Raw genomic sequence first — 52,919 nt, 5'->3', positions numbered from 1 at the left:
TGGCTGCAGCCTTAACACCAATTTCGCCACTTGCGATTTCATCAAGGATAATGAGAGTTTCTCTGACGCATCATATTTTTTATTAGGCATAAAAAGCTCCCCATACACAGGTTTTATTATTTCACCTATCTACCGTAAGGGGAGCATATCACTTTTGAAACAGCCTCTCTATTTTTTTGCTATTTTTTTATAGGAATGGTCACTTCCAGATCCTTCAGATATGTTCTATCCTTGTCATTGCCGCCGACAACCTTCCAATCCTTGGTTTTTACCGTAAGGGTAAACGGCTTGATCGTGATCGATTTCGTATTGCCGTCAAAAGGGGAATACAGCTTATCAATGTGATATTCTGTTTTGGGTTCGCTCCAGAAGTACTCGACCCCATCTGGTTGCAGGACATTTCCTTTGTCGTCCACAAGCTCATAATAGACCATGCTGGCGCTGTAATCGCCCGTTTGCTCCGGAGATTTTGGAACCGGGCCCTTACTATCCAGAATGAGACGGGTAGACACTGGTGAACTAACTAGTTCCTTGACGGTATAACTGAACTGTCCGTCCGATTTGGAGACCTCCGGCTTCAACACAAGCGAGTTATTCTCTATCTTCACGGGAGTTTTGAATTCAAAGGTTTCATTAACCTGTGTGACATCCGCCTGAATCGTGAGCTCGAATTGGTCAGGCAATTTCAATCCATGTGTCAATTCAACTTTATAAGCAACATCGTCCTGTACAAGAAAATCCCCATAGTTGGAGCTGTCAAATTCAATTTCTTGTCCGTTAACAAGAATGGTTGGCCTTTTAATATACCCTTTAAGATGAATCGGTTTTTTCTCAAAGTCAGGATCGATAATTTCTCCCTTGAACCCCTCTTCAGATAGATATGAATAAGCAGCAGTTGGCGGCAAATCTGCCCCTTCACGCTCCAACACGAAGGATAAACGGGTTCCATCGTAGAGCAAACTGGCTAACTCCAGCGTTACTCCATCATGGGTTACACTCAGGTTGGGTTCAGATACGATTCCCTGGTTAATGGCAGTATCCAGAGCTTCTTTGCTCATTCCTTTAAAAAGGCCGCCGATCATTGGAATATTCTGTAATGTTGCAGCCATTGCCGGCGATACAAATCCCGTGCCAATCACACCTCCACCTAGTACTGCTGCGACAGATGCGACCAAGACGGTTCTTCTCATTATATTTGGTTTTCGTTTCGAAGATCTTCTTGTCAGTTCACTCTCTCCAATTTTATTCATAATTTGATCACTCCTGCTTTTGTCTGGTAATGACGATTCACGAATCATTTGTTCTATTGCATCCATTTCAGCGAATTCCGTTTGTTTCGGCCAATGTCCCATGTGCCATCTCTCCTTTTTGGCTTGTACGTTCCATCAGTTTTCGACGCAATCTTTCATATTTTTTCCGTATTGTGGCGGGCTTGAGGCCCATGATTTCGCTTATTTCCTCAAAGGTGTACTGTTCTACCGCCTTAAGGAGTAAAATATGCCGCTCTTCCGTTGTAAGATAAGTCAAAAGCTCATAGACCACTGACTCGTCGCGTGAGATTTGCAGCGCAGGCTGCTGCTCTTTATAATGTTCGATCAGCTTGAGCCAGCGGCTCTGCTTTTTCTTTATATTAATCAAATGATGGTAGGCTATCTTATACAGCCAAGCAGAGAAGGATACTTGTCTTCTGTACTGATGAAGATTTTCATAGGCGCGAATAAAGATCTCCTGAACGGCATCTTCCGTCTCCGTATGATCCTTCAAAATATAGTAGCAGTAAGTATACATTTGCCGTTCAAACTGGATAATGATCGCTTGGTATGTCTGTGTGTCTCCTGCTTGGACCTGTTCTACAACCGCTTCAATTGCATTCCTTTTTCCTTCCGCTTCCCCGGGGATGGTTGGCTGCAAGAGATCACCTCCTTTCTCGTACCTATATAACAATCTCAAAATGCGATTTTGTGACACTATCTTTTTATTGTGGCGAATTATAGTAGCTTTACTCATCTCCAATTTAAAAAAACCCGCCAAAATTCATTATGGTATTATCCCCTTTAAGTAGATACTCAAAAGAAAAAGCGTCGTCATTAGACGGCGCTTGCATCTATAGTTCCGGAAATAATGAACTTGTCTTGCGCATATTGTTCGTCTAGGAAGAACGGTGCCCCTCTAAATGCACATCCACTTCTGTCATCGGCTTGGTATAGGTTAATTCAACGACGTACATCTTGCTCACTCCCGACTATCGTATGTATGAAGGAGTATGTTCCCTCCTCCTGCGTTTCGTTATATATGCGACCTCTATTAAGTACCAGGGATTGTCTTCTTAGAAGTCAACAACCGCCAATATCACATGGAATGCGACATTGACGGTTGCGTATAGATGGTATATACATTAATCAGGTTGCGGTTCGCCTGACAACAGCCCTTTATACTCGTGCCAGCGTCTGCAGCCCGACCGTGTTCAAGAAGTTCCACGGCTTATTGAAATGAGGCTGGAAGAAGAAGTCGACAACTGCCAGCTCATCCATCGTCATCTTGTTCTGAATGCAGAGTGACAGCGTATTGACAGCAGCCGTCAAGTCGATTTTCGATGCTAGCTGCGCGCCGACGATGCGTTCGCCATCCGCTTCGTACACCACTTTGAGCATGACTTCCTCATGAGTCGGCATGAACTCGGGCCGGTAGCTGTCTGTTATTGTGCTCACTTTCACATTCATTCCGGCAGCAAGTGCCGCCTGCTCCGTTAAGCCTGTAGAAGCGATATGATGATCATAAATCTTAATCCCAGACGTCCCTTGCGTGCCAAGCGAGCGGATACGCGGCTCCACCAGGTTGCATGCGGCAATCGTGCCCATGCGGACGGCATTCGTCGCCAGTGGAATGTACGTAGCTTGACCCGTCGGATTGTACTGTACGGCACAGCAGTCCCCTGCGGCAAATACATCAGGCTGGCTCGTGCGCATATATTCATCGACTACGATGGCTCCATTATCCAGCATGTCAAGCTGGCCGCGGAACAGCTCCGTGCTCGGCTTGAAGCCGATGCAGAGAATGACGAGTTCCGCTTCATACTCGCCCTGATTGGTAACCACCTTCGAGACGCGCCCGTCGGTTCCTTCAAATCGAGCTACCGTTTCTCCGAGCGCCAGCCGCACGCCTTTTGCCCGCAATGTCTCTTCCACGGAAGCCGTAAATTCAGCATCCAAGTATTTCGACATCACCCGATCGCTCATGTCGATAAGCGTCACTTCTTTGCCGTTCTCCTCGAACGCTTCAACGAGCTCGATGCCGATATAGCCTGCACCAATGACGACGACTCGGCGGGCATCCTGAGCTTTTTCAATAATGGCATTGGAATGATTATAATTTTTGCAGAGCATAATATTGTCAAGGTCGATACCTTCGAACGGCGGCACAACCGGCCATGAACCCGTCGTAATAATCAACTTATCGAATGTATCCTCAAGCTCTTCACCCGTCTCCAGATTGCGTACGCGGAGTGTCTTATTGGCTGTGTCTGCATCAAGCACATCGTGGCGCATCTTCGTGACGACTCCAAGGTCGGCAAGCTGATTCGGCGAAGAATAGAACAGTCCTTGCGGGTCTTTCACGACGCCGCCCACATATAAGGCAATGCCGCAGGACAAGAAGGAGATATTGTCGTTTCGTTCATATACGGTAATTTGAGCTTCAGGGTAACGCTTGGCCGTTTGGACGATAGCGGCGGTGCCTGCATGTGTACAACCGATGACTGCAACTTTCATAGTAAGTTCCTCCCTTATGTTCAAGTCAGAATTGTATTGAAAAGGTGAAAAATAATAATCCATGTGAATGTGAATACCTTCACTTACTAAAATAAAAAATATTGTGCCTTTTGTTCGTTGTATGACATTGTTCATTGCATCAACCGAACATACTTTTATTATATTCGTTTCTTTAGCCACGACAACCTCGCGCAAACGCTATCATTTGTCTAATTTGTGAAAATAATAACTTTCACAATGTATAGTAAAAAAAATGTGATAAATATCATAGAACACTCTTCCGATTCGTTCGCTCGCAGCTATGTGTATTCATATATTTACCATTTTTGATTATGGCGCAAATCCTTGGTTTTTATATAGGTTTGTATTAAAGTATACGGGGTCTGCATAATTATACTTTCAACTCGAAGGAGATTATATACATGACACCAACGAACGACCCACAGTCATCCGCTCCCGTACGGGGCGAAGGCTGGACAGGGATTTTGCGATTTGCCATTCCCTCCTTGCTAGGGCTTTTGCTCTTCGTCGTGCCCCTGCAATGGAATGGGGAAGTAACGGTTCCCATTGCATTTTTGGCCAAAGCAATTCAGCATGCATTAGCGCCATGGCTGCCGCTGGCCGCCACTATCGTCATCGTGCTTGCTTGGATCGGGACGGCTTACACCCGCTGGCTCGCGCCGAAGCGCCTGCTTGCGCTTCCATTATGGAAATCCATGTTTCACATTACCCCCTTCTGGTTCGTCACCCGAACGTTGGGGATGATATTTGCGCTGTTGACATACTTTCAGATCGGTCCTGACTGGATAGGGTCGGAGAATACGGGCGGAATGCTGCTAAGCAGCTTGATTCCCGGCCTGTTCGTCGTCTTTCTGCTGGCGGGTCTGCTGCTCCCGCTGCTTGTTGATTTCGGGTTGCTCGAATTTTTCGGAACGCTGATGACGAAAATTATGCGCCCGATATTCACCTTGCCCGGTCGTTCATCCATTAACTGCATGGCCTCTTGGCTCGGTGATGGCACGATCGGAGTCATGATGACGAGCAAGCAATATGAGTCGGGTTATTATACGAAACGGGAAGCGGCTGTTATTGGAACGACCTTTACGGCCGTCTCGATTACGTTCAGCTTTATTGTGCTGTCCAATGTGAACATGGCGCATCTGTTTCTGCCGTTCTACGCCACAGTGACGTTCGCGGGTATGGTCGCAGCCATCATCATGCCGCGCATCCCGCCGCTCTCGCGCAAGCCGGATACGTATTACGGCGAAGTGCAACAAGCCGAAGAAGAAGTGATACCTCCTGCGTGGAAGCCATGGCGCTGGGCGCTCCATCAAGCGGTCGGCAAGGCGAAGCAGCATGAGGGGACGAGATCCTTCCTGCAGAACGGAAGCAAAAACATCATTGACCTGTGGATTGGAGTCATCCCGGTCGTTATGGCTATCGGCACGCTCGCGGTGGCGATTGCCGAGTTCACGCCGTTGTTCAAATGGCTCGGCTGGCCGTTCATTCCGCTCCTGAATCTATTAGGTGTGCCAGAAGCGGATGCGGCTTCACGGACGATTCTCGTCGGCTTTGCCGATATGTTCTTGCCTACTGTGCTCGCCTCCAATATAACAAGCGAGCTGACCCGCTTCGTCGTCGCGGCGCTGTCCGTAACGCAGCTCATTTATATGTCAGAGGTGGGCGGTCTCTTGCTCGGCTCCAAAATACCGGTCAATCTGAAGGATCTTTTAATTATATTTGTGCTGCGCACCCTTATTACGCTGCCGATTATTACATTGATTGCGCATCTGCTGTTCTAATAGAGGTTGTTCAAAAACACCCTATTGATCACGAAATATCCCAAGATGTGATTCGACATCGAATCTTGCAATTCACTCTTGAAGTCCGGTGCTCATGTAGTCTCGCCTGCACTGCCGCTGCTCCTTACAAGTTTTACGGAGCAAAACTCGCTTCGGGAGCATGCGCTTCGAGTTCTTGCTACCTTCTCGGTGCTGAACAGTGACTTTTTCAATTCGCACTAATGCGAAATCGCTCGAAAGGCCCCTATCCGGTGACGGGAATCCCCGTTTTTTGCTTGGATATGGGCTTTTTTATATATTGCTTCCCTTCCTAAAAACGATTATCGTTACATCATTCATTTCGAAAGGGTTGTTCAAGGTAAACGGCGCTCAATACTCCATTAACCTGCACTTTTGCAGTTTGCCGCCACTTATTCACCAGTCTTCTAGAAGTGCTGCGAAAACGGCCTCTTTACCGTCAGTCATCACGCATCCCGCTGCGCTATCTCTACTTCATTCGCTCGCTCCTTCTTCCGCTATCATCCCATGGCGGCAACGGGAAGGCACGCTGTACCTATCACGAACTGACTCCTGTATCGATGATATCACATACATATTACCGCCAGAGAGAAAGGAGCTTGTCCATGAACGGCAAAGATGCCGCCGGTACGAGCCCTGCATCCGCAGCGCTTCGGCCGCAAGCTAGCCCGCAGCAGACGACTGTGTTCCGCATTCTGCTCGCCATCAGCTTCGTACACTTGTTCAACGATTCGATTCAAGCCGTCATCCCGGCCATATTCCCGATTCTGAAGGATACGATGAGCCTGTCCTTCACGCAGATTGGCTGGATTTCATTCGCCATCAACTTTACGGCATCGCTCATGCAGCCTGTCGTCGGCTATGCGGCGGATCGCAGACCTACGCCGATCCTCCTGCCGATTGGGATGGGCTTTACCTTTACCGGTGTGCTCCTGCTCGCCTATGCGCCGAATTATTGGATGGTGCTGCTTGCCGTTATCTTCGTCGGCCTCGGTTCCGCCGCCTTTCATCCAGAGGGCAGCCGGGTTGCCCATATGGCCGCTGGAATGCGCAAAGGTCTGGCGCAGTCCATCTTTCAAGTCGGCGGGAATGCTGGGCAGTCCTTGGCGCCGATGCTGACGAAATGGGTGTTCATCCCGTTCGGTCAGATTGGGGCGCTCGGCTTCACGATTATCGCAGCCGCCGGAATCGCTGTACAGATGTATGTAGCTAAGTGGTATCGCAGCATGCTCGATGCCGGCTACACGTTCAAAAAGCGCCATCAGGCAAGAGCAATGGACCCTGCGAAGCGCAAAAGCATCCTCTGGGCGACAATCATTTTGGTCGTGCTCGTCTTTGTCCGCTCGTGGTACGGGGCTGCTATCGGGAGCTACTATGCATTCTATCTGATGGATGCCTATAAGCTCAGTCTCGACAATGCGCAAATTTATATTTTTCTGTTCCTGGCCGCCGGTGCGGTTGGAACGTTCTTCGGCGGTCCGCTTGCCGACCGCTTCGGCAGACGCAATCTGATTCTCGTCTCCATCGTCGGCACGGTGCCGATCGCGCTGGCGCTGCCGTTCGTCACTCCGTTCTGGGCTGCCGTCCTGTTGACCTTGAACGGGTTCATCCTGCTCTCCAGCTTCTCGGTAACGGTTGTCTACGCTCAGATGCTTCATCCGGGTAATATCGGAACCGTATCGGGGCTCATTACAGGCTTCGCATTCGGTATGGGCGGTATTGGCGCACTCGTGCTTGGTTACTTCATCGACGGCTGGGGTATCACAAACGTGATGATCGCATGCGGCTTCCTGCCGATTCTCGGCCTGTTGACGTGGCTGCTGCCTAACGATGCGACGCTGGATGAGTGGGCGAAGGAATTGCCTGAGGATTAATTATTAATGAACGCAAGCGAATAACGTAAAAAAAAACTGGAACCGCTATCTAAAGAGACGCTTGCTCTCCGATAGCGGTTCTTTTATATGCCATATATATATATTTGTTCATGCATCTGATGACATTCATATGGGGTGTATGGTAACGTAACACATACCATTATTTAGACACATTTTAACAAACAGCCCAACTGGGGACTTGCGGCGGTAGCCGCTGAGATCTACAATATTGTCAACTTCCCTAACTGATATATTTAACAGCACACCTTTTTGGTTATCGAATAAATATATTCATTGACAACAGGATGGAAGATAGATGATTTCAATACGGAGGTGACGGAGGATGTCGCAAGAGCAAGACGGGAAACAAGCGATCGAAGCAGTCGAAGAGCATCAGGCTTGCCAAGAACAGCAGGAAGAAGAGGCAGAAGAGTCTGAAGACCGCGAGACGATCAAACACCTCCAAATGGCGATTCAACAAATTAATGAGCTGTATCAGCGGCAACGATATAAAGAGGCGCTGCTGGGGACCGCCCGGCTGCAGCAGCAATATCCGGAGCACCCAACGGTTATGTCGCTCGCTGCGATGGTCCACAAGCCGATAGCGCCGGACAAAGCGCTGCATTGGGCTGCTGAAGCGCTGAAGCGAGATATTTATCAATCGGATGCCTGGCGGGTGAGAATGTCGGTGTATTACGACCGCGGGGAATGGAGCGCATTCGAGACCGCCGCTCGGCAGCTCGCCATTGTGGCTCCAGACGACCCGACGCCCCATTTGCTCCTGGCGCAGCACCAAATGCGAAGAGGCGCGCTAGAACAAGCGCTGCTGTCGCTGGAACGCTGCATTGCCATCGAGCCTGCCGGAATTGCTTATGCCACTTACAGCTATGTACTCGCCCAATTGGAACGTGTTCCGGAATCTAAAGAAGCTGAGCGCAAAGCGCTTGAGATGAATGAAGAACATGCGTATACGTTCATGCAGCTGGCATGGGCGGCAGACCAGCGCGGGGAACATGAGCATTCCCTCAAATTCATGGGAGAGGCGGTTCGCCTTGATCCTGGCGATCAGCAGGTGCGGGAAGAATATATGGATGCGCTGCAGAAGACGCACCTGTGGTTCCGCCTAGTGTGGTGGCCGGCACAACTATTTCAGAAGCTTCAGCCCTTCATTCTCCTTATCATTTGGGTCATTTTCGCCATCATTCAGCCTGCTTTTCTTATCGGCTTCATTGTGCTTCATATTGCAACGTATTGGCTTAGCCGCTTCGTCGTGAATTGGAAAGTATACGGTCGGCCGTGGGTGTCATAAGGCACCCTCTCGGCCTGCGCGGGTGGAACCGTCCAGCTTATGCAATCGTCGTCAGAATGACGCCTACGGCAATCAGCACGACCCCCATCGTTCCCCAGATCGACAGCTTCTCCCCCAGAAACAGAAATGCAAATCCGACAGCCAGCACGACGCTGAGCTTATCGATGGGAGCGACCTTCGCCACGTCCCCTTTTTGAATGGCTAAAAAATAGAACAACCACGACATCGCTCCCGCCACACCGCTTAACACGATGAATAGCAGCGCCTTGCGGTTCGCCAACACTTCGCCGATTTGCGTCAGCTTTCCTTGAACAGCTATGACGCCGATCAGAAACAACGCCATAATGACGGCACGGATTGCCGTGGCCGTGTTTGAATCAACCTGCTGCAAGCCAATTTTTCCGAAAATAGACACGAAGGCAGCCATTACGGCAGAGGCCAAAGCGAACCAAAACCAACTCCCCATATATTCCCATCCCCTTCTTCACCAAATAATAGTATCATGCTCAAGTCGGCAATGATTTACATACATCGAACTGATGCCGAACTTAACGCAATATATTGAGAACAATTATCAATTATAACAAAAGAGTGCGCTTGCCAACACCCCTTTGAAATAGGAAAATGTTAATAAGTTAAAAACGGTCATTTACATACGTTGCTGGAAACGATATACTAGTGAACGTTTTGGTTCAGGTTCGGACAAATGCATTTCATAAAACATACACCAGTAAAGTTGAAATTAGGAGCCGTTCCTTCATGATATAGTCTATAAAAAGGAGACGTTCACATGACTGCTTGGCGAAAGCGAACGTTGCACTGGACTCCGGCACGCGTGCTGGTGACCGGGTTTCTGTTTATTATTACGATAGGCGCAATTTTATTGAAATTACCGATTTCCACCGCACCGGGTCATTCCCTCTCGATCGTTGACGCTTTGTTCACGGCAACGTCCGCCGTGTGCGTCACAGGGCTAGTGGTGGTCGATATCGGGACGACCTTCTCTGCGTTCGGACAAGGGGTCATTATTTCACTCGTTCAAATTGGCGGCATCGGCTTCATGTCCGTGGCGCTGCTCTTCTACTTGATGCTCGGCAAGCGGATATCGCTGCGCGAACGATTGATCCTACAGGAATCAATTAACGCGAACAGCATGGAAGGCATCGTGCGCACGATTAAGCGCGTTATCATCTTTGTATTTGTCATTCAAGGCACCGCAACCGTTATTCTCATGCTGCATTGGTCCAGCCATATGTCCTTGACGCAAGCGTTCTACTACGCCCTGTTCCATTCCGTGTCACTCTTTAACAATGGGGGCTTCGATCTGTTTGGGTCAAGCTTTCAGCAGTATGCGGGAGACTTCTTAACGAACTTGATCGCTTTTCTGCTCGTCTTGTCTGGCGGGCTCGGCTTCATCGTGTTGGCGGAGCTGTACGATTATCCGAAGTCGCGCCGGCTGTCGCTCCATTCGAAAGTCGTGCTGTCCATGTCAGCGCTTCTAGTCGTTGTCGGAGCCATATTTATATTCATCTTTGAAGTAACGAACCCGAATACGCTCGGATCGTTAACATGGGACGGCAAGCTGTATGCGTCGTTCTTCCAATCCATTTCCGCGAGATCGTCCGGGACAGCGACGCTTGACATTGCCGATATGCGGCAAGTGACGCAATTCTTCCTCATCATATTGATGTTTATCGGAGCATCGCCGGGATCGGCCGGCGGCGGAATTAAGACGACGACGTTCGCCATTCTGCTGGCGGCCGTGTATGCCATGCTGCGCGGGCGTGAAGATGCGGTATTGTTCCGCCATCGCCTCGCCAAAGACCAAATCGTGAAGGCGTTGACGATTATTTTCCTAGCGCTGTTCATGGTGCTGTCCGTGTCCATGCTGCTTGCCGTTACAGAGGACGAGCCGTTCATCAGCATATTGTTCGATACAGTGTCCGCCGTAGCCACCGTCGGAATGTCCATGGGATTAACGCCGGAGATGACGCCTTTCGGCAAGCTGGTCATCTGCATGACGATGTTCATCGGACGGATCGGCCCGATGACGCTCGCCTATGCGCTTGGCAACCGCAAGGAGCAATCCTTGTTCCGTTATCCGGAAGGCAAGATTATGATTGGGTAAGGAAAAAATGTAACAAAAAGGGGTGGAGGGTATCCGCTGGAGAGACCTGGCGATCGCCTTTGAATCCGAGTCATCCCCGCATCGTCTCAGCCCAATGACTTGGATTCAACAGCGACGGAAGCGGGTACCCCCACCATTCTTGTTTCTTTTTCAATTCATTTCGGGTTTCTCAACAAAATCAGGCAGCAAGCGCGGTGCGCTGCTGCCTTTTTTCGTGCTTTTTGCATATATGGAAATACAGAACGATTAGGAAGCCGTCGGAGCATCGCTCGATAGCATGGACTCTTGTTGCGCTTTTTGCTTGCCTGAAGGAATGAGCAGATTCAAAATCAGAGCGGCGAGCGCGCCGACTGTAATGCCGGAAGACAGGACATAGACAGCGAAGTCCGGCAACCCGTCCAATGCGCCTTGCGGCAGCACCGTCACCGCCATCGTGAGCAGAATCGGCACGCCGATAATCATCATGGCCCGCTCATCCAAATCGACGAACTGGATGACCTTCAGCCCGTTCACGACAATCGCTACGCAGACGACGCCGAAGATGCCGTTAATGACAGGCTCTGGAATGCAAGTAATCGCAGCCGACAGCTTCGGCATGAGACCCAGGGCGATAAGAATTCCCCCTCCGGCCATAATCGCCATCCGGCTTCCTACACCCGTCACCGCGATAAGCCCTGCATTGGAGGAATAGCCGGTCATCGGCGTGCCCCCGAACAATGCGCCGACGAAGCAGCCCAAGCCTTCTCCGGCTGCCGCGCGATTCAAGCGCTCATCCGTCAGCTCCTTCCCCGTAATGGAGGAAATGACGAACCATGTCCCCGTCGTTTCAATCAAAATAATAAAGTATACAAACATCATCGTCAGAATGGCACTTAAATCAAACACGGGTGCGCCAAACGGAAAGAAGCTCGGCAAGGAAACCCAGTCTGCGTCGGCTACCGGCGCAAAATCAACCGTTCCTAAGAACGATGCCACCACAGTGCCGACAACGATCGCGACAATGACCGAAATGAGGCGCGATACAGTACCTAGACCTCTGGATTGACGTCCCAGCAGCATGCATGCGATGAGCACACCTGCAGATACAGCGGCGATGAGAATGTTCGTCCACAGATCCCCTGGCGCTCTATAAATATTATTCATGCCGGTCGGCATGAGCGAAATGCCTACAATTAGAATGACCGTACCACCTACAAGCGGAGGGATCACCCGGCGTACCGCCTTGGCGAACCATTTCAGCGGCATGCCTAGCAGAATCATCAGCAGCGCGCCGGGAATGAGACTTCCTGTCATCGCGCCCAGCCCAAGCTTGCTTCCGATCGCGCCAATAGCGCCGATTGGCACATACGATGGTCCTTGTACGACAGGCAGCCGTAAGCCGAAGCCCGTCTGAATCAACGTCGCAATTCCAGTTCCAAGAAAGCACATTTGAATAAAGAATGAAGTGTCAGCTGCGCTTAACGAAAGCAATCCGGCAATGATAATGGGCGCAATGTATAAATCCATCGCCAAGACGTGCTGAAGCCCGAGAATGAAAGCTTTCCCCATACTGATCTTATCGTCGACGCCGACGACAAGCGTATTTGTCTTCGCTGGTTGTTCCATAAGTGATATCAGCTCCCAATTTTCTGTATCGTTCCGTATATGATTTTTATCACAACCTGATTATAGTGCGAAGTTTTATTTTTGTATAGAAAAATTACGAATATTTTTTAGTTTTGTATTTAAAATGTTCGCCTTTAAGGTTGACTGCAACGTCTAAATTCCCTAAAATGAGCTTATGTAACGCTCGAAAAACGAAAGTGCCAGTTAAGAAATCATTTAGAGTATATACTTCCATATAAAGGGGACTAATGAAATCATGATCGTCAACGACGCCGTATTGCACAATGAATGGATAGTGGCCTGCCGTGCTCAGGACCTTCAGGAGAAGCCGATGCAGGTGCTCATTATGGGAGAACGTGTCGTCTTGTTCCGCGTAGAAGAAGGGGTGCATGCCTTTAAAGATTTGTGTGTGCATCGTGGTGCGGCGCTGTCGCAAGGCTGCGTAAAGGATGGAAAGCTGGTCTGTGCCTACCATGCATGGGAATTCGACGCTTCCGGCGCCTGCGTAAGCATTCCGCAGCTCCCGAAAGAGCAGGCTATTCCTACCAAAGCGCATGCAATCACATACGGGTGTGAAGAACGTTATGGCTTCATTTGGGTCAACCTTGGCCAAGCGGACGCGCCATGGTTCCCATTCCCGGAATACGGTGCCGCCGGATGGCGCAACGTCATCTGGGGACCGCAGACCGTGGCGGCGAAGCCACCGCGCATCGTCGAGAACTTCTTGGATGTCGGCCATCTGGCTATCGTCCATGAAGGCTATTTGGGGGTTGAAACGCATACGGAAATCGGAGATTATCGTGTACACCGCGTACCGGAAGGCATCCGTTCCGAGGAAATCGCTATATTCCAGCCAGATCCGGATGGTTCGGGGCAAGCGAAGCACGTGTATTACACTTATGAGATCGCACGTCCGTTAACGGTGAAATTCACGAAGCGCGACAACGAGACCGATCATCTCATGTCCATCGTGCTGACGGTGCAGCCGAAGGATGCGGACACCTCAATTGCATATGGAGTGCTCTCTTTCAATTACGATACCGGCATGGCTGATGAGGAAATAACGAGCTTCCAGGATATGATTTTCGCGCAGGACAAGCCAGTGGTTGAGAATCAGAAGCCAGAGGATTTGCCGCTTGACCTGCAGGTGGAGCTGTCGCTCAAATGCGACCGTGTCAGCATTGCCTACCGCCAATATCTGAAGGAGCTCGGCGTCGTCTGGGGAACGGCCTGAGACAGCGATGACCGATCACTAAGTCTGGGGCCTGGAAAGGTGCCCAGGCTTTTTTGCATTCAATGTGATCGACTTCGTCTCCAGCAGGGTACCGACATTCAGCCTTTACCCCATATAACGGATGAATTCCGCAGCGGGTTTTCGTGGAGACGCAGCACTCGCTTTTTCTGTTCCGCGGTGGAGCCCGGAGTAAGTTCCATTGGAAAATATACATTGAAATGTACGGACTCGGCGGCTAAACGGCATGTAGACTGTAATTTATCCAATGGATCCGGCTGTTTTTCAGCCATTAGTGAGGATGGAGTGTCGAATCATTGGAAGAATTCCAATGAAACCTGCCATAAAGGGATACACGCTGCTGTTTCACTGGAAACAATCCAATGGATGAGCAAGTAAATAACTAGTTACTAAGATGTCATCCAACCTGAGCAATATGGAGTATAGTAAGGGACATGTGACGGTCATGATCATTCATTCTATGAAAAATTACGGCTAAACACTCATCGGCTTCCCTCGCGGGAGCCGATGAGCCTAGCGCACGGCTATAGTGCCGCCAACTTACTCCTAAGATTAACTCAAGTTGCCCGGTACCGATTTGGATACGCGTCCGGTCTTCACGCATGCAGCTTGCGCTGCGGGACGGATAATTTTCATGCCTGTCACCTCCTTGCAATGAGTGGAGCGGTACGTACATTCAGCCTCGCTAGAGCAGAACGGCCGCATTCGCTCTGTGCAATTCGTTCTATACATCCACCGCCGCTGCCGCTTCCTCGGCCTGCGTCTGCAGCCAAATCGTGCGCAGCACCTTCTTAATTTGGCGCTTCTCGTAGGAACAAGGACGGTTGCCCGAACGCATCCGATAGAGCGGACAGTGATTGCCTTGGCATGCCGGGCGGAAGAAGCAAGCCCGACACTTCTCATCCGTTTCTTCTCCAGACGTCGTCCACAACGCCAGCTTGTCCATATCCAACTCCAGTTGGCCATCTGCATGAATGCGACCGAGTTGATTGTTCACTTGGTCGATGGCGACAGAGCATTTGTACAGCTTGCCGTCCGAACCGACAATCATCGAGTTCGGCTTCGCCGCGTAGCAGACCGCCCCGGTCGGCAGCAAAATGTCAGAGATGAAGGAACTTACGTTCAAGCCTTCTTCTATCGCCCGCTCGTTGAATTCCCAAATCTTCTTATCCTTAGTCCGATCATCGCAGACCGGCAGCGTAAGATCGTTCTCGCCGCCCATGCAGCCGACCGGACGAAAATACACTTTAAAGCGTTGATCGTCCGCGAACAAATCGCGCAGCATCGGAATGAACCGGTCGACCGCCTCCAAGTTGCTGTTGTCGAAATTGACCCGCAAATTGATCTCGAACGGCCGTTCCACGGACTTGAGTGACAGCAGATTGTCGACAATCCGCTGATACGTTCCGCCCCCGCCATGCAGGCCGCGGCGCGCATCATGCGCCTCCTCCGGCCCGTCCAGCGTAACCATCAGGCGTTCCACACGCCAGTCGAGGAGCTGCTCGAACCGTTCCCGCGTCAAGAAATAGCCGTTGGTCGACATTTCCGCGTTGTAAGTCACGCCATACTTTTCACACGTCAATATAAACGACTTGGACAGCTGCTCAATAATTTGCGGAACTAATAGCGGCTCGCCTCCATGCCAACTAATCGTCAGCAGATTAAGCGTCTTCGCACGCTGCTCGATATATGCTTCCAGACCGGCAATGACCTCTTCGTGCATTCGGCCGCGCGGAAAAGATTCATAGCAGTAATGGCAGCGGAAATTGCATGCCTCCGTCACGAGCAGCACTAAATGCATCGAATCCAACTGGTGCATCGCGTGATGAAGGAACTCGGCCCGGCGCAGCTCGTCCATGTCCGCCTGCACGAGAAATCCATGCTCGATCAGTTGGCCATGCAGCCCATCCTCCGAATGATGCGCCGACTGGTTCGGCCGCAGCCACCCTAACACGCGCTCCCGCTCTTCTGGCGAGAAAGAAGCTAGGGCACCAGAGTAGCTATTGTATAGTACGAGACCCCCATCATCCACTTGCGTTTGCGCATTGAAGCGCGACGGGCGCCATTGTTTCACTTCTTGATTCATCAAACGTTCCCTCACTTGTTCTGTCTAGATCTGTAGTATCGACAACTATATATCATGCCGTGATACGAGGCGGCTCACAATGACACCGGTCACGTTTCTTGTGAATCAATGCACGCATACTCGATAGGCAAGCACAAAAAAGAACCCTGAGCCTCTTCGTATGAAGAAGCCGGGTTCCGAACACGCGCTCGCGCTATTTCAACTTGATGCTGGCACTGTCCGCCTCATTTCCTCTCGTCAGCTTCTGGAACTGCATCAGCATGGCTGCACGCCATGGGAGCAGCATACCGAACGCAAGGATGAAGAAGATGGAGGCGCTTTGCGAGATAGACACGTGCTGTTCCACCACATCATGCAAAATGAGCCGTAAAATCAATAAGGCAATAATCACAATGATAAACATGTTGGAACGTTTCAAATATATCTCGCCGCCGTTCATCTCGAACTTGGAAGTGCGTATCAGCGGGTACGAGAAGCAGATCGCACCGACTAGAAAAGCGGCAATTCCCCACGTCCACGGAATGCGCATCGCTGGAACGACAAACATTAAAAAGCCGGTAGCCATTCCTATAGGCGGTATAATGATTTTCTTGGCGGACGTCGGCTTATTGGATGCGCGCAAACGCAGCACAATGACGGCCGTTCCAGCAAACAGCGAAACAATTAACGATAGAAGCTGCGACGACACCATGGCTTGTGACATGGCAATTCACCTCGGTATGTTAAATAATAAAAATAATCGATAGGCACGTCTTGTAATCTTTTGACTATGATTTATTTTACATGATTATGTCCTTTCTTACAAAAGGTTCGCCTGTGCTCAACACTTTCGCAGATCCAATATCATCCAGAATAGAGATGCCAACTAATTTCTCACACGAGGAACACACAAGAATCGTATCCTAAAAAAGAAGACGACCTCTCTCCGATTAAACCGGGAGTGATCGCCGCTTCACAAAATGATAAGGTTATATCCGCTTTCTTTTGTAGCGGGTCACAATTACGCAAGCCAGGCCAAGCACCGCCAAAGAGACGACAGTCGTAACGGCTTCCTGCATGCTGCCTTGCGTCGTGCTGCCGCCTTGTCCGGGTGGCATCCCGTCAGGTCTGCCGCCCGGACCTCCGCCAAAGCCGCCGGCTCCTCCTGGTCCGCCTTGGCCTCCACCAGTACCGTCGGCTCCTCCCGCTCTGTCCTGACCTCCACCAGTACCGTCGGCTCCTCCCGCTCCGCCTTGGCCTCCACCAGTACCGTCGGCTCCTCCCGCTCCGCCTTGGCCTCCACCAGTGCCATCGGCGCCTCCCGCTCTACCTTGACCTCCACCAGTACCATCGGCTCCTCCCGCTCCACCTTGACCTCCACCAGTACCATCGGCTCCTCCCGCTCCACCTTGACCTCTACCAGTACCAGCGGCGACTCCCGCTCCACCTAGGAATCCGCCGGGTGGCTCCATTCCACCTTGCCCATTGCCCAATCCATTGGCGCCCTCCGGCACCACTTGCTCAGCCTGGCCGTTTGGAGCGCCAGCGCTCTGATTATTCTGAGCAGCGTTGTTTCCTTTATTTGCTTGATCATTCCGGCCGTTCTGGGCAATTGCCTCCCCAACTGCGGCAGCATCGTTATTGCCAGCGTTATTCATTCCCGGCATTCGTTCTCCTCTGCCTCCTCCCGGACCGCCGAAGCCACCGCCGCTTCCACTCCCGTCGCCAGAGGATGCAACTGTACCGTCAAGCTGCTGTGCGATATTTTCGACCGTGCTGGCATTTGTATCAGTCAACTGCTCTACAGCTTTTTGATGCTGCTCAAATGTGTAGAAAGCAGTCGGATCCTGTTCGACACTGGCAGATATCATGTCCGCTACTTGCTGTACCCGCGCCGCAAATGACTCGGAAGACAGATACCCCTCGATCGAAGTGCGGATTATTTCATGATACATATCCTTGTATTCATCTACGGCGAGAAGCTTCGCGATAAGCGGCCGTTCTGACAGAGCGCCTTGAGTAGGCTCGTCTATCAGCACACTCGCCCTTCCCGGTCCTCCCCCGAAAGCCATATTATAGTCCCATGGCAGGATCGAAAAAACACCGTCATTTTCATACAAGTAATAGTTTTGTTTGTTGGATCCAAGGTAACTGTCCCAATTGACGGTAACCACATTGAGAGCGATGTATTTCAGCACTTCCTCCACATCGAGCACCTGTTCATAATCGGAGCCGTTGTTCAGTTCATTTAGCATGTCGATTAAAGCTTTGCCGTTAGAAGCTTTGGATTTTAATACAAGCCCGGAATAGGAAGCGGCATTATCACCCAACCACGACAATTCGGTTCCGCTGCCGTTGAACTCTGCTTTGTACAGAGCCCCGTACGTATTGCCGAAATTCCGTTCCAGATACGCGTCACCCACTTGTTCCACCGACAAATAACACCCTCTCAGTTCCCCATTCACATATACATTTACGAAGGAGAATCCAGGCGTGGGCAGCCCCATTTCCTCAGCAAGCTCATAGGTTAGAAATTCCTTCATATAAGAGGCATCACTGTAATTGTTGTTTAAGTTAATTTTGCTGATACCGTACAATGTCTGATTCGATATATATTCGTCGAACGACAGCTTAAAGCTGTATCTGTCAGAATCGGAGTTGACCACGCTTCTTAAGCTCAGATTTCCTTTGGTCCTTATGCCCACATTGTCGAGATGAATACCGTTATAATCGACAGCAGCTATCTTCATCTCTTCCGCCGAGGCATTGTCCAGCATATCTTGAAAATCATCTTCGTCTAATGTAATTTTCACGTCGACGACTTTATCCTTTGGAAATACATTTTGATTGATCTCGGCGATTTTATCGGATGAAGAAGGACTGTCCATAACTTCCATTGCTCCATCCTTAAAAAAGGTCATCATTCCGGCTGTGATAATGATGAGCAGTGCAACGCCTGCGCACAAAATAATTGGTAAGGCGGATTTGAATCTCATGTTCCCACCTCCTGTCATTGAGATACATAATCGCCGCTGTAGCTGATTAACACAGCATTGCTCACTCCAGATAGCTTCGTAATTTCATTAACGAAACGCGGATCATCCTGACCCAAGCGAACCTCCACTGTCATTTCGACGCCAGAGTCCGTGACCGTTTTTTGCTTCACGTTAAAACGTTTGACCAGCGAATTAAGCTTCTGCAGGATAGCCTGTTCACTTTCAGCAGAATCGCAGTTGACTACGAGCAGATAAGGCGTCTCAAAAGAAGCACTTTTAATGAAAATAAATAACACCATGCCAACAATAACGGAGCCGACAACGGCCAGTGTATAAAATCCCGCACCAGTGACAATGCCAGCCACGGCCGCCCAGAACAGGAATATCAGATCCGTAGGATCCTTAATCGGCGTTCGAAAGCGGACGATACTCAATGCGCCTACCATCCCTAGCGACAGCACCAAGTTAGAATTTATCGCGATGATGACAAGTGCGGTTATCAAGGTCATGCCAATCAGCGATACGTTAAAGCTCTTGGAATACAGCACGCCGCTGAACACCCGCTTATATAACAAATAAATAAAGAGCCCGATGACGAATGCGATAGACATCGTCAGCAAAATGGTGACGATACTAATGTCCGAGTTGAAATTTTCAAGCACCGATTTTTTGATAAGATCGGAGAAGTTGGTCGATGTATTCTGATCCATTATTGATCCTCCCATGTGTTGAATTTTAAATATTTGCGGCAAATCACATACTTTGAGTTAGATTGCCGAATCAATCCTTCGGTCTGAATTGCGGTTCGAATGTATTCAGGCAGAAATTCGTCATACTTTACCTCGAATACGATGGCATTGTTATCATAGGCATCAATCGTGTTCAAGTCTGGGTTGAAAATGTGGATGGCGTTTAATCCTGTTTTTAGATGCTTGTCGAACGTAATTCTTACATTTCCCTCCCTGGATACATACGCCTCACGCACGTAATCGACGATAACTTTGGGTCTTAGCAGCCTGTTCTTTATCTCGCGGTATACCTCAAACAGCAGCGGTCTTTCCGGAATGTTGAACACCTCGTAATGTCCTGCCAAGATGGAGTCCACCATTTCTCTGGTTAGCGGTTCTTTCACTTTGGCAATGTAATCGTTAAATTTGATTTTTTTCTCCAAGTGAATGACACGATCCGAGAAGTTGTAAATCCGGATCCGATATTTCTCCCGATCCCGGACTCCGCCCAGCTTCTCATGCAGCGCTTTGTTGTCGATATCATCGAAATAGAGGCTGCGGATATGATACTCGCCACTCACTTCAGCATGCTTGTCCCTTTGCAGCACATTGATCAACTGTTGACGGATGATGTGATACTGATGATGGTTCATGTGATATTTTAATTCGTGACGGAATTTTAATGACGGATTCAATGGATACACCTCTTTCTGCTAAATGGATAATTCCGCATGGGCGAGGCCTGGTACGCAAAGTACAATGGTGTTCGGGGCATAGGTACATACTTGTTGCACTTGCTGCTTTACAAACACTTTACAGTGCGCAACTAATTTTTCGCCTGAATAGAACCTGAATGCAAACTGAAAGTTTTCAGCATATTTCATTTTGGGGTTGAATAAAGTGCACCGTTACGATTTGATAAAGAGAACAGCATTTTTAAATGAGAGGAGCGAGGAGCATGGGTGGAAAAAAGAGAATTTGGGTACTCGGAGCGATGCTAATCATGTTCATTGCAGCAGCTTGCGACTCAGAATTGTTGCAGGCGGAGGAAGCCGCTTCGGTGAAGCCTAAGTCGCTTGTGACCACGTTCAAGGGCGATCCACGCACGAGCCGGTCCTTCACGTGGCATACGAACAACCCCGATACGGCAGCCATCTTACAAATAGCCAAAGGGACGCACCCCGAAGCATTAGAGGGGCAACAGGTTATTACGATAAAGGGGACGACGACTACAATAGATATTGGCAAGGGTCCTCTTCAAGGGGTTCATAAAGCAAATGCGGATAATCTTGAGTCGGGAACCGACTATACGTATCGCGTCGGAAACGGCGATCCTGACGGATGGAGTGAACCAGCCACGTTCACGACCGAAGCGGAAGGATTGACCGATTTCACCTTCATTAACGTTACCGATTCTCAAGGTGTGACGGACAGCGATTTCAAACTTTGGGGACATACATTAAATCAGGCGTTCGGGAAGTTTCCAGATGCGCAGTTTATCGTGCATAACGGCGATCTGACAGAGAATCCCGAGGATGAATCGGGGTGGGACTATTTTTTCAAGGAAGCGAAAGCGTGGCTGACGCGGTTCCCTCTCATGCCGGCGACAGGCAATCACGACGAAGTAGACGAGAATGCGGACCGTTATGTATCGCATTTCAACGTTCCTGACAATGGGGCAGACGGCTCTATTCCAGGGACAACCTACTCGTTCGATTACGGGCCCGTCCATTCCGTTTTTTTAAATACAGAATCGAATATAAAAGGGCAAACCAAATGGCTGCGCCAAGATTTATCTGCCACAGATAAGCCGTGGATTATCGTAGCTCTGCATCGCGGTCCGTACGGCGGCAATCAGGATAAATCCATACTTAAGCGATGGGTTCCCGTGTTCGACGAGTTCGGCGTCGATCTGGTGCTGCAAGGACATAACCATGAATATTCTCGATCGTATCCTTTGAAAGACGACCAAATCGTTGCAGAAGGAAAAGGAACGGTCTATGTCGTGACCAATGCTTCAGGAGCAAAATTAAATGTGAAGAAGAAGGATAAATATTATCATCAAGTCCATTTTCAGCCTGACAAGCAAATGTTCGCGGGCATTCGCATCAATGGCGACACCCTGACCTACCAAGCATACGATATTGACGGAACGAAGCTGGACGAGTTCGTGCTCAAGCATTAAACTGCAGCCAACAAGATGACATCCCACTTGAAAAAGCCGAGGCGACCAAGTTCGCCTCTCTAACTCCGATGCTCGCTCTCCCCTTCAGTCAGAGCAACTGCCTGCGATGGTGTTCGCGACTTCACCCTTCTGCTCGTTCTCCCCCTAAGTCAGGACATCTGGCCGGGGACGGTGTTGCTCACTTTACTCTTCTGCTCATTCTCCCCTTCAGTCAGAACATCTGGCCTGCCACGGGGTTCACCTCTACTCTTCTGCTCGCTCTCCCCTTCAGTCAGAACCTGTCCTGCCACGGGGTTCACCTTTACTCTTCTGTTCACTCTCCCCTTCAGTCAGAGCAACTGCCTGCGATGGTGTTCGCGACTTCACCCTTCTGCTCGTTCTCCCCCTAAGTCAGGACATCTGGCCGGGGACGGTGTTGCTCACTTTATTCTTCTGCTCATTCTCCCCTTCAGTCAGAACATCTGGCCTGCCACGGGGTTCACCTCTACTCTTCTGCTCGCTCTCTCCTTCAGTCAGAACCTGTCCTGCCACGGGGTTCATCTCTACTCTTCCGCTCACTCTCCCCTTCAATCATGATATACCGGCAAGTGAGTGTTCCTTTTTGCTGCTCTCCCGGTGAATTAGAAAAGATAACGGACAAAAATCGTGAGATTAGTAATCTGCATTGCGAGAAAAGACAGAGAATTGGTTGGCTCACATGGTGAAGTATTTCTGAACGTTGGGGAGAGTGGAGCTAAGGGCATAATAGCCAGCAGTTCACCGAGGCAAAAATTAAATATAAAATCCAGGGGGTCGTTCAACAAATCATATGATTGTTCAAAAAGTGCACTTTTCCTAAAGTGTTGCTTCATAAGTTAGAGCACTTGCCTCTCAATTAGTAACGTTCCTGAGCATTGGGGAGAGACCATACCAACACCACTAAAAAAAGACAGATCGTCAGACCATAAGTTCTGACGGTTCTGTCCCTTCAAACATGGATCAGTGATGGCATATTGTATCTACTGAAATGCTTCTCTCGTCTCAACACTATCAGCCGATCGCCTACTGTCCTTGAGGCCTCGTTCGGCGCGTCGCTACCGCTTCATGCGGGTCATCCGGCCAATAGTGCTTTGGGTATCGTCCTTTTAAGTCCTTTTTGACATCAAAGTACGTCGTCTGCCAGAAGCTTGCCAAGTCCTGCGTCACCTGCACCGGGCGCTGTGCCGGCGAGAGCAGATGCAGCGTCAGCGGCACCTTGCCCATCGCGATGCGCGGCGTCTCCTTCAGGCCGAATACTTCCTGCAGTCGAACGGCCAATACGGGCCGCTCTGGATCGCTATAATCAATCGCGATGCGTGATCCGCTCGGCACGGCAAGATGCGTAGGCGCCTCTTGCTCAAGCTGCTGCCGCATGTCCCAGGGCAGCATGGATTCGAGCACGGCGCTGACGTTCAGCTTCTGCAGATCGTCACGGCTCTTCATGCCGTAGACATGTGGGCTGAGCCACTCCTCCAGCGTCGCGAGGAGGGTCTCGTCACGGGCATCGGGCCAATCCGGCCAATGCCCATGCATGAATTGAAGCCGCGCCTGCAACTGACGCGCGTGCTTCGTCCATGGCAGCAGGGCAAGCCCCTCTTCGGCGATGCCCTGCTGAAGGGCGCGCAGCACAGCCTCCGCGTCTGGCGCGGGGTGCTGTGCGTCTTTGAGCATGAGCGCACCAAGACGAACACGCTCGCGGGCACGAACGGACTTCGTCGTCCGGTCCCACGCGATGTGCGCTTCGCGCGTCATGTCAGCGGCGAAGTGCTGTTCCAGCGTGGAGCGCTCTAGCGGCGTCGCAAGCAGGATGCGGCTGTCAGCGCCCTGATCGTCCAGGTGCAACGCGACCAAGTAAGGGGACTGCGCCAATAGAGAATTCGCAGCCGCTGCTTGCGAGAATGCCGCACCGCGCCCGTTCCGCAGCAGATAGCGCCCGTCCGCGCGCCGCTCGGCTATTCGGTCTGGATAAGCGAACGCGGCCAGCAGACTCCACGCCTGTGCTTCATCCTGAACGGCCTCCGGTCTGGACATCTGTACCGGATCGGTGCAAATTTGCTTCCAAGTGCCAATCCCAAAAACACGCATATACTGCTCCGCCTGCTCACGTATGCGGTGAATCGCTGCTGTATCCATCTGCTCCACTCGCCCGGCGAGGCGCTGCTTTCCGCCCGCGGCGGGAATGAGCACCTCCATGCGAAGCCGCACATCCGGGTCCGGCGGCCCAGCACCGGGGCCGCTGCGAACGATGTCGCGCTCACCAAGCAGCGCGGCCAGCTGGCATGCCGTCTGCCCCAGCCCGAGCGGCACGGCCTGCACGATCATATGCGCGAACCGTGGGTGCAGGCCGGAACGGGCCAGTGTGCGGCCGTGCGGCGTGAGCGCCCCGGCAGCAGTCAATGCCCCGAGCTGCTGCAGCAGCTCTGCAGCCTGATTCAGCGCCGGGACCGGCGGCGGCGTCAGCCACTGCAGTTCAGCGGCTTCGGCACCCCACACCGCAAGCTCCAACGCCAGCGGCGTCAAGTCGGCGTCAAGCAGCTCCGGTGTGCCATGCGCTGGAAGCTGTGCATGATCCTGCTCCGTCCAGAGCCGGTAGCAGACGCCGGGGCCCAGACGCCCCGCCCGCCCACGCCGCTGATCCGCGGATGACCTGGAGACAGACACCGTCTCCAGCCGAGTCATCCCCGTTCGGGGCGAGAAGCGCGGCACCCGCATCAGGCCGCTGTCGACAACGACGCGAACGCCTTCCACGGTCAAGCTCGTCTCCGCGATCGCGGTGGCAAGCACTACCTTGCGGCTGCCTTTTCGGCTTGGAGCGATCGCTGCGTCTTGCGCCTGTGGCGAGAGCTGCCCAAATAGCGGTGTAATATTTACCTGCGCCCCTGGCGATTGCGCCCGCAGCGCCTCAGACAGCGCCTCTTCTACACGCCGGATCTCACCCGCTCCCGGCAGAAATACCATAACATCGCCGTCATGGCGGGAAAGGGCCATCATGACGGCACGCACAGCCTTCTGCTCCAAACGGGCATCGTCCCGACGGGTTAAATAATGCGTTTCTACCGGGTAACTGCGCCCACGGCTTTCTACAATCGGCGCTCCACCCAGCATGTCGGATACAGGTTCCGCTTCCAATGTAGCCGACATAACCAAAATGCGGAGATCGTCACGCAGTACTGCCTGTGATTCAATTGCGAGCGCAAGCCCTAGATCCGCATGCAAATGACGCTCGTGGAATTCGTCGAAAATAAGGAGACCGACCCCATCTAGTGAAGGGTCGTCCTGAAGCATACGCGTCAAAATCCCTTCCGTAATGACTTCTACTCGGGTTTTGGCGCTAACCTGCGTATCCAAGCGCACGCGGTAACCGACCGTGTCCCCGACGTTCTCGCCCAGCGCTTGCGCCATAAAACGGGCCGCCGAACGCGCAGCGATACGCCTTGGCTCAAGCATCAGGATCCGCTGTCCTTGCAGCCACGGCTCCTCCAGCAGCGCAAGCGGCACTCGCGTCGTCTTCCCTGCGCCCGGCTCGGCCACAAGAACCGCCCCTGTGCGCTCCGACATCGCCTGCTTCAGTGCCGGCAGCACTTCATCTATAGGTAAATGCGTCTGCATCACAATCACTCCAACCATAGAAAACTGCACTTTTGTCCATTATACCCCTGTCCATCATAGACAAGATAGCTTTGTAATTCCAGTAGCGACAGATAGCTCGCAGCTCACAAAATGCAAGAAAGCCGCTCCAAAGAGCGGCATCTAGCCAGAAGGTCTGGCAGCTTGGTCAGAGAGCGATGTTAAGATTGCGTTCCTACCTTGGCTTGCATACCAAGCGAGTAGGTGCTCGGATGACGGCGCATCAATACAGAGAAGCTAATCATGACCGCAAGGATGACGCTACTGACGACGACAAGCGAAGCGGTGACAGACAGTGTATCGGTCAATACCCCACTTACGACAGGACCAAGCATCATGCCGACGGCATGTATCATATTGAACAGCGCGTACGCAGCACCGTAATCTCCGCCCGCGTCATCTTTGTCGACAATACTGCCGAGCGTTGGCAGCGTCGGCGATAACGTGAAGCCGACCGCCGCACCGATAAGGCATCCTGCAAGCATCATAAGCGGCACGGTGCTCGCCATGACGATAAGCGGCAGGGTGATTGCCAATCCGGCCAGGCCGAACAACATGAGCCGGAACGGATTATAACGCACGGCAAGCGAACCGGAAATCGGCGCGATCAGGCCGTAGCATAAGGTCATCGCACCGAAGAGCAGGCCAAGCGTCAGCGGGGAGAGCTGGAACCGTTCCGTCACATACACGGGAAGAAGCGGCTCAAGCATCGTCAATGTTGTCTCCGCCAATAGAATGACGCATGCAATGAACAGCACGGTGCGATGGCGCAGGAGAGAAAAGGTTCCCCCTTCCTTAGAGCGGTCCATCCGCTTCGGCTCACGCAGCAGAACAAAGACTAATATAGAGATAAGCGTCGTTAATCCCATTGCAAACCAGAACGGCGTATGATGGTCCCCCACTTCGAACAGCCAGCCTCCGATGGGAGCGCCGAGCAAGGAACCGGAGGAAATGCCAGTCATGGCAATCCCCATGACCGCTCCGCGCATCGGGCCCGGGAACAGATCCGCCAGCAAGGCCAATGCCGCCGTCCAGGACGCTGCCGCTGCCAGACCCTGAATGAAACGGGCCAAGATGAGCGTCATTGTCGTCTGAGAGAAGACGAACAACAGCGTGGCAGCAACCATGCAGATGAGTCCCAAAATAATCGTCTTGCGCCGCCCAAGACGATCGGTAATACGACCGAATATCGGCGTGGTCAAGAACAACGCCGCCGCATAGCTTCCGAATAAAATACCCAGCGTCGTTGAAGACATCTGGTATTGTTCCGTGAAATAAGGTACGACAGGAATGAATAAGCTGTACAGCAACATGTCAACGAACAAAATACTAATAACCAATACAAGGCCAACCCACTGCGTACGTGTCAGTTGTCGCAGTAACGACATAAATCCCACTCCTAAAACTATTTCGTTTTTTTAAGTTTTCTTACACCGAACCAACTCTTATCAGATTGGCTCAGCAGAGACGGCACCGTCGCCCTTTTAGAGCTAGGCACGCCGTCTCTGCTAAGCACGTCATCACATGCATCATTTCTCAGTCGATTCATTATCACGCGGAACGAGTCCGTACATAATGACATCGGCAATGGCTTCCAATGCTTCAGGCAGCGAGATGTTCTGCTGCGCGAAAAACCGCTGATCCAAAGTCGAATTCACTGCATCCAGAATGACCTTCATAATAAAGGCCGCGTTTTGCCTGCGAATCGTCCCTTCTTCCATCCCTTGTTCAATAAGAACACGAAGCGTATCCCAATCATCCTTCAGCGCCTCGTCAATCTTCACCCACTGTTCCGGGTAGACGCGCTTCATCTGTTCCAAGATGCGAATATCGTATAGTTCAAAGTGATTCGGCAGAACGGTCATCACGGCTTTCATCTTATCCATTAAAGATAACGATTTGTCCTCAATAATCTCGTTCGTCTTCGCGTCGCCCTCTTGCAGCGTCTGCTCGATAATCGTATCGAGCACTTCCGCCTTCGAAGAGAAATGCTCGTACAGCGTACGCTTGCTAATGCCCAGTCTCCGAGCCAAATCGTCCATCGTAAACTTGATGCCTTTGTCCTGAAGCTCTTCCATAAAAGCCTTCATAATACGTTCGCGCATGGATATGAGTACCACCTCCAAAACGGTAGTGTTAATGGATTGTCAACAAAACTAATAAAACACTAATAGTTTTCCTAGTTATTGTATTATGCATTATAGCTTATGACAAGCTTTGGCTGCAAGCTAAAAAAGGACTCCCCCTAAGGCTTATCAGCCTTCAGGAAAGTCCCTTCTCCTATCGTTTATTATTCGTGATGCCGCTGCAAGAACTCGACCATGGCGCGATATACGCGCATTTCATTTACCTTCTTGGAGAATCCGTGCCCCTCATCATCCAGTACAATATACTCGACATCGCGGCCCTTGTCCTTGAGCGCCTGAACAATCTGATCCGACTCCGCCTTGACGACGCGCGGGTCGTTCGCTCCTTGAATGACGAGCATCGGGTTGGTCATGCCGTCCAGGTACGTAATCGGTGAATCGTAAATAAACCGCTCCTTGTCCCGCTCCGGATCGCCGACCCAGCGCTCCATCAGCGGCTTCCAATGATCCGGCACAGAATTATAGAACGTGAACAGGTTGCTCACGCCAAAAATATCGACTGCCGCCCGGAAATAGTCGGCATGCCGGCCATGAAGCAGCAGCGTCATGTAGCCGCCGTAGCTGCCGCCGACGACGAACAGGCGCTCCTTGCTCGAAATGCCCTGCTCGAACAGCCAATCCATCGCAGCGACGCAGTCGAGGCGCGGTCCTTCACCCCAGTCGCATTCCACCATCTTCGTGAAGGCGCTGCCGTATCCGGTGCTGCCGCGGAAGTTCGGCGCGAATACGTGGTAGCCCTGTGCCAGGAAATATTGGAACATGCTGCGGAATTGCTTGCGCTCCGCCGCCTGAGGTCCGCCGTGCGGCCAAAATATCGTATAGCCGTTCGCCTGCTCCTCCTTCGCCCGGAAGAGAAGCGCTTCTATCTCCATGCCGTCATAAGAGCGGTACGTCACCACGACCGGCTCGACGAGCTGCTCATGGGCAAGCCCCGTCACAACGTTGCGGGTAAGCGACTTCCAAGCTCCCTGCTCATATTTATAAATGTTCGCCGGAGAAGAAGCGCTCCGTCCTAGCACATACAGATTGCCAGAACGCGCGGACTGCAGCTGATCGACGACTGCAACCGGAAGCGGCAGCTGCGTACACTGTCTGGAATCGTAGTGAATGAGGTATAAGCGGTCTTCCACTCCTTTTTCCGTAACGAGGTACAAACTCCGGTTCTTTTTATTCCATTTCAGAATCTTGGCGCTTTCTTGCGGAATTCGGCACACTTCTGTAAATTGGCGTGTCGGAATATGATACTGCGCGACATAAGCGTAATCCGCATCATAATCTGTCAGGAACACAATCGTATCGTCATCGATGAACGACGCATCGCCGGAAATGTGAACGGCATCGGCCGACGGGGTCAGGCACAGATCATCCGTTTCCGTACGCACGTAGTTGACGCGGTATGTATTGCCGTAAGATTTGGCATACACGAAGCGCTGGCCGTTCGGGCTGATGTCGTCGAGATCGGTCAATGTGCCGGTCCCCTCGAGAATAAGCTCGTCTTCCTGCGTAAGCAAGTTGTAGCAGCGGCTGTTCAAAAAATTGGGATTGCCGCGGCTAGTCGAATAATACATGCGCTCTCCATCTTCGGATAGACGAACGAAGAACATCTTGTCATTCTCGCCCGCTTCGATGAGCGCAAGCGGCGCACCGCCGGATGGAGGAAGCGCATGGATATGATAGTTCTCGTTCCCGTCATGATCGAATCCGGTCAAAATATAGCGTTCTTCCGGATCAACGGCGATAAAATCGCTCGCTTGATTGCAATATGTGAGCGGGTACGGAAACAGAGTATCCCCATTTAAATCCACTGCCCACAGGTTAAAGTGCCCGTTCATATTGCTGCTGAACACGATGCGGCTTTCATCCGCACTTACTGTAAACTGCCGAATCAGATACGTCTGGAAATATTGCTCTACATCCGGCTTCGGAAAACGTATCATATCAGTTCCTCCTTTGCGCCAAATCGCTAATCGGGATGAAAACCCATCCCAAAGTTTGGCATTCAATCTTTTTTATCATAGCGTGTAATTGAGTGTCCTTTAAAGTGGCGGCCTAACGCACAAACAGCCGCAGCGGCCGCACTGCGGTTGCTGCGGCCCGTAAAGAAGCATGTCATTTATCGGCCGGTCTATTATGATATCCGTTCTCTTCGTACGGCTGCAATTTATTCAACCACTGTTCTTCTAACTTTTTCAGCCGTGACACATATTTCTTCCGATCCTCGTCGTTAGCGACATACTCTTCTTCCGGCTTCAATTCTTCTAAAATATGGAACTCGAAGGCATCCTCTCCATCGCGCCTCCAGTCTTCACTCAGTCTCTTATTGATATGGTCGCCCATATTTAACATAAAGTAGAGTCCGTTCCGCTTTCCTTCCACATCCATGGCACTTGCTATGAACCATTTTCCGCTTTGTTTATGCTTCAGGCCGTATACTCCCATCAGCCGATGGGAATGGGCGTACAAATTACCCGCCTGCTTTCTCTCTTCTGGTTTCATTGTATTGCACCTCTTTCATATCTATTACACTAACTTCAACGCGTTTACTTCATCACCCAATACGCGCTGCCATCGGGAAGACGATCCATGAAGCCGTACTCGATCAAATACCGGCGCAGTGTGACGTAATCGTCGTCATGTGCCGTCTTCAGGATTTCATTCACTTCCTTCTCCGTATACCGCTTCTGCGCATCGAACCGCTGCATCAAGTGAGTCAAAATGACGATCTTGCGCTTCTCCTTCTTCGGAAATTCGGAAATCGGCCCATCCAATCCTTCCGTGAAGTACTGATGCAAAATTTTTGCCCGCTCCTCCTCCGTCACCGCATATCGCTCGTCGACCATCGTGGCCGTCCGGTGCGCATGCACGAACTTCGGCCGCTGGTCTGATTTTGATTCGGCCAGCTCCATCAACGCCAGGAACAGCTTCGCCTGCTTCATCTTCTCGCGCAGCGTGAACCGGTGATTCCGAATCGTGGAAGCGCTGCCCCCGCCCAGCAGCTTCAAAATCTCGTTGTCGCTCCGGCCCTCATGGAAATGGAACAACAGCTCCTTTTGCAGATCGGTAAGTCCGGTCAGCTTCTTATCCAGCGTGAGCAAATAATGGAGCATGGACGTATGCTGCTCCGCAATGTGCAGCTCTGTATATTTTTTCGCTTCATACAACACGTTCTCGTGTTGATAAACGATACCATTCGTAAACCGTTCTCCGCAGACGAGACACACGTACTCTTCAGCTTGCGCATCATACATATACCCCTTCTTCAATCCATCGATCGATGCGTTCCAAAATAGATCCGATGTCGATTTATTCATAAACATTCACCCTTATTGTTTGGTTAATATATAAACATTATATTTTATTGTTTATTATTATGCAACCCCACTTATCCTGAATGCAAAAAACACACGCCCCGCCCTAAAGCGATCGCATGCGTTTTGTATGCTCCAACGAGCTTCTAATTTATATGTTTGTACGCGAAGCTTGAGACACTCAGTATTGAGTTATTCATAACGGTGCTCCTACGGATAGTATAATTACGTGATCAAAAGAGAGCTTTTTGAACAACCTCTATGATTGTAATTAGTATACTTCGACTGATTGGATAATTATTCCTTTATAAATTGAATAAAAAAGCGAAATCCAAACCCCTTCGGGAACATGCCCATGATGCAGGCGAACGCCGTAAACACAAAGCAACACAAGCCGATCGCAAAGCCGACTTTGCGGTTTTTCACGAACTGGTAGTCCGATTGGAACTTGTCTGCTAACTTCATTAAAGCCATGAAGGCCGGACAAGTAACGCAGAGACATGACGATCGGGTTCAGATCAAGCAACCAGTTGAAGAGCGAGTTCATGTTGCCGATACCGAGCAGGTTTAATCGAATCATGCTATATTTTTTCCCTTTTCTTCTTACTTTTAGAGGTATTCCTGAGTTTTATTATCCGATGATCGTATGGATCGCATTCATAGGACATTCATAGGCACGTAAATGATCAGGAAGCAACAATGGCATGGAAAAAAGCCCTAAGGCTCAACCTTAGGGCTCATGCATCCAATTCCTATGTTGTCTATACCTGATAGTCCCATCAGCGCATCAATGTGCCGGGAAGAACACCATTTGAATGGCGAAGATGACGCCGAACACATAAAGAATGGGGTGAACTTCCTTGCCTTTGCCGCTGAACAGCTTCATCAACGGGTATGTAATGAAGCCAATCGCAATGCCTGTCGCGATACTGGAAGTGAGCGGCATACTGATCAGGATGGCGAACGCCGGGAATGCTTCATCGAATTGCTTCCATTGAATCCGCGCTAAGCCGTCCATCATGAAGCAGCCGACGATAATGAGCACCGGAGCCGTAATAGCTGGCAGCGACGATATGCCTTCAATAATCGGCGAGAAAAATAGCGACAAGAAGAACAACCCTGCTACGACAGCAGAGGTCAGTCCTGTCCGTCCCCCCGCAGCCACGCCCGCAGTGGATTCCACATAAGCGCTTGACGGCGTCGTGCCCATTAATGATCCGGCCGTCGTCGCGAGTGCGTCAGCCATCAACGCCTGCTTCGCGCGCGGGAACGTATTGCCCTTCATCAGACCTGCTTGCTCGGCTACGCCGATCATGGTCCCTGTCGTATCGAAGATCGTTACGAGCAAGAACGCGAATACAACTGTATACAATCCGTGCGTAAATACGCCCGCAATATCCAAATCAAATAATACCGGAGCCGCAGGCAATGACACGAAGCCTTTGAACTCCATCATGCCCATGAAATAACCGATAACCGCTGTTGCAGCCATGCCGATAAATAAAGCGCCGTGCACTTTACGAGCCATTAGTATCAATGTAATGAACAAGCCTGCCAAGGTCAGCGCCGTGATCGGCTGCTGTAAATCACCGAACGCGACCATCGTTGATTCATTCGCTACGACGATGCCGGATGATTTGAGCCCGATAAAGGCGATAAACAAGCCGATACCTGCTGTAATCCCGAACTTGAGCGATACCGGAATCGATTCAATCAATGTCTCGCGCAGCTTGGTGAACGTCAGCAGCAAGAAGATAACCCCTGCCAAGAACACTGTGCCGAACACGACTTGATAGCTCACGCCCTGAGAAGCGACGACTGACGCAAAATAAGCGTTCATGCCCATACCAGGAGCGACGGCAATCGGGTGATTCGCAAATAGTGCCATATATAACGTACCGATAATGGCCGAGATAACCGTAGCCGTGAACACTTGCTGGAACGGAACGCCGGCGCTCGACAAAATCGCGGGATTGACGACGACAATATATACCATGGTCAGGAACGTCGTAATGCCCGCCGTGACCTCGGTACGCGCATTCGTACCGTTCTCCTTCAACTTAAACCATTTTTCCATGACAATCATGCTGCCCCTTTCACACCATATTCATTGCATATGGCAGAAAATTGGTCGTTCCGCCTCGGCGAAAGTCACCTTACGTATCCTAGTCGAAAGCCGATTTTTTGTCAATGATATTGTCGATTTATTCGTTTTTAGGTCAATTAATTACCCGGGAAATGCAATTTTGAAGATATTCGTGTCGATTATGCGAACAATATTGCATATTCAGAAAGCACCGAGAAGTACAAGTTCCGCAAGAAAACTGCATCGGAATCGTAAGCTCTTCAAGAGGGAATGCAAGATTCGATCTCGAGAAGGTACCCGAACATCTTCATGATCAAAAGAGTCCATTTTGAGCAACCTCTTATAGTATTCCTTTGCAAAGCAGAAGCTCATTCATGCCTTTCTCGCCCTTGTCACCTCTATACTGCATTATTTCTACCCTTTATTCGGACATATTCATCCGTCTAGGTGCTCCATTCAGCCTCCGTATTGCTCCACTCATAGAAAATATAAGGACGTACAGGGCTTAACCGGGTTATGATGGATTCATCGAGAACGACGAAAGGTTGGATGTTGATGAACAAAACAGCGAAGATGGCACTGCAGACGGCGCTCGCTTTCGGACTAGGACTGCTGGCAGTCTTGGTTGTTAAGAACATGATTCAATAACGAGATATTATCTAAATATTTCATTATTTTATAAAAATTATAAACTTCAGGGAGAGATGTTACATTGAATTCATCATTCGCAATTTGGAAACGACGCACGGTTCAAGTGATGCTGGCATCCGTTATTTCATTGGGCGCCGTGCTGTCATGGGGACCAGCTGTATATGGGGAAGCTGCACATGAAAATAAGACCTCGGCAGCTTCCGTAAGCGGCACGACATCCATAGATTTCAGACAGCAATGGGAGAATTGGATTCGCGAGAATGCGTACGCCCTTGATACGATTCAACCTGTGGAGATGAAAGACGGACAAATACAGAAAGATAGCTTCGCCGATTTGGATATGCTGAAGCCGCTGCTGCTGGACAAACCCATCGTTTACTTAGGAGAAAGCTCGCATGGCGTCGCCGAATTCAGCTCGGCTAAGGCGCGGCTCATTCAATTTTTGCACGAAGAAATGGGGTTCAATGTCGTAGCCTTCGAATCTCCACTCGGGAATGCGGCATCCGCATTCGGCAACGTGAAGACGAAGACGCCGGAAGAGTCGTTGAAGAAGTCGATTTTCCCGCAATGGTGGACGGAAGAGACGCTGCCGTTGTTTCAATACATAAAGGACACGCAAGCGACGGAGAAGCCAGTGCAATTGGCAGGCATCGACATGCAGCCGATGGGACCGATCCTGGCTGGCGAATGGATGGGCGACGAGGATCTCGAGAATCGTTATATCGAAACAGAAAAGTCGCTGTGGAAGTGGATGAGCGAGGAAGATATGGCATCTTATAAGATAGTAAAGCCTGAAATGCTTGAGGTGTACAAGGATGTCAAGGCGAAGGTCGCCGAACGCGAGGCGCAGCTTGCGAAGCTGTACCCGGACAACCCCCATTTTATTGCCATGGCGAACCGGATGCTGGACGACCGTATCCGCATCGTGGACGAATACATTGAACTCAGCATCACAGCGAACCAAGCAGTTAAGACCGGGGATTATGCCGCAATGACGAAGATGATGGAGTGGCGCGACCAAGCGATGGCGGACAACCTCCTCTGGCTGGCAACGGAAATCTATCCAATGGAGCGAATCGTCGTCTGGGGCCACAACGCGCATATCAGCAAGGCAGAATCAAAAATGAAGCAATCGTTCCTGCCCGTTTCAGGCCGCTTCATGGGTGAAATCATGCAGGAGACGATGTTCGGCCCTTACAGCTATACGATTGGATTGTACATGGGCAGCGGAACGAACGCAGATAACTTAGGCGAGTCGATGGAAGTGCAGCCGCTTCCGATAGATTCGATGGAATCGATTATGAAAGCCGCGAATCGTCCGTACACATTCGTGGATATGCGATACCACGACATCACCCCAGGCAACTCATGGATGGCCGAGCCGCGTTCCGCGCTCTACTTCGGCTTGCTGCCGGAAGTATTCGTGCCGCGCGAGCAGTATGACGGCATCCTGTACATCGACAACGTGAAGTCGCCGACATTCCTTAAATAGGGACAAGCATGACATATAGAATCTTATACTAAAAGCACATGTTCAAAAGGCCTTTTTCGACACCGAGAAGCACAGGTTTTCTCAATTCGAGCGAGTCTCTCTGAACAACTTCAACACATATGGGGAGGTTTCATCATTGAATTCATATAAAAAGGATTGGAAACGCCGGGGAACGTCCTTGTTCCTCGCGTCGGTCATGGCGTTCGGCACCCTGCTGTCATTCGGAACATCGGCGCACGGACAAGAGGCATCGAGAGAGGGAGCGGCAGCCGGCACGACACTGGCGGCAACCTCGCCCGAACGGGCACGCACAAGCACGGAAGCGCGTCAGGAGTGGAAGGAATGGATGCAGCAGAACACTATTGCTCTCGACTCTATTCAGCCGGAGACGACGAAGGACACGGTTGTGCCCGCGGAACGGTTCACAGACTTGGAAGCCTTGAAGCCACTGCTGCAGGATAAGCGCATCGTGTACTTGGGCGAAAGCTCGCACGGTGCCGCCGAATACAACTCAGCCAAAACCCGTCTGATTCAATACCTGCACCAGGAGCTAGGCTTCAATGTGGTTGCGTTCGAGACGAACTTGGGCAACGCCGCGTCGGCCTACGGCAACATAACGACGAGAGAGCCGATCGCCACGATGAAGGATTCCATTTTCCGCATCTGGCGGGTGCAGGAGAATGTGCCATTGTTCCAATATATAAAGGATACGCAGAAGACGAACACGCCGTTGGCGCTTGCCGGCTTCGACATGCAGCCGCAAGGGCAGCTCATCTCCGGAGAGTGGATGGGCGATGAGAAGCTTGCCAAGCGCTTCCAAGAAGCAGAGTTAGAGTTGGACAAGTGGCAGCAGTCCGAAGATGTCGACGCTTACCGCCAAGCGAAGCCGAAGCTGCTGGACGTGTACAAGCAGGTGCGCCAGCTCTTGCCGAAGCGCGCGGAAGCGTTGCGCAGCCAATATCCGGACAATCCGCACATTGTGAAGCTAACGGAACGGGCTTTGGACAATCGGATTGAAGTGGTCGATCAATATATGGAAATTTCGATTCCCTCTACCTCGTTCCTGAATGGGAAATCGGCTGATTACATGACCATTATCCGTTCTTCGGAGTACCGTGATCGCATGATGGCAGACAATCTGATCTGGCTGGCCACGAACGTCTATCCGAACGAGAAGATTATCGTATGGGCGCATAATGGCCATATCGCCAAGGCCTATTCCAAAGAGATGAACTCGCTCCCGCGCCGCCATATGGGCGAGCTGATGCAGAGCACGAAGTTGAAGGACGAGAGCTACGTCATTGGCCTGTTCATGGGCGGAGGCACAAACGCGCACGTCGCCGGAGGATTCTCCGATGTGCTGCCTCCAATGGCGCATTCCGTGGAAGAAGTGATGAAGAGCGCAGGCCATCCGTATACCTTCGTCGACATGCGCTATCAACTACGCGTTCCAGGGAACACTTGGATGACGCAGCCGAATATTTCGTATTACGACGGGGTCATGCCGGTCAGCAGCATCCCGTTGGAGCAATTCGACGGCATGCTCCTTATCGATAAGGTCCATTCACCGGATTATTTGAAATAATCCGTACTATTAAAAGGCTGCACCATCAAGCAGGCGTTCTGCTTGAGCGTGCAGCCTTGTTCCATTTATAAATAAGAAATCGTAGAACCGCAATACTCGCAAGAAATGGTCGAGCGCGGCGGCACACTGCTCTGGGCGCCACAGCTTGGACACGTAATCATTTTCGGAAGCTGAGGCGGTGAAACGCTTGCGGCAGCCTCTGTGGCAGCGTAGCGTGCTGACTGCCCCGGGTCTTCTTTCCGCTTGTATTCATCCCAATCCTCATCTTCCTCCATATCCGATTGAAGCGGATTGTGCATGAATTCCATAGATGCCGCTTGCTGCATCGCATTTTGTTCATCCGCTTTTTTGTTAAGCTTCGTGCCTGCCCAATACATCAACGCGCCGGGAGTAAAGAACAGGACAAAAAATAATAGGAATAACTCCAGTTTATCTTTCTGCGTAGACCAATTTATTGTTATCAACAGGACTACCATGCTGAACAAGAACAGGAATATCCCGCCGAATACGCGCAGCAGATTGCCGAGACTGAATATTTTTCGCCGCACGACGATCCCCTGCTGACGCATTGCTCTGATTGCATCCGCTTTTTTCTTCATGTTCTCCCCAACCTTGAACAACAATACTCCGGGAACGCTTGCTGCAAACACGGATAATAGAAATGTCTCCATCTTATATGCGCCATCAAATGATGACCAGTTTATGATTAAAGATAAGATCATCAGCACTTGGATGAATAGCAGTATTCCGCCGATTCCTTTCAATATAGCACCAAGACGTGCCCGCATGTCGATTCTCCTCCTCTCTACCTAACTCTATTTCAAAATAGCCAATTGCTCGTTGCGGAGCCGGATCGCATTCGATAAATCTTGAATCATGCCGCGCAATTCCTCGGCAGAATAAAGCGTATGCCGCTCCCGCACGGCCGAGCGCACGCTAGCTTCCAGCCGGTCGGCTTTCTCCATCAGCTGCGCCTCCTCCAGCACCATGGCAGGAAGGGATATCGGATCGCTATATTTGACCTGCTCCTCCAGCTTGCGGAGCAGATCCAGCAGCGTCTCACGTTCTGCATGCTGCCAGCCTTCCAGCTCCAGCCGTGCGGCATGCACGACTAGCTGCAGCTGCTTCATCGACTGCAGACGCATCCGCTCATCTTCTTCCTGGCGGCGAACGAACACTTTTGCCAGACCCAACAACAAGGCAATGACGAGCGCCACGGCAAATGTAAGTAAATGAATCCAGAGATACGCTTGCGCAGATACGTCTAAAATGATCCAAAATAAAACAATATGTATCAGTACGGCCAAATCATAGAAAAACAACACGGTGCCTAGGGACAAATACGCCGGAACGGCAGCTTTGAACTCGTGTCCGCCCTTAAGCAGCTTGAAGGAAAACATGTAGCTAAGCAATTCCGCCAATACGAGTGAACCTAGCGACAACCACCAGGACAGGTCGCGGGTATCTATTTCACTAAAAGTGAAAAACAAAGCAACCGTGACGGTTAATATCGTCAGAAAAATGGCCGTCGTTATCCAATTGTACTGCGTGTCTTGTTTCAACGTGGACCCTCCCTTCTACGTGAGCTTGTTGCCGCATTCCACGCAAAATTTTTGCCCCGGCTGCACTTCGAGGTTGCATTGGCTGCACGTCAACGCCGTTTCGCGGCCGCAATGCGGACAGAACTTGACCTTGTCCGGCACCGCTTCGCCGCAATGGCGGCACGGGACAGGCATGGCTTGCCCACATTCCACGCAATGGGTCTGCTCCGGCTGATTGTCGGCACCGCATTGCGGGCACGGATTATATGGATCACCGCAATTCGGGCAGAACTTGGTGTGGCGCGGCATCCATTCATCGCACGCTTGGCACTTCACCTCCGCTGGCCGCCCTGTCCCTCCCGATGCTGCGAGTGATGTGCCGCACCCCGTGCAGAAAGAGGCATCCTGCTGGTTTTTCCGGTGACACTTGGAACAGACCTTATCGTAGGCATCGACCTGAAGCCCATCGGCCAGCCGCGACATTGTGCCTCCGATAGCGCCGCCGACGCTGTATCCCATGCTGAGCCCAATGCCCGCCCCCATCAGATCCGATTGGGTGCCGCCCTCATTCTTCGCCGCCTGCCCGAGCGTATCGAACGTGCGCTCTTGTTGGTAGGTGAACCCGATGATATCCATCTCCGCCCTCTTCGCGAGCGCTTCCCGCAGACGTATCGTGGCCGGGTCATCCTCCGGCGTATTGACGGAATCAACGTAGAAATTAAGCAGGCGAATGCCGTACTCCTCGAATGCAGGCGCCACCCGTTCTTGGATATGCTTTGAAATGTCAGATATGTATGCATTGATTTCCAAGATGCTAATTTTTCGATGTACGAAATAGGAAGAAATAAGCTCGTGAATGTTCATCATCAACACACCGCGGAAATATTCTGTGAGCGTCTCTTGATTGAACTGCGGCAGCGTTCCGACGAGCTTGCCAAGAAATTTGCGGGCGTCATCGACTTGAATCCCGAATTGGCCGAAAGAACGCACCTTTACAAATAGTTGATATTTCGGGTCCTGCAGCTGAAGGGGTGCGCGCGTCCCCACTTAATATTGAGAGAATGAAGCTTGTTGACATACCATACCTCCGCCGTAAAGGGTGAGTCCCCGCCAAAAGGCAAATTGACGATATGATTGAGAATCGGAATATTGGCCGTACTTAACGTATGTCTGCCGGCTGTATACCGATCGAGCGCCTGCCCGCCTTTATATAAAATCGCTTCCTGCGATTCATTAACAATAAGCTGCGTCCACGTTCCGAGCTCATGATTCGGATATTTCCACGCGAACACATCAGGTGATCCGTCATATTTGATAACATTAATGATTGCCATGCCCGACTATACCTCCGCCATAAAGATTTATTATGGAGCAACACGCCCCTCTATAAGTTCATCCATTACTTTTATACTACGAAGAAGGAAGCAAAAAGCATCCGCGATGCGCCCGCATTCCTAATCTCTTGCATTGCGGCGCCCGTTCCTATTATAAATGACAGCCGCATCGGGGCCCATCCTAATACTGGAAAACATAAAAATAGTTCAAAACAACTATCTTCATTTTTTTCCAATACTATGATAATACATCAAACCCCTGCTCGTTTTCATACAGATAAGTTACAGTTTTCTAATAGAAATCATATAAAAAAAGACTTACCCCCCCTCGCGGATGAAAAGAAGGAATAAGCCTTTACACGTTTCATGCACCAAATAACTAAGCTTCAGCTGATCTTGGCCACACATTAACATCTTCAGCGTCCAGAACCGCTTCAATCTCATCGCCGTCGTACACGGCCATATACCCCCGGGGCAGCGCCAGGACTTGCAGAAGCGACGGCCGAAGGTGTAGAAGCTGATAAATATAATACGCCTCTAAGTCTTCATCTTTGACTGCTCCATCAACCGGCCCAATATACCAGCCTGAATCTCCATCCCCGCCATTTTGAGTCCGTTCGAGATATACGCGTTCTGCATCCATTACACCTTTGGCAGCAATGATTTTGTCCTGGAATACTGCCGCTTCCCCTTCAAGCCGCAGCCTTTGCAGACAGTAGTTCTGCTGCAATTGCACAAACAACGAGGCAGTCAGGTCGTCGGTTTTATCCACGAATGGATTTTTGTCATACGCAGGCGCCATAACGGCAACATCTTCACCACGCTGGGACAGATGAAGAATGGTCCATCCCACCTGAATGTTCGCACCGTCTTTTAAATGCCCTTCCTCCTGCTCCAACTCCTCAAATATTTGCAGGAGCGAATCCGCTGCCACGGCTAATTCCTCTTTGCATGTGACATGAAATGTCCGCGTGCCTATCCTTTTTGACCTCACAATCATGGTAATATCTCCTTTTAGCCGCATAAAGGTTAATTCTGAGTTAAGTATGTAATTGCATTAGAATTTATTCTACAAATATCTCATGAGCCCTTTAATTTTCAATTTACTGGTGAAGTTAGGGCCTGACCATCACCACTGATCTGTAGACGAGTTCTACCCTCGTTCATTCCCCCTCTAACTTTTTTATCTGTTAGGGGTTTGTCCAGGCCTTTACCTCTTGCTTGCTGGTAGTACATTCAAATCTGTTCTTGAGTGGCTTCATACTCCGCTTGTGCCTGAGTGAGCGATTTGGCCTGCCCTTCCTTCTATTGCCTTGACCTGTTTTGTCATTGTCTTTCTTCCTCCTTTAATTTTGGTATGCAAAAAAGCTCATCCCTACTCATAATTCAAGTTGGAATAAGCTTTTGAAGATTCATTAGGTATTTGTTAAGTTGTTTTGTGTATGGCGCTAGGATTGTAAATCGAGTTTACACAAAATCGTTGACAGACCCTCTAGTATAACTCTAATTGTTTCTTCTGACTTTCTGCAATTTGCCTAAACGGTTCAAATAAATCGTTAATTTTTTTAGTAAATGAAATTTCTGCTAATAAGCACTCATTTGAATTTATTTCATTTAGTATACTGTAAAAATCCTCATACTCATTTATTGATGATGCCGTTGATATATCATCTTCGTCACTTAATATATCAATTAAATCACGTAGACTTATTTTATTCTCTAGAAATTGGATATAGTAATAGCCAACTATTGCATCACTTGGTGAAGATTTGTTCTCTTCATAATAGCATTCTTCGAGCTTTTTATAACTTACCGCCGAACTCAGTTCTTCTATATCTTTGGCTAACGAAACTTTATATATCCAATCTTCAACCTCGTTTTTCTCTAATATTTGTCTATCAGCCCACCCCTGCCAATCTGATTTAGAATAGTATCCACTTACACAGGCTATATATAAATAGTTCCCTATAGTCATTTAATACCTCCTTGGAGTCTCTGGATGCAATCCTGGGATGCCTTTTCCATGTTGAGCTGGGTCTGTAGCTGGGTTTGCATGATAATGAGGATTTGTATGTGTTGGAATATCTGGCCTTCCATGGTCTGTAAAATCATTATTGCCCATCCTTCGTCCACACTTGTCAAATATTGTTTCTCTCATATATATTTCACCAGTCTTTTCATTAATTTTTACATCCATGATGCTTCTCTCACCAGGAACAGTGTATAATCGTTGCCTTGTATTGATTTGTTTTCCTTCCATTACTTTATATACAAATTTCCCATTCTCTTTCACTTTTTGAATTGAACCAGCACCTTGTTTCCAGTATGCTTTTTATCTAGCCGCTTCTGCAGATTCCATCATATCAACAAAGTTTTTTTTAGATTTACCCGTCCCCTTATTCGAACTCTTCTCGTTCTTCCCGCTGTTCCCTTTTCCGCCACTGCCGCTCTTTAATTTAACTACCTTGCCGATTCCCTTGTCCGTTATACCCGAGACGATTGAATTGCCTACACCTTTGGCTATCCCGTTCCAGTCTTCGGTATCTATCATATTCTGGATTCTTCGACCATCGGCTTCTGCCTCTGCAACCAGTTCATCCCATGCCTTTTCAGGATTGCTTACCCATTTCCATGCTTCTGCAGCGGTGTCAGTTATCACATTCGTTGTGACTCCAATTGGGTCGTTAAGGACGGTCTTTGCCGTATCCAGTGTCGATTTGACCGCTTCGGTACCTCCAGCCCATACCCCTTTCGCCGCATCAAGCGATTTGTCGAGGGCCGTAGGCTGATATACGACTTCACCTTTTTTCAGGGGTACATATATCTGTTGTCCATTGAACATGGTTATCGTTTTATAACGCATCCGGTTCTTTATCCGCTGAGTCATTTCTTCTTGCGAGTTTGTGCCTGCTCGTATTTAGAACCATTCTCTAATGGCTTGGACAGTACATTTTGAGCAAAAAAGGCTTACTCCTACTCATATTTCAAGTGGAATAAGCCTTCTAGGTTTATCAAGTTGGTCAAAAGTGTCTGGTTAATTGGTTGTATTGTACGATCTTGTTGCTACGATGCAAACCCGATATTTTTATTTACCAATTTCCTCTTTCAAAATCTTCATTGTCCAATTCTTTAACATAAACAGATATCCACAACACTGTATGCTCAACAGGATCAGTCTCAATAAATATTCCTTTTGGACTAACATAGACTTCTTCAAATTCATCATATTCAAAGCTTGGCTCTATTTGCAGCACCTCGTCAATATGCATTCCAATATGAATTTTATCAAATAATAATCCTTTATAATCTTTAGTTGCTGTTATTTTAAAGAGCTTTCCATTCATCAAATTGAACCACAAGTCCACAGAATCTTTAATTTCATATCTCACTAAAAACTTCACTAATAGCGAAGACTTTTCATCCATCTTATTAATTAAATCATAGAACTGACTAATATGACTATAAAGTCTAATCCCTCCAAGTCCCACCCACGGTACAATTGGTGAACTCTTATCAATCAATCTAATCCCTCCCTGTAAAAATAACAGTTGCAGTTTCTACACCATCTGTTTTGTACACACTCTCAGAACCATCAACAATCTTAATAATTCCCTGATCACTTGTGCTTATTTTAACGTACGGACTATCCCCGTGCCTTCCTCCGCCAGGTGAAACCTGTACTTGAGTTATATTTTTACTACTTTCAGTATTTTGAATCTTAATGATTTTTGCACCTGATCTTGATTTTTTAGAAGCCTGAACCGTGACTTCGTATCCTGCGTCTTCTAGCATCTTTGCAACTTCTTCAGCTGACTTACCGCTGAAAACCTTAGGATTTGACTTGAATGTATCAATTGACGCCCGACCGTTCTCAAATACAGCTTTTCCCGTCCCCTTATTCGAACTCTTCTCGTTCTTCCCGCTGTTTCCTTTTCCGCCACTGCCGCTCTTTAGTTTAACTACCTTGCCGATTCCCTTGTCCGTTATCCCCGAAACGATTGAATTGCCTACACCTTTGGCTATCCCGTTCCAGTCTTCGGTATCTATCATATTCTGGATTCTTCGACCATCGGCTTCCGCCTCTGCAACCAATTCATCCCATGCCTTTTCAGGATTGCTTACCCATTTCCATGCTTCTGCGGCGGTGCCAGTTACTACATTCGCCGTAACCCCGATTGGGTCGTTAAGGACGGCCTTTGCCGTATCCAGTGTCGATTTGACCGCTTCGGTACCTCCAGCCCACGCCCCTTTCGCCGCATCAAGCGATTTGTCGAGAGCCGTAGGCTGCTATACGACTTCACCTTTTTTCAGGGGTACATATATCCGTTGCCTATTGAACATGATTATCGTTTTATAACGCATCCGGTTCTTTATCCGCTGTGTCATTTCTTCTTGCGAATGGTTACTCTGCATCTTCCGGGCAGCCGTAAGCACTTTGCCAATTAGGAAGTTCGTGCTTAGCCCTGTCCCTCCCGTTTGAGCTAAGCCGCTTCCGGTTGCTAGCATGCCCTTCGGCGCCAATTTCCCTCCTGTGGCGGCCAATCCCATATACGGCACGCTCGCAACCAATGATAGTCCAGCTCGTGTATAATCGCCGCGGGCAGCCGATATTCCAGCATTCGCCACACTGGCTGCCTTTCCTACGACCGGTATCATCCCGACAACATCCAGCGCAAGCTGCACTCCATCAAGAAACTTATCCAAGAGGCCCTTCTTCGGCCCCTCCGCAGCTTCCCCATTTTCCCCGGACTCCGGTTCCAAGTCCTTCACATAGACGGGTGCTTTTGTCAGTCCTTCGATTCGAAGGCTTGTCCCTTGGATATCCGTCTCCCCGTCCAGCACGATACTGCTGCTGCCACACAGCAGATACACAGCCTCTCTCGCTTGAATATCCAGTTTCTTGTCGAGCTTGAGCTCCAAATCCTTCTCTGTATGGAACACGATCGCTTGTTTACTGTGAATCTCAATGCCCTCATGTTCATCCATCTTGACGAAGACATGGTTCTCTTTGGCCGTCAACACAAGGTCATTGCTTCCGAATTTCACTTCCTTGCCGAAGTTGGTTCCCCAATACTTTACGCCCGGGTTACGTCTTAGTATAAAAAAGAAGGCTCACTCCCCCTTCTGTTATAAGTTGGAATAAGCCCTCTACTTTTTATAAAATGTATCATCAGTTTAAATTATCAATTATTATTATATTATTCTAAAATAATCGTCTTCTATTTGTCCGTTAAAATCGTATATGGCTTCATACTCTGCAAAGCCAGAATCATCATACTCCAATCTAATTTTGACTGATTTATATTTGTACTCCTCTATATACCTATAGTTTATTACATATGAAACACTATGAAAAACCATATCTATTTTAGCGACATCCTTGTTGCCAAAAACTTCTGCATAATCTTTTGGCGCTTCTAATTTGTAATTTTCAATATATTTATTATAGCTCTCTTTAATCATACTTTTAACATTATACTCCAGCAGCCATTTATCTAGTTCCATATGATAACCTCCTCCATTTTAATGCATCCCTTTATCAAAGTAATCGAATACTACCTCGCCTTTTTCATTCTTATAGCCATATATTCTATAATCTCCGTATTCTTTATTCTTCACTTTAATTTCATGTGTATAAATTTGGCTCAATCCCAAAGTTAGTGCTTGATTCAATTTTAACCATAATGCGCGTAGTTGCATTCTACGAGAAGACCTTGCACGTAACGTTCGCGGTTTCGAGTAAAATAGTGCCTACGCTGAAAAGCTTTTATTCGGTTGTTTCGCCCCTCAACCGCAGCGTTCGTCCCGCGACAACGATGGTAATTCAGGATCTCGGTTTTCCAATTTTTAATGGTTTTCAAACAAAGCATAATCGCCGGATGTTGAATTTGTTTGCCCTGAACGAGCCAGTGATGCAGCCATTGCTTGGCGGTATGTACATTTGGTGAGCAATCGTACCATCGACTGAAACTTTCTTTCCAAGCGTGAGCTTGCTTCAGCAAAGCGGAATATCCCAGTATGTCTCGTAGTTCCTCCTGCTTTTCAACAGACAAGGATTCCACACGAGGATTCAGAAGGCGATGCTTTGCCTTAAGATGTGCTTTCGCTTGTGGAGCTAGGGTAGGGGTGATCGATTTGCGAATTGATTGAACCGCCTCTACGACATACCGCTGCACATGAAAACGGTCAGCCACACGGATGGCTTCAGGAAAACATTCTCGAATCCAAGTGTGGTAATACGGAGCTAAATCCATCACAACAGCCACGGGACGCAGCGCTAAAAAAGCAGGACTCTGCTTTGCATAGATCCGCAGTTCATCCAGCCTTCGACCAGGAAAAATGTCCAGTAGCGTTTCGCCGCGTAAGTTATGAATGCCCGTATTGTAGGTCTGTCCTTTTCGAATGGCAAAATCGTCAATCCCCAGAACAAGCTTGGACATAGAAGCAGCTTCTTTCCATCCTTGCTTTTGCAGGCGTTTACTTTCGATGGCTAGCCACTGCTCATGCTTGTGATGAAGGGTGCTGTTTGGCAGGAAATGAAGCTCTGCGCTTTGTTTGACCGTAGCCACACGTGCCGTCTGAAGTGCTTGCTGTTCAAAGGCTTTCGTATATCGCTTCCCTGGATCAACAAAGGAATAATTCCAGACGAACCCGCAATCACAGGACTTGCAGAACAGTCGGATGGCAGGAACGAGAAGATAGATTCTTTGCCCTCCAACTCCCAGATGACGAATTCGGCGAACCCGATTCTGTCCTTTACGGATGACGTGCTCCGTTAATTGGCAACATGGACAGGCTTGTCTCACAGCGATGGGAGTTACTTCGATATGGAGGGTGCTTTCATTGATTTCCAAGACTTGTTTTGTTTTTACATCTGGCAGTCGGAGTAAAAAATCGGTATACTGATTGTGCATCTGTCATTCCTCACAGTTGGATTGGTCGCACAACCATCTTACGGAATGTTCAGATGTTTTTCTATTATTCAAGCACTATGTTTTGGATTGAGCCTTAATTTCATGTGTATAAATTTATCACCTTTTTTAATACCCTTCCCCTTTAATAGCTTTATTCCACTTTCACCTTCAGGTTCAACTATACCTTTACCTCTTGCTTTTTCAAAAGCATCTACGAAGATAACAAAAACAGGTCAATCATGGTGGTATCTGACCATAATCGACCTGTTTCATGTAACGTTATTACGCTAAAATAGGGATACTTTTTCCAGACATTCTGTACGCACATCTTAATTCATGAAAATATTATACAGGTAAAACAAAGGTTATGTTGCTAATGATGAGGTAAAGTGGTTCATTCGGCACTGGGTAGCCCCACCAAATCAAATATGCCACAGTTTACGATTTTTCTTCACACACTCGAATAATCTCTTTAGGTATTGACTCAAAAACTAATACCTCTGGTTTTGGATAAGGTCTTTTTAACAAGTATTCTTGAAGTGTCACCATGCTATCCCAATACAACTTAATCCAATGTTCAATGCTTTCGCCTGTGTCAAAGTTCAAGGCTTCTTCATCAAAACCCTTGAAATCATCGTAGAACGCTTGGTCATAGATAGAAATGGATATCTCACTATCAAATACGAGGATTTTATTCGTAAACACAGGAAAACAAAACGACTTAGAAAAGCGATTAGATATATCAACACCTATAGCTTCTTTAAAATTAACCCAATCAGGTATATCAAAAGGTCTCAAACTTTCAGTCTTTTCAAATTTTACTCTACCACCGTTACTATAACGATTATTAGACTTTGTAAAAAATTGTATTCCTTCTTGCATGACTTGTTCTTCCGAAACAAAATGTGCGTGATTTTCAGGTAAATAAGCATGATACAACAATAAACTCACTTTCTCTCACCCACTCATTCTTTATTTCTTGGCACATAAGGGAAGTGTGAACTTCTGGTAGGGTCATCTAGGTGTTCAAAAACTCTGTGACTTCCGGTTGAAGTATCAGGTGTACTGATGTTTCCGTCAAATTCTTTATAATACTTGGTTATCCGGTTTGGATTCGGATTATTAGGATTTGGCCAGTTTGAAAATGCCTTATCAGGATTAGTCATTGTTTCTTGCCTTAATTTCTCTACATCAACATCTTTCCCATATTGTGACCTATTAGGGGTAGAGGGTCTACTTGGATCATACAGGTGCTTTTCAGAATGTGGATTGACAAAATCTTTGGGATTGCTTCCCCCACCGGGTTTTGTAGGAACAGGAGTTTTACCCGTCCCCTTATTTGAACTCTTCTCGTTCTTCCCGCTGTTTCCTTTTCCGCCACTGCCGCTCTTTAGTTTAACTACCTTGCCGATTCCCTTGTCCGTTATCCCCGAGACGATTGAATTGCCTACACCTTTGGCTATCCCGTTCCAGTCTTCGGTATCTATCATATTCTGGATTCTTCGACCATCGGCTTCCGCCTCTGCAACCAATTCATCCCATGCCTTTTCAGGATTGCTTACCCATTTCCATGCTTCTGCGGCGGTGCCAGTTACTACATTCGCCGTAACCCCGATTGGGTCGTTAAGGACGGCCTTTGCCGTATCCAGTGTCGATTTGACCGCTTCGGTACCTCCAGCCCACGCCCCTTTCGCCGCATCAAGCGATTTGTCGAGAGCCGTAGGCTGATATACGACTTCACCTTTTTTCAGGGGTACATATATCCGTTGCCTATTGAACATGATTATCGTTTTATAACGCATCCGGTTCTTTATCCGCTGTGTCATTTCTTCTTGCGAATGGTTACTCTGCATCTTCCGGGCAGCCGTAAGCACTTTGCCAATTAGGAAGTTCGTGCTTAGCCCTGTCCCTCCCGTTTGAGCTAAGCCGCTTCCGGTTGCTAGCATGCCCTTCGGCGCCAATTTCCCTCCTGTGGCGGCCAATCCCATATACGGCACGCTCGCAACCAATGATAGTCCAGCTCGTGTATAATCGCCGCGGGCAGCCGATATTCCAGCATTCGCCACACTGGCTGCCTTTCCTACGACCGGTATCATCCCGACAACATCCAGCGCAAGCTGCACTCCATCAAGAAACTTATCCAAGAGGCCCTTCTTCGGCCCCTCCGCAGCTTCCCCATTTTCCCCGGACTCCGGTTCCAAGTCCTTCACATAGACGGGTGCTTTTGTCAGTCCTTCGATTCGAAGGCTTGTCCCTTGGATATCCGTCTCCCCGTCCAGCACGATACTGCTGCCGCCACACAGCAGATACACAGCCTCTCTCGCTTGAATATCCAGTTTCTTGTCAAGCTTGAGCTCCAAATCCTTCTCTGTATGGAACACGATCGCTTGTTTACTGTGAATCTCAATGCCCTCATGTTCATCCATCTTGACGAAGACATGGTTCTCTTTGGCCGTCAACACAAGGTCATTGCTTCCGAATTTCACTTCCTTGCCGAAGTTGGTTCCCCAATACTTTACGCCCGGGTTTGCCATCTTGGGTGAATCCCGTCCGCCTCTGCGGACGGAATTCAATGCAACCGCTTCTTCCTCCTGACGGCTCGGAAAGTACACCTGCACTGCATCGCCCATCTGAGGCATGCAGTAGAACCCGCTGTTTCCTTCCGCCGTGTATACGGAAGAGTACGGGAACCAGCATGCTTCTTGCTTGGCTTGAGCCGAGTCGATGTTCAAATGCACCTGAACTTTATCTTTCGTGACGTCAATGATTTTTCCTTCCAGAGACGCCCCGCAAATATCGGGATTGGTCATCGGATTCTGCCGGATGCCCGTTGCCGGCCGCAGAAGGTATTCGTAGGTGAAGGCCCCTTCGTTGAACCGTGCTGTTGACTCCATCACGGTTAATTCCTTATCTTTGAATACAATGCGGTCTCCGATGGAGTAGTAACGTTCGGTTTCGATGGAATAGCTTGTAACGTCCGTTTCCTGCAAAGCGTCGTTATTGTGCCAGTCAATTAGCGTTCGCATGACGCTGTAATGAGCATTCGTCAGGGAATCAGCCTTGCCGTCTGGTACGCCTATCCACAGCTTCGGAGAATCCGCCGCCGCTTCGGGGATGAGGACCGCTCCGAATCGCGAAGCCATTCGTTTGAGAAACTGCCAATCCGTTTCCTGATACTGCAAGGTGAATTGGTTTAATGAGGCGTTGTCAAAGGCAAGATCAATACAATCGGACCCTGGGTATTCGGAAAGGATATGATGGACGAGATCCTGGTACAACATGTTACGATTCTGGAAGGAACGTGATTTCAGCTTGATATCCATACGGGAGGTATGAGATATCCCTTCCAATTCCAAATAGTAAATGCCCCTAACCGATTTAATGGCCATATCAGAGATTACACCGTGGAACAACGTTCTGACCGCATTTCCTTCATCGATCTCTTGAATTTGAATCGTGTCCGAACCACTGGACATATCTATGTATCTATCTTTTTTCTCTTCCGGAATAATTGCCGTAAGATGCAGATGCGCATGCTCGTTTACCTTTTTTTCAATTTGAACGCTGCTGAGGGTCTGTATTTCGTAAGGTGACACAAGCCGGATGTGTTCATACCCGCTCTGCTTGCTTGCTGTACTCACATAATCCCCCCTTCATTTGGGTGGTAAAGCAGTTCATAAATAGATACTTTACAGTCGCAGAAAAGAACTGAGACTCATTTGATATCAATTCCAGAGGCTACAACTTTCTCACGGTATTCTTGCAGTACTTGGTTGTAAGCTGTTTCCTCCATATCTTGATAGCCGGTGAAGAATACTTTTTCGATCTGGCTGTGATCAAACAAAAATGATTGGTTAGGATTAATATTTCCTTCTGGATATAAGCAAGCAATATAATCCCACAGCTTTTCGCTGTCTCCCGTCTTTTGCAGCCTTCCGTAAATCATAATTCTTTTTTCTCCACCCTTTAGCAGAACAACAGAACCGTTGGGCAGCAAATGCATTGTTTATCACATCCCGATAAAATATATGCTCTTTATAGCTCTTTATCAATTGACTTACTTATAAGTAGCCAAAATGCCAATCACGCAGAACATCACTGCTATTCCTATTAAACCGAAAATGCAGATAATTACAATTTTATGTTTATCGGGATCATTTTTTGTTTTTGTATAAGCCCCGGTAAAAATACAAATGATTGCGATTAAGACAATAATAATCGCGGTTTCAACAATTCCCGGTACTTTTTTATATGTGTTCTCCAAAAATTTATTGATTGCTACCAAAATACCGCCTACCGCCAAAAGTAACAATCCTAGCACAGAAACTTTGGGGTTACTCCTAGCTTCTCGCAAAGCGTATACAATAGTTACCAATGCTGCAGTAATTGCCATGATAATAAACACTGGCCAAGGTAAGTAATTAAAACTCATTTTTTGGACCCCTTTTCATTTTCCAAACAACTCTTCTTTAAGATAGCTAACACCTGCACCTATAGCTACACCAGCAATCACACCCGCTCCTACAACTGCTATAACAGGGGCACCTAAAGCAGCCACGCCCGCTCCAACTATACCTGTTGCAACCGTTCCTCCTACAGATAATCCTGCAGCATAATATCTGTCATCTCCTTCATACTTTTCAAAATCCTCCACTACGTCAAATGCAGTTGATATTGCAGCGGCAGGACCAGCAAATTTTGAAGCCCCTTTAATTAAATTTGTGCCTCTTTTAAATCGAACACTCTTAAATTCTGCGGCAGGGCCAAACGCTGGAGCTTTAGTAACATAGTGTTTTCGGTCACTGATTGCATCAAATAAATATTTTCCGGCTGTAGCATCCACCGCTCCTAGAAATGTATTTTTGGTAATATCCCTCATTAACTGCTTATTCCAATCCTGCTCTTCTTCCTGCATGGTAGGGCTGTTATTATCTTCTACTAAGTGAGAATTATTTAGATTCTGTCCATCATCCTCAACCCGTATCTGCCCGCAATACATGCACATGTTCGTTGAATCATGCAATAACGAAGGGTAGTTATCAATACTTTTATCCGTCTTTCCGCCAAGCCAGGGCATTGTCACCATCGGCATGCACGGCACCCGCTGCGGTAAACCGTGGGCTGCCGTAGCCGCGGCGACAGCCGGATTGTTCATGCTCCCGCATGACCCGAAGGGCATAATGTTCACATTGGGTATATAGTCCATCACGTTCATGATGGGCTTCCCTTTTACATAGACGCCATGACTCATCTGCATGTTCAGACGGCTGGGCTGGGAGCCGTAGCTGCAGCTTAATACAGCACCCGCCACGACATAGCTTTTTTTATCGGCGCTGCTAGCCACTGGGGACATTTCCTTTTTACCTTCCCCCGAACTACTGGAACTCATCTCCAATCACCTCCTGCTTCTCCAGTTAAGCTTCATCCAGCTTCTTCAGCTTCAGCCCATAGAAGTCTCGCCTCAAGATGCTTTCTGCCAGGGATAAATTCACGATAAGAATCGTTTCATAGATGTGATCTATTTGAAACAACGGCCTGTTTCCCGCCTTGTCCCTGTCAAGGACAGGCCGTTTGAGCATGCCATTGCGATGATACTCGCTCTTATCCGACAGACAATTGATGCGAAGCGGCAGAGTAAGCCAATACACATCCTGTCTCATCCGGGCGAAGTCGACCAATCCCACGGGATAATACTGCTGCCGAGGCAGGAACTTCTCAATCAACTGCTTAAGCTTGTCCGACAAGAGAGGAACAGGCCTCTCGATGAAATCCACATATTCGATATGCCTGCTCTCGCGAACAGGGAATTGCAGATTCATTGCTGTAAGCTCATCAGCCCGCGCTTCGATGAGCATGTCCTTGGGGATGGCCTCCGCAATTCCTGCAGGCTCAACAGCATCCAAGATGCGTTCATCCTGTGACAAGATAAAGTAACTCATATTCCGTGTCTCCTTAATTCTTCCATAATGTCTGAGCCCATTGCTGCTGATCCAGCCGGACAACATCCTTCTGGTGAACAGAGAACACCGCATTCATCAGATCCGCACCGTCAAACACGGCGTTCGCCACGTTCGCATCGGACAGATCCGCTCCATATAAAGAAGCTCCCGTAAAATCAGCCCCTTCCAAGTCAGAGCCGGCAAAGCAGAGCGCTGATAGACCGGGCAGATTAAGAAAGCGGGCATCCTTCCATCCGTTGGCCCCTTCTGCATACTGAAAGATCGCTCCCCTGAGATCGCAATCGCGGAATTCCGCCCCATGAATTTGACTTCGGGAGAAGTCAGCCCCTGTCAAGCCTGAACCGCTCCATCTCGAGCCGATCAGAACACTGTCCTGCAAGCTACCGTGCGACAAGTTGCAGTGGTTGAACTCAGAATATCGGAAGTCAATGCCTCTATAGTCCCCGACGGATAAATCAACATTCCGGAATAACTCGTAAGCATGCTCTCCGTCTTCTCTATCATCCAGCCATGCGAGGATAAATTCC

The 52,919-nt window shown here is 49.2% G+C and carries 47 protein-coding genes and 2 pseudogenes (1 of these 49 cut by a window edge); 9 read left to right on the top strand and 40 right to left on the bottom strand.

Annotated features, from left to right (window positions below):
* Positions 1-179: 179 nt before the first annotated feature.
* The 3 genes from M3650_RS20415 to M3650_RS20405 form a co-directional block, all read right to left on the bottom strand.
* Positions 180-1,352, bottom strand: coding sequence for a DUF4179 domain-containing protein (locus tag M3650_RS20415; RefSeq protein ID WP_251577298.1), 1,173 nt, complete (start codon positions 1,350-1,352; stop codon positions 180-182).
* The gene (locus M3650_RS20410) at positions 1,318-1,911 is read right to left on the bottom strand and encodes an RNA polymerase sigma factor (protein ID WP_251577296.1); all 594 of its coding nucleotides are present in this window, start codon (positions 1,909-1,911) and stop codon (positions 1,318-1,320) included. Before M3650_RS20410 ends, M3650_RS20415 begins: the two co-directional genes overlap by 35 nt.
* Positions 1,912-2,429: 518 nt before the next feature.
* Positions 2,430-3,767, bottom strand: coding sequence for an FAD-dependent oxidoreductase (locus M3650_RS20405; RefSeq protein ID WP_251577294.1), 1,338 nt, complete (start codon positions 3,765-3,767; stop codon positions 2,430-2,432).
* Between the two features lie 422 nt (positions 3,768-4,189).
* On the opposite strand from M3650_RS20405, the gene M3650_RS20400 reads away from it, so the two are divergent.
* The 3 genes from M3650_RS20400 (at position 4,190) to M3650_RS20390 (ending at position 8,770) form a co-directional block, all read left to right on the top strand.
* Complete coding sequence (locus M3650_RS20400) at positions 4,190-5,569, top strand: YjiH family protein (RefSeq protein WP_251577292.1); 1,380 nt, start codon at positions 4,190-4,192, stop codon at positions 5,567-5,569.
* A gap of 623 nt (positions 5,570-6,192) precedes the next feature.
* Positions 6,193-7,461 carry an MFS transporter gene (locus tag M3650_RS20395; protein WP_251577290.1) on the top strand — a complete coding sequence of 423 codons (1,269 nt, stop codon included), beginning with the start codon at positions 6,193-6,195 and terminating at the stop codon, positions 7,459-7,461.
* A 343-nt stretch (positions 7,462-7,804) separates the two neighbouring features.
* Positions 7,805-8,770 carry a tetratricopeptide repeat protein gene (locus tag M3650_RS20390; protein ID WP_251577288.1) on the top strand — a complete coding sequence of 322 codons (966 nt, stop codon included), beginning with the start codon at positions 7,805-7,807 and terminating at the stop codon, positions 8,768-8,770.
* A 37-nt stretch (positions 8,771-8,807) separates the two neighbouring features.
* On the opposite strand, the gene M3650_RS20385 is transcribed toward M3650_RS20390, so the two are convergent.
* Positions 8,808-9,236: an EamA family transporter gene (locus tag M3650_RS20385; RefSeq protein ID WP_251577286.1), complete on the bottom strand. Its 429-nt coding sequence runs from the start codon at positions 9,234-9,236 to the stop codon at positions 8,808-8,810.
* A gap of 324 nt (positions 9,237-9,560) precedes the next feature.
* Here M3650_RS20385 and M3650_RS20380 point away from each other — a divergent pair, with 324 nt between their 5' ends.
* A complete protein-coding gene (locus tag M3650_RS20380) occupies positions 9,561-10,898 on the top strand; it encodes a TrkH family potassium uptake protein (RefSeq protein WP_251577284.1) in 1,338 nt (445 codons plus the stop codon).
* A gap of 246 nt (positions 10,899-11,144) precedes the next feature.
* On the opposite strand, the gene M3650_RS20375 is transcribed toward M3650_RS20380, so the two are convergent.
* A complete protein-coding gene (locus M3650_RS20375) occupies positions 11,145-12,503 on the bottom strand; it encodes a nucleobase:cation symporter-2 family protein (RefSeq protein WP_251577282.1) in 1,359 nt (452 codons plus the stop codon).
* Between the two features lie 256 nt (positions 12,504-12,759).
* Between M3650_RS20375 and M3650_RS20370 the strand changes: the two genes are divergently transcribed.
* Positions 12,760-13,737, top strand: a complete 978-nt coding sequence (locus M3650_RS20370) for an aromatic ring-hydroxylating oxygenase subunit alpha (RefSeq protein WP_251577280.1) — start codon at positions 12,760-12,762, stop codon at positions 13,735-13,737.
* A 570-nt stretch (positions 13,738-14,307) separates the two neighbouring features.
* On the opposite strand, the gene M3650_RS20365 is transcribed toward M3650_RS20370, so the two are convergent.
* From M3650_RS20365 to M3650_RS20335, 6 genes are all read right to left on the bottom strand, one after another.
* Positions 14,308-14,487, bottom strand: coding sequence for a hypothetical protein (locus M3650_RS20365; RefSeq protein ID WP_233697143.1), 180 nt, complete (start codon positions 14,485-14,487; stop codon positions 14,308-14,310).
* Positions 14,480-15,841 (bottom strand): radical SAM/SPASM domain-containing protein, encoded by a 1,362-nt coding sequence (locus M3650_RS20360; protein WP_251577278.1) that lies wholly within the window; start codon positions 15,839-15,841, stop codon positions 14,480-14,482. Before M3650_RS20360 ends, M3650_RS20365 begins: the two co-directional genes overlap by 8 nt.
* A gap of 193 nt (positions 15,842-16,034) precedes the next feature.
* Complete coding sequence (locus M3650_RS20355) at positions 16,035-16,544, bottom strand: CcdC family protein (protein ID WP_251577276.1); 510 nt, start codon at positions 16,542-16,544, stop codon at positions 16,035-16,037.
* A gap of 265 nt (positions 16,545-16,809) precedes the next feature.
* Entirely contained in the window at positions 16,810-18,816 is a 2,007-nt protein-coding gene (locus M3650_RS32045) for a CotH kinase family protein (RefSeq protein WP_285848572.1), read from the bottom strand.
* A gap of 14 nt (positions 18,817-18,830) precedes the next feature.
* Positions 18,831-19,526 carry a DUF4956 domain-containing protein gene (locus M3650_RS20340; protein WP_251577274.1) on the bottom strand — a complete coding sequence of 232 codons (696 nt, stop codon included), beginning with the start codon at positions 19,524-19,526 and terminating at the stop codon, positions 18,831-18,833.
* A complete protein-coding gene (locus M3650_RS20335) occupies positions 19,526-20,239 on the bottom strand; it encodes a polyphosphate polymerase domain-containing protein (RefSeq protein ID WP_251577272.1) in 714 nt (237 codons plus the stop codon). The genes M3650_RS20340 and M3650_RS20335 overlap by 1 nt, the downstream gene beginning before the upstream one ends.
* 263 nt (positions 20,240-20,502) lie before the next feature.
* On the opposite strand from M3650_RS20335, the gene M3650_RS20330 reads away from it, so the two are divergent.
* Positions 20,503-21,729 carry a purple acid phosphatase family protein gene (locus M3650_RS20330; RefSeq protein WP_251577270.1) on the top strand — a complete coding sequence of 409 codons (1,227 nt, stop codon included), beginning with the start codon at positions 20,503-20,505 and terminating at the stop codon, positions 21,727-21,729.
* Between the two features lie 149 nt (positions 21,730-21,878).
* Here M3650_RS20330 and M3650_RS20325 read toward each other — a convergent pair whose 3' ends face one another.
* The 10 genes from M3650_RS20325 to M3650_RS20280 all read right to left on the bottom strand — a co-directional run bounded on the left by M3650_RS20325 (position 21,879) and on the right by M3650_RS20280 (position 32,906).
* Entirely contained in the window at positions 21,879-22,046 is a 168-nt protein-coding gene (locus M3650_RS20325; RefSeq protein ID WP_251577268.1) for a hypothetical protein, read from the bottom strand.
* Between the two features lie 73 nt (positions 22,047-22,119).
* Positions 22,120-22,287: a hypothetical protein gene (locus tag M3650_RS20320; RefSeq protein ID WP_251577266.1), complete on the bottom strand. Its 168-nt coding sequence runs from the start codon at positions 22,285-22,287 to the stop codon at positions 22,120-22,122.
* Between the two features lie 483 nt (positions 22,288-22,770).
* Entirely contained in the window at positions 22,771-25,356 is a 2,586-nt protein-coding gene (gene hrpB / locus M3650_RS20315; protein WP_251577264.1) for an ATP-dependent helicase HrpB, read from the bottom strand.
* Positions 25,357-25,535: 179 nt separating this feature from the next.
* On the bottom strand, positions 25,536-26,762 hold the full coding sequence (locus M3650_RS20310) for an MFS transporter (RefSeq protein WP_251577262.1): 1,227 nt from the start codon (positions 26,760-26,762) through the stop codon (positions 25,536-25,538).
* A 141-nt stretch (positions 26,763-26,903) separates the two neighbouring features.
* Positions 26,904-27,479: a TetR/AcrR family transcriptional regulator gene (locus M3650_RS20305; RefSeq protein WP_251577260.1), complete on the bottom strand. Its 576-nt coding sequence runs from the start codon at positions 27,477-27,479 to the stop codon at positions 26,904-26,906.
* A gap of 185 nt (positions 27,480-27,664) precedes the next feature.
* On the bottom strand, positions 27,665-29,458 hold the full coding sequence (locus M3650_RS20300) for a S9 family peptidase (RefSeq protein ID WP_251577258.1): 1,794 nt from the start codon (positions 29,456-29,458) through the stop codon (positions 27,665-27,667).
* A 172-nt stretch (positions 29,459-29,630) separates the two neighbouring features.
* On the bottom strand, positions 29,631-30,017 hold the full coding sequence (locus tag M3650_RS20295; protein WP_251577256.1) for a GIY-YIG nuclease family protein: 387 nt from the start codon (positions 30,015-30,017) through the stop codon (positions 29,631-29,633).
* A gap of 44 nt (positions 30,018-30,061) precedes the next feature.
* Positions 30,062-30,838: a DUF2087 domain-containing protein gene (locus M3650_RS20290; RefSeq protein WP_483311767.1), complete on the bottom strand. Its 777-nt coding sequence runs from the start codon at positions 30,836-30,838 to the stop codon at positions 30,062-30,064.
* A 262-nt stretch (positions 30,839-31,100) separates the two neighbouring features.
* Positions 31,101-31,409, bottom strand: a complete 309-nt coding sequence (locus M3650_RS20285) for a hypothetical protein (protein WP_251577252.1) — start codon at positions 31,407-31,409, stop codon at positions 31,101-31,103.
* 207 nt (positions 31,410-31,616) lie between these two features.
* Positions 31,617-32,906, bottom strand: a complete 1,290-nt coding sequence (locus M3650_RS20280; protein ID WP_026010866.1) for an NCS2 family permease — start codon at positions 32,904-32,906, stop codon at positions 31,617-31,619.
* Positions 32,907-33,434: 528 nt separating this feature from the next.
* On the opposite strand from M3650_RS20280, the gene M3650_RS32040 reads away from it, so the two are divergent.
* The 3 genes from M3650_RS32040 to M3650_RS20270 all read left to right on the top strand — a co-directional run bounded on the left by M3650_RS32040 (position 33,435) and on the right by M3650_RS20270 (position 36,643).
* Positions 33,435-33,563 carry a hypothetical protein gene (locus M3650_RS32040; RefSeq protein ID WP_285848569.1) on the top strand — a complete coding sequence of 43 codons (129 nt, stop codon included), beginning with the start codon at positions 33,435-33,437 and terminating at the stop codon, positions 33,561-33,563.
* Positions 33,564-33,627: 64 nt separating this feature from the next.
* Positions 33,628-35,058 carry an erythromycin esterase family protein gene (locus tag M3650_RS20275; RefSeq protein ID WP_251577250.1) on the top strand — a complete coding sequence of 477 codons (1,431 nt, stop codon included), beginning with the start codon at positions 33,628-33,630 and terminating at the stop codon, positions 35,056-35,058.
* 136 nt (positions 35,059-35,194) lie between these two features.
* Complete coding sequence (locus M3650_RS20270; protein ID WP_251577248.1) at positions 35,195-36,643, top strand: erythromycin esterase family protein; 1,449 nt, start codon at positions 35,195-35,197, stop codon at positions 36,641-36,643.
* A gap of 65 nt (positions 36,644-36,708) precedes the next feature.
* Here the strand turns inward: M3650_RS20270 and M3650_RS20265 are convergent, their stop codons facing one another.
* From M3650_RS20265 to M3650_RS32315, 19 genes and pseudogenes are all read right to left on the bottom strand, one after another.
* The gene (locus tag M3650_RS20265; RefSeq protein ID WP_251577246.1) at positions 36,709-37,431 is read right to left on the bottom strand and encodes a TFIIB-type zinc ribbon-containing protein; all 723 of its coding nucleotides are present in this window, start codon (positions 37,429-37,431) and stop codon (positions 36,709-36,711) included.
* A gap of 27 nt (positions 37,432-37,458) precedes the next feature.
* Complete coding sequence (locus M3650_RS20260; RefSeq protein WP_251577244.1) at positions 37,459-38,205, bottom strand: hypothetical protein; 747 nt, start codon at positions 38,203-38,205, stop codon at positions 37,459-37,461.
* A gap of 15 nt (positions 38,206-38,220) precedes the next feature.
* Positions 38,221-39,518: pseudogene (locus tag M3650_RS20255) on the bottom strand (SPFH domain-containing protein).
* Positions 39,519-39,897: 379 nt separating this feature from the next.
* Positions 39,898-40,518: an immunity protein Imm33 domain-containing protein gene (locus M3650_RS20250; protein ID WP_251577242.1), complete on the bottom strand. Its 621-nt coding sequence runs from the start codon at positions 40,516-40,518 to the stop codon at positions 39,898-39,900.
* Positions 40,519-41,010: 492 nt separating this feature from the next.
* Entirely contained in the window at positions 41,011-41,493 is a 483-nt protein-coding gene (locus M3650_RS20245) for a hypothetical protein (RefSeq protein WP_251577240.1), read from the bottom strand.
* On the bottom strand, positions 41,494-41,811 hold the full coding sequence (locus M3650_RS20240; RefSeq protein WP_251577238.1) for a hypothetical protein: 318 nt from the start codon (positions 41,809-41,811) through the stop codon (positions 41,494-41,496). It lies immediately after the preceding gene.
* A gap of 39 nt (positions 41,812-41,850) precedes the next feature.
* The gene (locus M3650_RS20235; RefSeq protein WP_251577236.1) at positions 41,851-42,405 is read right to left on the bottom strand and encodes a hypothetical protein; all 555 of its coding nucleotides are present in this window, start codon (positions 42,403-42,405) and stop codon (positions 41,851-41,853) included.
* Positions 42,406-42,607: 202 nt separating this feature from the next.
* A complete protein-coding gene (locus M3650_RS20230) occupies positions 42,608-43,039 on the bottom strand; it encodes a hypothetical protein (protein WP_251577234.1) in 432 nt (143 codons plus the stop codon).
* Position 43,040: 1 nt separating this feature from the next.
* Positions 43,041-43,568 (bottom strand): hypothetical protein, encoded by a 528-nt coding sequence (locus M3650_RS20225; protein WP_251577232.1) that lies wholly within the window; start codon positions 43,566-43,568, stop codon positions 43,041-43,043.
* A 237-nt stretch (positions 43,569-43,805) separates the two neighbouring features.
* Positions 43,806-44,564: a hypothetical protein gene (locus M3650_RS20220; protein WP_251577230.1), complete on the bottom strand. Its 759-nt coding sequence runs from the start codon at positions 44,562-44,564 to the stop codon at positions 43,806-43,808.
* 147 nt (positions 44,565-44,711) lie between these two features.
* Positions 44,712-45,023: a hypothetical protein gene (locus tag M3650_RS20215; RefSeq protein WP_251577228.1), complete on the bottom strand. Its 312-nt coding sequence runs from the start codon at positions 45,021-45,023 to the stop codon at positions 44,712-44,714.
* A gap of 170 nt (positions 45,024-45,193) precedes the next feature.
* A complete protein-coding gene (locus M3650_RS20210) occupies positions 45,194-46,432 on the bottom strand; it encodes an ISL3 family transposase (RefSeq protein WP_251577226.1) in 1,239 nt (412 codons plus the stop codon).
* A 438-nt stretch (positions 46,433-46,870) separates the two neighbouring features.
* Complete coding sequence (locus M3650_RS20205) at positions 46,871-47,383, bottom strand: DNA polymerase III (RefSeq protein ID WP_251577223.1); 513 nt, start codon at positions 47,381-47,383, stop codon at positions 46,871-46,873.
* Positions 47,384-47,397: 14 nt separating this feature from the next.
* Positions 47,398-50,073: a contractile injection system protein, VgrG/Pvc8 family gene (locus M3650_RS20200; RefSeq protein WP_251577221.1), complete on the bottom strand. Its 2,676-nt coding sequence runs from the start codon at positions 50,071-50,073 to the stop codon at positions 47,398-47,400.
* Between the two features lie 74 nt (positions 50,074-50,147).
* Positions 50,148-50,435, bottom strand: coding sequence for a DUF4176 domain-containing protein (locus M3650_RS20195; protein ID WP_251577219.1), 288 nt, complete (start codon positions 50,433-50,435; stop codon positions 50,148-50,150).
* Positions 50,436-50,489: 54 nt separating this feature from the next.
* The gene (locus M3650_RS20190; protein WP_251577217.1) at positions 50,490-50,864 is read right to left on the bottom strand and encodes a hypothetical protein; all 375 of its coding nucleotides are present in this window, start codon (positions 50,862-50,864) and stop codon (positions 50,490-50,492) included.
* 519 nt (positions 50,865-51,383) lie between these two features.
* Positions 51,384-51,785, bottom strand: a pseudogene (locus M3650_RS20185) (DUF4280 domain-containing protein); the annotation flags it as partial.
* 61 nt (positions 51,786-51,846) lie between these two features.
* Complete coding sequence (locus tag M3650_RS20180) at positions 51,847-52,371, bottom strand: hypothetical protein (protein ID WP_019419336.1); 525 nt, start codon at positions 52,369-52,371, stop codon at positions 51,847-51,849.
* A 13-nt stretch (positions 52,372-52,384) separates the two neighbouring features.
* A protein-coding gene (locus M3650_RS32315; protein WP_251577215.1) for a pentapeptide repeat-containing protein crosses the window boundary here: on the bottom strand, positions 52,385-52,919 show its final stretch. The gene runs 599 nt beyond the window's last position; the window shows 535 of its 1,134 coding nt (coding positions 600-1,134); the start codon falls outside the window, past its right edge — the gene reads right to left on this strand; the stop codon is at positions 52,385-52,387.

It is taken from the genome of Paenibacillus sp. MER TA 81-3, from assembly GCF_023713585.1.
GTDB classification, from domain to species: Bacteria; Bacillota; Bacilli; order Paenibacillales; family Paenibacillaceae; genus Paenibacillus_B; species Paenibacillus_B profundus.
The sequence above is the reverse complement of the archived record's forward strand: the minus strand, read 5'-3'. Positions and strand labels throughout refer to the sequence as shown.

Bases quoted from the DNA above. Each gene is read 5' to 3' on its own strand.
- M3650_RS20235 (WP_251577236.1), bottom strand. From the start codon at position 42,405: ATGACTCAGCGGATAAAGAACCGGATGCGTTATAAAACGATAACCATG.
- M3650_RS20245 (WP_251577240.1), bottom strand. From the start codon at position 41,493: ATGACTATAGGGAACTATTTATATATAGCCTGTGTAAGTGGATACTAT.
- M3650_RS20285 (WP_251577252.1), bottom strand. From the start codon at position 31,409: ATGATTCGATTAAACCTGCTCGGTATCGGCAACATGAACTCGCTCTTC.
- M3650_RS20215 (WP_251577228.1), bottom strand. From the start codon at position 45,023: ATGGAACTAGATAAATGGCTGCTGGAGTATAATGTTAAAAGTATGATT.
- M3650_RS20180 (WP_019419336.1), bottom strand. From the start codon at position 52,371: ATGAGTTACTTTATCTTGTCACAGGATGAACGCATCTTGGATGCTGTT.
- M3650_RS20310 (WP_251577262.1), bottom strand. From the start codon at position 26,762: ATGTCGTTACTGCGACAACTGACACGTACGCAGTGGGTTGGCCTTGTA.
- hrpB (WP_251577264.1), bottom strand. From the start codon at position 25,356: ATGCAGACGCATTTACCTATAGATGAAGTGCTGCCGGCACTGAAGCAG.
- M3650_RS20280 (WP_026010866.1), bottom strand. From the start codon at position 32,906: ATGGAAAAATGGTTTAAGTTGAAGGAGAACGGTACGAATGCGCGTACC.
- M3650_RS20250 (WP_251577242.1), bottom strand. From the start codon at position 40,518: ATGATTGTGAGGTCAAAAAGGATAGGCACGCGGACATTTCATGTCACA.
- M3650_RS20225 (WP_251577232.1), bottom strand. From the start codon at position 43,568: ATGATAGATACCGAAGACTGGAACGGGATAGCCAAAGGTGTAGGCAAT.
- M3650_RS20340 (WP_251577274.1), bottom strand. From the start codon at position 19,526: ATGGATCAGAATACATCGACCAACTTCTCCGATCTTATCAAAAAATCG.
- M3650_RS20210 (WP_251577226.1), bottom strand. From the start codon at position 46,432: ATGCACAATCAGTATACCGATTTTTTACTCCGACTGCCAGATGTAAAA.
- M3650_RS20395 (WP_251577290.1), top strand. From the start codon at position 6,193: ATGAACGGCAAAGATGCCGCCGGTACGAGCCCTGCATCCGCAGCGCTT.
- M3650_RS32040 (WP_285848569.1), top strand. From the start codon at position 33,435: ATGGATTCATCGAGAACGACGAAAGGTTGGATGTTGATGAACAAAACA.
- M3650_RS20300 (WP_251577258.1), bottom strand. From the start codon at position 29,458: ATGATACGTTTTCCGAAGCCGGATGTAGAGCAATATTTCCAGACGTAT.
- M3650_RS20355 (WP_251577276.1), bottom strand. From the start codon at position 16,544: ATGTCACAAGCCATGGTGTCGTCGCAGCTTCTATCGTTAATTGTTTCG.
- M3650_RS20370 (WP_251577280.1), top strand. From the start codon at position 12,760: ATGATCGTCAACGACGCCGTATTGCACAATGAATGGATAGTGGCCTGC.
- M3650_RS20290 (WP_483311767.1), bottom strand. From the start codon at position 30,838: ATGTTTATGAATAAATCGACATCGGATCTATTTTGGAACGCATCGATC.
- M3650_RS20385 (WP_251577286.1), bottom strand. From the start codon at position 9,236: ATGGGGAGTTGGTTTTGGTTCGCTTTGGCCTCTGCCGTAATGGCTGCC.
- M3650_RS32045 (WP_285848572.1), bottom strand. From the start codon at position 18,816: ATGAGATTCAAATCCGCCTTACCAATTATTTTGTGCGCAGGCGTTGCA.
- M3650_RS20365 (WP_233697143.1), bottom strand. From the start codon at position 14,487: ATGTATAGAACGAATTGCACAGAGCGAATGCGGCCGTTCTGCTCTAGC.
- M3650_RS20380 (WP_251577284.1), top strand. From the start codon at position 9,561: ATGACTGCTTGGCGAAAGCGAACGTTGCACTGGACTCCGGCACGCGTG.
- M3650_RS20195 (WP_251577219.1), bottom strand. From the start codon at position 50,435: ATGCATTTGCTGCCCAACGGTTCTGTTGTTCTGCTAAAGGGTGGAGAA.
- M3650_RS20390 (WP_251577288.1), top strand. From the start codon at position 7,805: ATGTCGCAAGAGCAAGACGGGAAACAAGCGATCGAAGCAGTCGAAGAG.
- M3650_RS20330 (WP_251577270.1), top strand. From the start codon at position 20,503: ATGGGTGGAAAAAAGAGAATTTGGGTACTCGGAGCGATGCTAATCATG.
- M3650_RS20265 (WP_251577246.1), bottom strand. From the start codon at position 37,431: ATGCGGGCACGTCTTGGTGCTATATTGAAAGGAATCGGCGGAATACTG.
- M3650_RS20360 (WP_251577278.1), bottom strand. From the start codon at position 15,841: ATGAATCAAGAAGTGAAACAATGGCGCCCGTCGCGCTTCAATGCGCAA.
- M3650_RS20415 (WP_251577298.1), bottom strand. From the start codon at position 1,352: ATGGGACATTGGCCGAAACAAACGGAATTCGCTGAAATGGATGCAATA.
- M3650_RS20375 (WP_251577282.1), bottom strand. From the start codon at position 12,503: ATGGAACAACCAGCGAAGACAAATACGCTTGTCGTCGGCGTCGACGAT.
- M3650_RS20400 (WP_251577292.1), top strand. From the start codon at position 4,190: ATGACACCAACGAACGACCCACAGTCATCCGCTCCCGTACGGGGCGAA.
- M3650_RS20405 (WP_251577294.1), bottom strand. From the start codon at position 3,767: ATGAAAGTTGCAGTCATCGGTTGTACACATGCAGGCACCGCCGCTATC.
- M3650_RS20295 (WP_251577256.1), bottom strand. From the start codon at position 30,017: ATGAAACCAGAAGAGAGAAAGCAGGCGGGTAATTTGTACGCCCATTCC.
- M3650_RS20305 (WP_251577260.1), bottom strand. From the start codon at position 27,479: ATGCGCGAACGTATTATGAAGGCTTTTATGGAAGAGCTTCAGGACAAA.
- M3650_RS20190 (WP_251577217.1), bottom strand. From the start codon at position 50,864: ATGAGTTTTAATTACTTACCTTGGCCAGTGTTTATTATCATGGCAATT.